General features: G+C 70.3%; 44 protein-coding genes and 1 pseudogene. 38 read left to right on the top strand and 7 right to left on the bottom strand.

Going from position 1 to position 49,408, the window contains the following annotated elements:
• Positions 1-106 precede the first annotated feature (106 nt).
• Positions 107-835 carry a 3'-5' exonuclease gene (locus ABZ078_RS35650; RefSeq protein WP_356582307.1) on the bottom strand — a complete coding sequence of 243 codons (729 nt, stop codon included), beginning with the start codon at positions 833-835 and terminating at the stop codon, positions 107-109.
• A gap of 168 nt (positions 836-1,003) precedes the next feature.
• Between ABZ078_RS35650 and ABZ078_RS35645 the strand changes: the two genes are divergently transcribed.
• The 3 genes from ABZ078_RS35645 (at position 1,004) to thrS (ending at position 4,939) form a co-directional block, all read left to right on the top strand.
• On the top strand, positions 1,004-1,627 hold the full coding sequence (locus tag ABZ078_RS35645; protein ID WP_356582305.1) for a DUF4365 domain-containing protein: 624 nt from the start codon (positions 1,004-1,006) through the stop codon (positions 1,625-1,627).
• Positions 1,624-2,862, top strand: coding sequence for a hypothetical protein (locus ABZ078_RS35640; RefSeq protein ID WP_356582303.1), 1,239 nt, complete (start codon positions 1,624-1,626; stop codon positions 2,860-2,862). The genes ABZ078_RS35645 and ABZ078_RS35640 overlap by 4 nt, the downstream gene beginning before the upstream one ends.
• A gap of 100 nt (positions 2,863-2,962) precedes the next feature.
• Positions 2,963-4,939, top strand: coding sequence for a threonine--tRNA ligase (thrS, locus tag ABZ078_RS35635; protein WP_356582301.1), 1,977 nt, complete (start codon positions 2,963-2,965; stop codon positions 4,937-4,939).
• Positions 4,940-4,982: 43 nt separating this feature from the next.
• On the opposite strand, the pseudogene ABZ078_RS35630 reads toward thrS, so the two are convergent.
• Positions 4,983-5,144, bottom strand: a pseudogene (locus tag ABZ078_RS35630) (potassium channel family protein); the annotation flags it as partial.
• 61 nt (positions 5,145-5,205) lie between these two features.
• Here ABZ078_RS35630 and ABZ078_RS35625 point away from each other — a divergent pair.
• Positions 5,206-5,754, top strand: coding sequence for an HIT domain-containing protein (locus tag ABZ078_RS35625; RefSeq protein WP_062722603.1), 549 nt, complete (start codon positions 5,206-5,208; stop codon positions 5,752-5,754).
• A gap of 153 nt (positions 5,755-5,907) precedes the next feature.
• Here ABZ078_RS35625 and ABZ078_RS35620 read toward each other — a convergent pair whose 3' ends face one another.
• Together ABZ078_RS35620 and ABZ078_RS35615 are read right to left on the bottom strand one after the other, a co-directional pair.
• Positions 5,908-7,569: a hypothetical protein gene (locus ABZ078_RS35620; RefSeq protein WP_356582299.1), complete on the bottom strand. Its 1,662-nt coding sequence runs from the start codon at positions 7,567-7,569 to the stop codon at positions 5,908-5,910.
• Positions 7,570-7,748: 179 nt separating this feature from the next.
• Entirely contained in the window at positions 7,749-9,947 is a 2,199-nt protein-coding gene (locus ABZ078_RS35615) for an elongation factor G-like protein EF-G2 (protein ID WP_356582297.1), read from the bottom strand.
• A gap of 277 nt (positions 9,948-10,224) precedes the next feature.
• On the opposite strand from ABZ078_RS35615, the gene pgsA reads away from it, so the two are divergent.
• From pgsA to ABZ078_RS35540, 15 genes are all read left to right on the top strand, one after another.
• A complete protein-coding gene (gene pgsA, locus ABZ078_RS35610; RefSeq protein ID WP_356582295.1) occupies positions 10,225-10,914 on the top strand; it encodes a phosphatidylinositol phosphate synthase in 690 nt (229 codons plus the stop codon).
• Positions 10,911-11,819: a phosphatidylinositol mannoside acyltransferase gene (locus ABZ078_RS35605; protein ID WP_356582293.1), complete on the top strand. Its 909-nt coding sequence runs from the start codon at positions 10,911-10,913 to the stop codon at positions 11,817-11,819. The genes pgsA and ABZ078_RS35605 overlap by 4 nt, the downstream gene beginning before the upstream one ends.
• Positions 11,816-12,991 carry a glycosyltransferase family 4 protein gene (locus ABZ078_RS35600; RefSeq protein ID WP_356582291.1) on the top strand — a complete coding sequence of 392 codons (1,176 nt, stop codon included), beginning with the start codon at positions 11,816-11,818 and terminating at the stop codon, positions 12,989-12,991. Before ABZ078_RS35605 ends, ABZ078_RS35600 begins: the two co-directional genes overlap by 4 nt.
• A 210-nt stretch (positions 12,992-13,201) precedes the next feature.
• On the top strand, positions 13,202-13,744 hold the full coding sequence (locus ABZ078_RS35595) for a hypothetical protein (RefSeq protein WP_356582289.1): 543 nt from the start codon (positions 13,202-13,204) through the stop codon (positions 13,742-13,744).
• A gap of 126 nt (positions 13,745-13,870) precedes the next feature.
• Entirely contained in the window at positions 13,871-14,776 is a 906-nt protein-coding gene (gene pdxS / locus ABZ078_RS35590) for a pyridoxal 5'-phosphate synthase lyase subunit PdxS (protein ID WP_062154397.1), read from the top strand.
• A 24-nt stretch (positions 14,777-14,800) separates the two neighbouring features.
• Positions 14,801-15,409 (top strand): pyridoxal 5'-phosphate synthase glutaminase subunit PdxT, encoded by a 609-nt coding sequence (gene pdxT, locus ABZ078_RS35585; protein ID WP_356582286.1) that lies wholly within the window; start codon positions 14,801-14,803, stop codon positions 15,407-15,409.
• Between the two features lie 48 nt (positions 15,410-15,457).
• Positions 15,458-16,210 (top strand): YebC/PmpR family DNA-binding transcriptional regulator, encoded by a 753-nt coding sequence (locus ABZ078_RS35580; protein ID WP_188286953.1) that lies wholly within the window; start codon positions 15,458-15,460, stop codon positions 16,208-16,210.
• A 143-nt stretch (positions 16,211-16,353) separates the two neighbouring features.
• Entirely contained in the window at positions 16,354-16,893 is a 540-nt protein-coding gene (gene ruvC, locus ABZ078_RS35575; protein WP_356582284.1) for a crossover junction endodeoxyribonuclease RuvC, read from the top strand.
• Positions 16,890-17,495 carry a Holliday junction branch migration protein RuvA gene (ruvA, locus tag ABZ078_RS35570; RefSeq protein WP_356582282.1) on the top strand — a complete coding sequence of 202 codons (606 nt, stop codon included), beginning with the start codon at positions 16,890-16,892 and terminating at the stop codon, positions 17,493-17,495. The genes ruvC and ruvA overlap by 4 nt, the downstream gene beginning before the upstream one ends.
• Positions 17,496-17,592: 97 nt before the next feature.
• Positions 17,593-18,663 (top strand): Holliday junction branch migration DNA helicase RuvB, encoded by a 1,071-nt coding sequence (ruvB, locus tag ABZ078_RS35565; protein WP_356582280.1) that lies wholly within the window; start codon positions 17,593-17,595, stop codon positions 18,661-18,663.
• A 174-nt stretch (positions 18,664-18,837) separates the two neighbouring features.
• Positions 18,838-19,332 (top strand): preprotein translocase subunit YajC, encoded by a 495-nt coding sequence (gene yajC / locus ABZ078_RS35560; RefSeq protein ID WP_356582278.1) that lies wholly within the window; start codon positions 18,838-18,840, stop codon positions 19,330-19,332.
• Positions 19,333-19,464: 132 nt separating this feature from the next.
• Positions 19,465-21,207 carry a protein translocase subunit SecD gene (gene secD / locus ABZ078_RS35555; RefSeq protein WP_356582276.1) on the top strand — a complete coding sequence of 581 codons (1,743 nt, stop codon included), beginning with the start codon at positions 19,465-19,467 and terminating at the stop codon, positions 21,205-21,207.
• A 1-nt stretch (position 21,208) separates the two neighbouring features.
• Complete coding sequence (gene secF, locus ABZ078_RS35550; protein WP_356582274.1) at positions 21,209-22,333, top strand: protein translocase subunit SecF; 1,125 nt, start codon at positions 21,209-21,211, stop codon at positions 22,331-22,333.
• Positions 22,330-22,869 (top strand): adenine phosphoribosyltransferase, encoded by a 540-nt coding sequence (locus ABZ078_RS35545; RefSeq protein ID WP_356582272.1) that lies wholly within the window; start codon positions 22,330-22,332, stop codon positions 22,867-22,869. Before secF ends, ABZ078_RS35545 begins: the two co-directional genes overlap by 4 nt.
• Positions 22,870-23,275: 406 nt before the next feature.
• The gene (locus ABZ078_RS35540; protein ID WP_356582270.1) at positions 23,276-25,843 is read left to right on the top strand and encodes a RelA/SpoT family protein; all 2,568 of its coding nucleotides are present in this window, start codon (positions 23,276-23,278) and stop codon (positions 25,841-25,843) included.
• A gap of 91 nt (positions 25,844-25,934) precedes the next feature.
• Here ABZ078_RS35540 and ABZ078_RS35535 read toward each other — a convergent pair whose 3' ends face one another.
• Together ABZ078_RS35535 and ABZ078_RS35530 are read right to left on the bottom strand one after the other, a co-directional pair.
• Positions 25,935-27,164 (bottom strand): DUF349 domain-containing protein, encoded by a 1,230-nt coding sequence (locus ABZ078_RS35535; RefSeq protein WP_356582268.1) that lies wholly within the window; start codon positions 27,162-27,164, stop codon positions 25,935-25,937.
• Between the two features lie 134 nt (positions 27,165-27,298).
• A complete protein-coding gene (locus tag ABZ078_RS35530) occupies positions 27,299-28,144 on the bottom strand; it encodes a peptidylprolyl isomerase (RefSeq protein ID WP_356582266.1) in 846 nt (281 codons plus the stop codon).
• A 178-nt stretch (positions 28,145-28,322) separates the two neighbouring features.
• Between ABZ078_RS35530 and ABZ078_RS35525 the strand changes: the two genes are divergently transcribed.
• From ABZ078_RS35525 to rpsD, 5 genes are all read left to right on the top strand, one after another.
• Positions 28,323-29,030: an MBL fold metallo-hydrolase gene (locus ABZ078_RS35525; RefSeq protein ID WP_356582264.1), complete on the top strand. Its 708-nt coding sequence runs from the start codon at positions 28,323-28,325 to the stop codon at positions 29,028-29,030.
• 11 nt (positions 29,031-29,041) lie between these two features.
• The gene (hisS, locus tag ABZ078_RS35520) at positions 29,042-30,304 is read left to right on the top strand and encodes a histidine--tRNA ligase (RefSeq protein ID WP_356582262.1); all 1,263 of its coding nucleotides are present in this window, start codon (positions 29,042-29,044) and stop codon (positions 30,302-30,304) included.
• Between the two features lie 204 nt (positions 30,305-30,508).
• Positions 30,509-31,168, top strand: coding sequence for a vitamin K epoxide reductase family protein (locus ABZ078_RS35515; protein WP_356582260.1), 660 nt, complete (start codon positions 30,509-30,511; stop codon positions 31,166-31,168).
• A 44-nt stretch (positions 31,169-31,212) separates the two neighbouring features.
• Positions 31,213-32,568 carry a replication-associated recombination protein A gene (locus tag ABZ078_RS35510; RefSeq protein ID WP_356582258.1) on the top strand — a complete coding sequence of 452 codons (1,356 nt, stop codon included), beginning with the start codon at positions 31,213-31,215 and terminating at the stop codon, positions 32,566-32,568.
• Between the two features lie 301 nt (positions 32,569-32,869).
• The gene (gene rpsD / locus ABZ078_RS35505) at positions 32,870-33,484 is read left to right on the top strand and encodes a 30S ribosomal protein S4 (protein WP_062674288.1); all 615 of its coding nucleotides are present in this window, start codon (positions 32,870-32,872) and stop codon (positions 33,482-33,484) included.
• Between the two features lie 29 nt (positions 33,485-33,513).
• Here rpsD and ABZ078_RS35500 read toward each other — a convergent pair whose 3' ends face one another.
• Positions 33,514-35,682: an AAA family ATPase gene (locus ABZ078_RS35500; protein WP_356582256.1), complete on the bottom strand. Its 2,169-nt coding sequence runs from the start codon at positions 35,680-35,682 to the stop codon at positions 33,514-33,516.
• Positions 35,683-35,845: 163 nt separating this feature from the next.
• On the opposite strand from ABZ078_RS35500, the gene ABZ078_RS35495 reads away from it, so the two are divergent.
• The 14 genes from ABZ078_RS35495 to nusB all read left to right on the top strand — a co-directional run bounded on the left by ABZ078_RS35495 (position 35,846) and on the right by nusB (position 49,255).
• A complete protein-coding gene (locus ABZ078_RS35495) occupies positions 35,846-36,286 on the top strand; it encodes a DUF948 domain-containing protein (RefSeq protein ID WP_356582254.1) in 441 nt (146 codons plus the stop codon).
• A 9-nt stretch (positions 36,287-36,295) separates the two neighbouring features.
• A complete protein-coding gene (locus tag ABZ078_RS35490) occupies positions 36,296-36,649 on the top strand; it encodes a hypothetical protein (protein WP_356582252.1) in 354 nt (117 codons plus the stop codon).
• Entirely contained in the window at positions 36,649-39,321 is a 2,673-nt protein-coding gene (gene alaS / locus ABZ078_RS35485; protein WP_356582250.1) for an alanine--tRNA ligase, read from the top strand. The genes ABZ078_RS35490 and alaS overlap by 1 nt, the downstream gene beginning before the upstream one ends.
• Positions 39,322-39,356: 35 nt before the next feature.
• The gene (gene ruvX, locus ABZ078_RS35480; protein ID WP_356582309.1) at positions 39,357-39,821 is read left to right on the top strand and encodes a Holliday junction resolvase RuvX; all 465 of its coding nucleotides are present in this window, start codon (positions 39,357-39,359) and stop codon (positions 39,819-39,821) included.
• A gap of 124 nt (positions 39,822-39,945) precedes the next feature.
• Positions 39,946-41,664: an endolytic transglycosylase MltG gene (gene mltG, locus ABZ078_RS35475; protein WP_356582248.1), complete on the top strand. Its 1,719-nt coding sequence runs from the start codon at positions 39,946-39,948 to the stop codon at positions 41,662-41,664.
• Positions 41,645-42,484: a shikimate dehydrogenase gene (locus tag ABZ078_RS35470; protein ID WP_356582246.1), complete on the top strand. Its 840-nt coding sequence runs from the start codon at positions 41,645-41,647 to the stop codon at positions 42,482-42,484. The genes mltG and ABZ078_RS35470 overlap by 20 nt, the downstream gene beginning before the upstream one ends.
• Before the next feature lie 51 nt (positions 42,485-42,535).
• Positions 42,536-42,865: a hypothetical protein gene (locus ABZ078_RS35465; RefSeq protein ID WP_356582244.1), complete on the top strand. Its 330-nt coding sequence runs from the start codon at positions 42,536-42,538 to the stop codon at positions 42,863-42,865.
• Between the two features lie 181 nt (positions 42,866-43,046).
• Positions 43,047-44,231 carry a chorismate synthase gene (aroC, locus tag ABZ078_RS35460; protein ID WP_356582242.1) on the top strand — a complete coding sequence of 395 codons (1,185 nt, stop codon included), beginning with the start codon at positions 43,047-43,049 and terminating at the stop codon, positions 44,229-44,231.
• Positions 44,228-44,743: a shikimate kinase gene (locus ABZ078_RS35455; RefSeq protein ID WP_356582240.1), complete on the top strand. Its 516-nt coding sequence runs from the start codon at positions 44,228-44,230 to the stop codon at positions 44,741-44,743. Before aroC ends, ABZ078_RS35455 begins: the two co-directional genes overlap by 4 nt.
• The gene (gene aroB / locus ABZ078_RS35450) at positions 44,740-45,831 is read left to right on the top strand and encodes a 3-dehydroquinate synthase (RefSeq protein WP_356582238.1); all 1,092 of its coding nucleotides are present in this window, start codon (positions 44,740-44,742) and stop codon (positions 45,829-45,831) included. The genes ABZ078_RS35455 and aroB overlap by 4 nt, the downstream gene beginning before the upstream one ends.
• A gap of 169 nt (positions 45,832-46,000) precedes the next feature.
• On the top strand, positions 46,001-46,903 hold the full coding sequence (locus tag ABZ078_RS35445; protein ID WP_356582236.1) for a Pro-rich N-terminal domain-containing protein: 903 nt from the start codon (positions 46,001-46,003) through the stop codon (positions 46,901-46,903).
• A gap of 190 nt (positions 46,904-47,093) precedes the next feature.
• Positions 47,094-48,200 carry an aminopeptidase P family protein gene (locus ABZ078_RS35440; protein WP_356582234.1) on the top strand — a complete coding sequence of 369 codons (1,107 nt, stop codon included), beginning with the start codon at positions 47,094-47,096 and terminating at the stop codon, positions 48,198-48,200.
• Between the two features lie 51 nt (positions 48,201-48,251).
• A complete protein-coding gene (gene efp, locus ABZ078_RS35435) occupies positions 48,252-48,818 on the top strand; it encodes an elongation factor P (RefSeq protein ID WP_217129986.1) in 567 nt (188 codons plus the stop codon).
• Positions 48,819-48,820: 2 nt separating this feature from the next.
• Positions 48,821-49,255 carry a transcription antitermination factor NusB gene (gene nusB / locus ABZ078_RS35430; protein WP_356582232.1) on the top strand — a complete coding sequence of 145 codons (435 nt, stop codon included), beginning with the start codon at positions 48,821-48,823 and terminating at the stop codon, positions 49,253-49,255.
• The last annotated feature ends 153 nt before the right edge of the window (positions 49,256-49,408 follow it).

Here is a 49,408-nt window from a genome sequence, read left to right as displayed (position 1 = left end):
AGAGCGCTTCGTTCACACCGAAGAGGTCACTGGTTCGAACCCAGTATCGCCCACCGGGAAAGGCCGGTCCGCCACAGCGGACCGGCTTTTTTGTGTGCCGGCGCAGCTAGGCGGCCGCCGCCGGCAGGTCGGGCCGCAGTGGCCACGCCGGGTCCACCGCCTCCTCGGTGCCGCTGCGGGCGAACCACGCCTGCAAGCCGCGTGCCTGCGCCGCGTGCCACACCGCCTGGAGCGTGTGCAGTTCGGCGGGGGACAGCCGCTCGAGGCGGGCCGCGAAACGGCGTCCCACCGCCCGTACGACCTCCAGCGAGGCCAGCGCGTCGGCCGCCGCGTCGTGCGCGCCCTCCAGTGTCACGCCGTAGTGCGCGCACAGGTCGGTCAGGGTGCGGCGGCCCTTGCGGTAGCGGTCCAGATGCTTGTCGAGCACACGTGGATCGAGCACCAGCAGGGGCGTCGCCTCGAACCAGCGGTCGAGCGACGAGGCCCGGTGCCGGCGCAACTCCCGGTCCAGCAGCGTCAGATCGAACGGCGCGTTCATCACCACCACCGGCCGTCCCCTGGCGGCGTGTTCCGCCAGCTCGCCGGCTATCTCGTGCATCACCGGCGCCGGCCAGCGGCCGTTGCGCTGGAGATGCTCCTCCGTCAGCCCGTGCACCGCCGTCGCCGCCTCCGGCACCGGCACACCCGGGTTCACCAGCCACCGGGTCACCCGCGGCCGGGTGCCCGGGGCGTCCTGGACGACGACGGCCGCCGAAACGATCCGGTCGGTCTCGACGTCCACGCCTGTCGTCTCCGTGTCGAATGCCGCCAGCGGGCCCTCATACCAGCACGCCATACCTACCCAACCCCTCGTTCACCCACGGCAGCTGACGTACCGTCTTCTGCCCGTTTGGTGATACCCGGCCCGTTTGCGCCGTACGCCGGAAGGACACAACAGGAGTGCGGGTCCTTGCAGTTCAGCGGTCCGCGACGGGGATTCACTTTGCTTGGAAGGCTGTTGGTCATGGCGATAGCGCAGCCCGAGCGGGGCGGGCTGCTGCCCGAGCGTACGGGCCCTCATCGCGGTTCACTCGCCACCACCGCCTGCATGGAGACACTGCAGGTGGGCTATCTGCACGCGGTCGCGGCGGCGGCCGGCTGCTCGCTGTCGCAGCCGTTCCCGGACAACGGCATCGACTGGCACGTCAGCCACAGCGCACCCGGCCACACGGTCGACGACGAGGTCACCATCAAGGTGCAGCTCAAGGCGACGTACCAGATCGCGCCGAACCCGCCCGCCCGTCTCCCTCCACCACCCTCGACGGAGGGGGCTGCGCCCCCGCCCCACCAGATGCGCCGCTTCTTCTCCTTCACGCTCGACAACGACCACCTGGCGAAGCTCGCCCGCACCCCGGTCTCGGTGCACAAGATCCTGGTCGTGATGATCGTTCCGCGGTCGCAGGAGCAGTGGCTGCGGGCCGGCCACGACCGGCTCGATCTGCGGCACTGCTGCTACTGGGTCAACCTGGCCGGCCACCCGATCACCGGCCGGCGCCGGACCAACGTGCGGATACCGACCTCACGCATCTTCGACGACCGGGCGCTCTGCGAGATCATGACGCGGGTCGGGACGGGAGGCAGACCATGACCCACCGCCCGCTGGAGGAACCGATGAGGCCGGTCAGGCCGCACCCGGTCGACGCCTCCTGGGACCGTACGCCCGAGCCCGCCGAGGTCGACCCCGCGGTGCTGAGCGCGCTGCTGCTCCGGCACGGCTGGCGGCGGCGCGGGGGAGCGGCGGGGCGCTACGGCCGCTGGACCCCGCCCGGTCCGGGCGGCAACGGCACCAGCCTGCTCGTGCCCGAGTCCCGTGCCTTCCCCGACAGCGACGACCTGCTCGGCGAGGCCCTCGTCGCCCTCTCCCGCAGCGGTCTGCCCTGCGCGCGCGAGGTGCTGGTCGGGCTCGCCGTGCCCAGCGACGAGGTCCGCTGGTGGCGGGACGCGCCCGGCGGACCGGCCGGTGCCGCGCCCTGGCTCGTCGAGGAGGAGCTGCGCGCCGCCGCCCGCCGGACGCTCCTCGCCGCGGCGCTCGCCACGCGCGCGCGTGCCGGCTATCACGGCGCCCGGCACCGCCGCTCGGCCGCCGCCTTGCTGGAGAACGTCCTCGTCGGCTCGGCCGCCGGGGGCCGCGGCCTCACCGCTTTCGTCCCCGTCGGCACGGGGCGTCCGCTCGCCGTACGCCTCCATCAGGCCCTGTACGCCGCCCGGGAGGCCATCGACTACCGGCGGGCCACCGGCGGCATGGACGCCTTCGAAGGCGCCGTCGAGGCGGGCGTCAGCCGCGAGCTCACCGAGGCCCTGATCGCTCTCGTCCGCGGTACGGAGGGCGCGCGCGTCGCCGTCGAGTGGGCACCCGCGGCCGGGGTGCCCGAGGACTGCGCGGCCGGGGGCGAGCCCGTCGAGTTCTCGCCGGGCGACCTGCCCGCGCTGCGCGAGGCCGGCGCCCGCTATCTGCGCGAGGAGCCGTCCGTGCCGGTCAGGATCACCGGCGCGGTCGTACGGATGCGCAGGTCGGGGACGCGCGGGGAGGGCGCCGTACGGCTGCGTGTCATCGCGGGCGCCGAGGTGCCGCACGTCCGGGTGACGCTGGACGAGGAGGCGTACCGCATCGCCGGGCACGCGCACCTCGTCGGGCTGCCGGTGCGGATGCACGGGCGGCTGGAGAGCCGGGGCGGCTTCCGCAGGCTCACCGGGGCCTCGGGGGTCGTACCGGTACAGGTGGACGAGGCCGAGCGGGACCGGCTGATGAAGTCGCTGCAGGAGACGGCGGACGTGACGGCCTTCTTCGAGGAGGCGTTCGGCGGGGAGGAACGGGAGGACTGAAGGTGACCGTTTCGCGGTCGGCCGTCCGGGGTCGGTACGATCGCGTAATGCGCGCGCTCCTGGTATGGCGCCGCATTCCACCTTCAGTCAGGAGAGACCGGTGTCAGACGTCCGTGTGATCATCCAACGCGATTCCGAGCGGGAAGAGCGCGTGGTGACGACGGGCACTACGGCCGCCGACCTCTTCGCCGGCGAGCGCTCGATCATCGCCGCGCGCGTGGGCGGCGAGCTCAAGGATCTGTCGTACGTGCTCTCCGACGGCGAGGAGGTCGAGGGCGTCGAGATCTCCTCCGAGGACGGGCTGGGCATCCTGCGCCACTCCACCGCGCACGTGATGGCGCAGGCCGTGCAGGAGCTCTTTCCCGAGGCCAAGCTGGGCATCGGCCCGCCCGTCAAGGACGGCTTCTACTACGACTTCGATGTCGAGAAGCCGTTCACGCCCGAGGATCTCAAGGCCATCGAGAAGAAGATGCAGGAGATCCAGAAGCGCGGGCAGAAGTTCGCCCGCCGTGTCGTCACCGACGACGCCGCCCGCGAGGAGCTCGCGAACGAGCCCTACAAGCTGGAGCTGATCGGCCTCAAGGGCTCCGCCTCGTCCGACGACGGCGCGGACGTCGAGGTCGGCGCCGGCGAGCTGACGATCTACGACAACCTGGACGCCAAGACCGGCGACCTATGCTGGAAGGACCTCTGCCGCGGTCCCCACCTGCCGTCGACCCGCGCGATCCCGGCGTTCAAGCTGATGCGCAACGCGGCCGCCTACTGGCGCGGCAGCGAGAAGAACCCCATGCTCCAGCGCATCTACGGCACCGCCTGGCCGTCGAAGGACGAGCTGAAACAGCACCTGGACTTCCTCGCCGAGGCCGAGAAGCGCGACCACCGCAAGCTGGGCAACGAGCTGGACCTGTTCTCCGTCCCGGAGCAGATCGGCTCCGGCCTCGCGGTCTTCCACCCCAAGGGCGGCATCGTCCGCCGCGTGATGGAGGACTACTCCCGGCGCAGGCACGAGGAAGAGGGCTACGAGTTCGTCTACACCCCGCACGCCACGAAGGGGAAGCTCTTCGAGACGTCGGGCCACCTCGACTGGTACGCCGAGGGCATGTACCCGCCCATGCAGCTCGACGAGGGCGTGGACTACTACCTCAAGCCCATGAACTGCCCGATGCACAACCTGATCTTCGACGCGCGCGGGCGGTCCTACCGTGAACTGCCGCTGCGTTTCTTCGAGTTCGGGACCGTGTACCGGTACGAGAAGTCGGGCGTCGTGCACGGCCTGACCCGTGCCCGCGGCTTCACGCAGGACGACGCGCACATCTACTGCACGCGCGAGCAGATGTCCGACGAACTCGACAAGACGCTCACCTTCGTCCTGAACCTGCTGCGCGACTACGGCCTGACCGACTTCTACCTGGAGTTGTCGACGAAGGACCCGGAGAAGTTCGTCGGCTCCGACGAGGTCTGGGAAGAGGCCACGGAGACCCTCCGCCAGGTGGCCGAGAAGCAGGGCCTGCCCCTGGTCCCGGACCCGGGCGGCGCCGCCTTCTACGGTCCGAAGATCTCCGTCCAGGCCAAGGACGCCATCGGCCGCACCTGGCAGATGTCGACCATCCAGCTCGACTTCAACCTGCCCGAGCGCTTCGATCTGGAGTACACCTCCGCGGACGGCTCCAAACAGCGCCCGGTCATGATCCACCGGGCCCTCTTCGGCTCCATCGAGCGCTTCTTCGCTGTGCTCCTGGAGCACTACGCGGGCGCCTTCCCGGCGTGGCTGGCCCCGGTCCAGGCGATCGGCATCCCGATCGGCGACGCGCACGTGGACTACCTGGAGAAGTTCGCCGCGGCCGCCAAGAAGAAGGGCCTGCGCGTCGAGGTCGACTCCTCCTCGGACCGCATGCAGAAGAAGATCCGCAACGCCCAGAAGCAGAAGGTGCCGTTCATGGTCATCGCGGGCGACGAGGACATGGCGAACAACGCCGTCTCCTTCCGCTACCGCGACGGCTCGCAGGAGAACGGCATCCCGTTCGACGAGGCCATCGCGAAGATCGCGCAGGTCGTCGAGGAGCGGGCGCAGGTCTGAGTCGTCGGCACGCGCACATCGAGGGCCCTCGGGGAGTTCGGCTTCCCGGGGGCTTTTCGTCGTCCTCGCGGGAGAAGGTCCTGGAGCAGCCACGAGGCGAAGGCGCCGGTCACAGCGCCGAGCAGGCCCAGCCCCACGGCCATGATCCCGACGGCGATCAGCCGCCCGGGCACCGTGACGGGGTGATGTCGCCGTGGCCGACCGTGGCAGCGGCAGCAAGCGCCCCGGCGACACGCCGCGAACGGGCGAAGCCATATGCTGCACGCATGACGAGTGAGCCGGAGCAGCAGTGGGGAGTGGGGATCCAGGACGCGTTCCAGCGCCTGTGGACGCCCCATCGGATGGCGTACATCCAGGGTGAGAACAAGCCGACCGGCCCCGGAGCCGACGACGGTTGCCCCTTCTGCTCGATCCCGGCCAAGTCCGACGAGGACGGGCTGATCGTCAAGCGCGGGGAGCAGGTGTACGCGGTCCTCAACCTGTACCCGTACAACGGCGGCCACCTGATGGTCGTGCCCTACCGCCACGTCGCCGACTACACCGACCTCACCGAGCCGGAGACCGTGGAGCTCGCCGCCCTGACCAAGCAGGCGATGACGGCCCTGCGCACCGCCTCGGGCGCCCACGGCTTCAACATCGGCATGAACCAGGGCACGGTCGCCGGGGCCGGCATCGCGGCCCACCTCCACCAGCACATCGTCCCGCGCTGGGGCGGCGACACGAACTTCATGCCGGTGGTGGGCCACACGCGGGTGCTGCCGCAGCTCTTGGCGGACACCCGGAAGATGCTGGCGGAGGCCTGGCCGACGGCTTGATGTCTCAGCCGGCGGTGACACCCATCAGCCCGTCCGGCGTATGAGGACGAGGCCGTTCGGGCCGGAGGGGGGTCTGGGCGGGCAGCCCCCGGGGACGGCGCCCCCAGGGACACTGCCCCAGACCCACGTGACACGGCTCAACCGCCGGAGGCCCTACGCGTCATACACGTCCGCCTTCTTCGGCGTCGGATCCTGCACAGCCGTGCTCAAGAACGCCGACCGCGCACCGAACTTCTCGGTGTCCACGCCGTTCTCCTCCAGCACCTTGATCGCCGCGGCATGCACCACCCGCAGCACCGGCGTGGCGGCGCGCAGCGCGTCGTCGGCCATGAACCGATGCCGCCACGGCTGATCCGCCCACGCGTGCCGGAGGCCGAACGGCTCGGGCAGCCCTATCGTCCCGCCGAGCCAGTTCAGCAGCGGCGGATACCAGGTGATCGGGGCCCGGACCGCCAGCCGTACCACCTCGTCGCTGTTCACCAGCGGAAGCTTGATCTTGCGGGTCTCCCACGGCTTCAGCGACTTGGCGACCTCCTTGGTCGGCGCCTCGGGCTTCTCCTGGAACAGCCCGTTCACCGGGCCGAGCGCGTGTCCGGTGACCTCGATGCGCAACGTCTCGTGCAGTACGGTCACCGTGATCAGCATGGTGATGATCAACTGCCCGTCCCAGAGCGTCCACTGGACGCCCAGGTAGTGCCGGTCACCGCTGCCGAACTGCTGCTTGTTGCAGATGTCCTGTATCGCGTGCGGCTTGACCTGGTACGCCTCGACGTCCGTGCCCTCCGGCCGGGACACCGCCTTCGCGCCCTCGGCGATCGGCGTGACGACCCAGTGCCGTATCGAAGGCTTGGGAAAACCACCGGTGTTCAGCGGACCGCGCTCCAGCATGCGCAGCTGGTCGTGGATCGAGCGGATGACGTCCCAGCTGCGGAACGGGTGGATCTCCCGGGTGGGGTCGGCCGGGGCCAGGTTCTCCGCCAGCTGCCAGCTGCCCCAGCGGGTTCCCATGCCGAGTATCCCCTTGGGACCGGCGTAGAAGACGGAGTTGGACTGCTGCTCGGCGCTGAGCTTGGCCAGCGACTGGCGCAGCTGCTCGGCCTGGGTCTCGTTGGGGCTGGTCGGCACCGCCTCCGGCACCTTCGCGCCGACGCTGCTGCCGGCCAGCAGGCTGTCCCAGCGCTCCCGCAGGTCCTTCGCGGTGCGCTCACAGACCTGCTTGGCCCAGAACCAGCCGACCACGGGCATGACGACACAGGCCCGCGCATACCAGGCCCAGAAGCCGCTGAACGGCATCTTGATCAGGAAGAGCACGGCGAGCGCGCCCGCGGCGACGAGCAGCACGGAGGCCAGTGTGCCGCCCCGCTTGTCGCTGGCCTTGCCGATGGTGGTGCGCAGCTGGAAGATCAGCAGCCACACCAGCAGGCCGGGCAGGAACAGCACACCGCAGACGACCATGATGGCGCTGAGCATCCGGTCGCGGGCCTTGCGGATGTTGTTGGCGGCCAGACAGTGCTCGACGACGACCTGGGGCTCGGTGCCGAAGGACTGGATCAGCGGCTTGCGGCCACTGCCGAGCATGCGGTCGACGACGGCGCGTGAGAACGCCTCACCCAGGTTGGGCCGGAAGATCCTGGCCCACTTGCGGCCTTCCTTGACGTCGGTCTGGTGCCATTCGTTGTCGGCCTTCTTGATGTCCTGAAACGGATTGTCCCGATACGCCGCCGAGGCCAGCGCGAACGTCGCCGTCTGTCCCTCGCCGGCCGTGCGCGGCACCTGCGGACCGAAGATGTCCGCGTAACCGCCCTCAACGGTCATTCCCGCCCCCGATCGCCGCACTGTCGCTTCTGCGGCCTTCCCGACTTCCGTACTGCGCACACCTGTTGATCAATGATCAGCGTATCCCCCGCCACCGACAACCGTCGGCGGACGGCCCAAGCCGCCCGCCGACATGGAGGGGAGGGCTCCGCAAAAGCGCCTGTCGGCGCCGGCGCGGACTACGAGGCTTCGCGCGCCTCTTCACGAATCCTTTCCGCGATCTGCTGCGGCATCGGTTCGTGCCGCGCGTAGGAACGGCTGAAGCGCGCGGTGCCGTGCGACAGCGACCTCAGATCGACGGCGTACCGTCCGATCTCGATCTCGGGCACCTCGGCCTTGATGACGGTGCGGCCACCGCTGGTCTGCTCGGTGCCGAGGACGCGGCCGCGCCGCCCGGACAGGTCGCTCATCACCGCGCCGACGTACTCGTCCCCGACCAGGACGGACACCTCGGCGACCGGCTCCAGCAGATGGATCTTCACGTCGGCCGCCGCCTCCCGCAGCGCGAGCGCGCCGGCCGTCTGGAACGCGGCGTCGGAGGAGTCCACCGAGTGCGCCTTGCCGTCGAGCAGCGTGACCCGGATGTCGACCAGCGGATGACCGGCCGCGACTCCCTTGGCCGCCTGGGCCCGCACGCCCTTCTCCACCGACGGGATGAACTGCCGGGGCACCGCGCCGCCGACGACCTTGTCCACGAACTCGATGCCCGAGCCGCCCGGCAGCGGCTCCACCTCGATCTCGCAGATGGCGTACTGCCCGTGCCCGCCGGACTGCTTCACATGCCGGCCGCGGCCCGAGGACCTGCTGGCGAACGTCTCCCGCAGGGAGACCTTGTGCGGCACGACGTCGACCTGCACGCCGTACCGGCTGCGCAGCCGTTCCAGGGCCACGTCCGCGTGTGCCTCGCCCAGGCACCACAGCACCACCTGGTGGGTCGCCTGGTTCTGTTCGAGCCGCATGGTCGGGTCCTCGGCGACCAGCCGGGACAGGCCCTGCGACAGCTTGTCCTCGTCCGCCTTGCTGTGCGCCTGGATGGCGAGCGGCAGCAGCGGGTCGGGCATCTGCCAGGGCTCCATCAGCAGCGGGTCGTCCTTGGCCGACAGGGTGTCGCCGGTCTCCGCGCGGCTCAGCTTCGCCACGCACGCGAGGTCACCGGCGATGCAGTGGCTGAGCGTGCGCTGCTGCTTGCCGAAGGGGGCGGACAAGGCGCCGATGCGCTCGTCGACGTCGTGGTCCTCGTGCCCGCGGTCGGCCAGCCCGTGCCCGGAGACGTGCACCGTCTCGTCGGGACGCAGGGTGCCGGAGAAGACGCGCACCATCGACACCCGGCCGACGTACGGGTCGGACGCCGTCTTCACGACCTCCGCGACCAGCGGCCCGTCCGGGTCGCACGGCTTCAGCTCGCGCGGCTTGCCGTCGATCGTGGTGACCCGGGGCGCCTCGCGCTCCAGGGGCGTCGGGAAGCCCCGCGTGATCAGCTCGAGCACCTCGACCGTGCCCAGTCCCTGCCGGGCGCCGCCGGCGGCCGGGGCGGCGGCGAGGACGGGGAAGAACGTGCCGCGCGCGACGGCTCGCTCCAGGTCCTCGATCAGCGTCTTGACGTCGACCTGCTCGCCGCCCAGATACCGGTCCATGAGGGTCTCGTCCTCGCTCTCCGCGATGATCCCCTCGATCAGCCGGTTACGGGCCTCCTCGATCTCCGGCAGCTGGTCCTCGCCCGGCTCGGACTCCTTGCGTTCGCCGGAGGAGTAGTCGAACAGCTTCTGCGACAGCAGCCCGATCAGACCGGTCACGGGCGCGTGCCCGTCCGGGCCCTGCGGGCCGTGCAGCGGCAGATACAGCGGGAGCACGGCGTCGGGGTCGTCCCCGCCGAACGCCTCCGCGCAGATCCGCGTCATCTCCTCGTAGTCGGCCCGCGCGGCCTCCAGGTGCGTGACGACGATCGCGCGCGGCATGCCGACCGCCGCGCACTCCTCCCACACCATGCGGGTCGAGCCGTCCACGCCGTCCGAGGCGGAGACGACGAAAAGGGCCGCGTCCGCCGCTCGCAGACCGGCCCTCAGCTCCCCGACGAAGTCGGCGTATCCGGGGGTGTCCAGTAGGTTGATCTTGATGCCGTCCCATTCGACCGGCACCAGGGAGAGCTGCACCGAGCGCTGCTGGCGGTGCTCGATCTCGTCGTAGTCGGAGACGGTGCCGCCGTCCTCCACGCGGCCCGCCCGGTTCACCGCCCCCGCGGTCAGCGCGAGAGCCTCCACCAGAGTCGTCTTGCCGGATCCGCTGTGGCCGACCAGCACCACATTCCGTACGGACGCGGGGTGGTCGGCCGCTGTAGCCCTGCCGGCGGCTCCGGGGTGTGCGTTCGCCTTGTCGCCCATGATCCTGCCTCCCGTGCACGGTGAGGTCACTGTGGGCGCGGACATGCGGATCCGCGTGCGATGGCGGCTCCGGTGACGCCCGCGGTCCTTCGAGCTTTCCACTCCCGTCACGGTGCGTCCATACGAAGGACGTGATCCCGCCGCCCGGCACCGGTGGACCGGGCCGCCCGATCCGGGTAGGAGTGCCCGGCGGTCGCGCCGACGCGCGCGTGGCTACGATGGGCCAGCCGGTGGCCAGCGGGGCCGCACGGCGCCACACCGACCCCTCGGGAAGGCCATGCTGAACAAGTACGCGCGTGCGTTCTTCACGCGTGTTCTCACACCGTTCGCCGCGTTTTTGATCCGCCGGGGCGTCAGCCCCGACACCGTCACGCTCATCGGCACCGCCGGTGTGGTCGCGGGCGCGCTGGTCTTCTACCCCATGGGCGAGTTCTTCTGGGGCACGGTCGTGATCACGCTGTTCGTGTTCTCCGACCTCGTCGACGGCAACATGGCCCGCCAGCTGGGCCGCTCCAGCCGCTGGGGCGCCTTCCTGGACTCCACGCTCGACCGGGTCGCCGACGGCGCGATCTTCGGCGGCTTCATCCTCTGGTACGCCGGTGGGGGCGACGACCTCGTCCTGTGCGCCGTGTCGATCTTCTGCCTGGCCAGCGGCCAGGTGGTGTCGTACACCAAGGCACGCGGCGAGTCGATCGGCCTGCCGGTCGCCGTCAACGGCCTCGTCGAGCGCGCCGAGCGCCTGGTGCTCTCCCTGGTCGCGGCCGGTTTGGCGGGTCTGCACAAGTTCGGGGTACCAGGTATCCAGTACCTCCTGCCCGTGGCCCTGTGGATCGTCGCCGTCGGCAGCCTCGTCACGCTGATCCAGCGGGTCGTCACGGTCCGCCGGGAGTCGGCCGAGGCGGAGGCGGCGGCCGCACAGGAGGACAAGCCGCGGAACGCCTCTCAAGGGAGCGAGGCAGCCAAGTGAGCGCCCAGGAACGGCTCACGGACGCCCTGTACGGGCTCGGCTGGGGCACGGTCAAGAAACTCCCCGAGCCGGTCGCCGTACGGCTCGGCCGCACCATCGCCGACCTCGCCTGGAAGCAGCGCGGCAAGGGCGTCCAGCGGCTGGAGAGCAACTACGCGCGCGTGGTGCCCGACGCGAGCCCGGAGCGCCTCGCCGAACTCTCGCGCGCGGGCATGCGCTCGTACCTGCGCTACTGGATGGAGTCCTTCCGGCTCCCCGCCTGGAGCGCCGAGCGCGTCAAGAGCGGCTTCGACCCCAAGGACATCCACTACCTGACCGACGGCCTGGCCGCGGGCAACGGCGTCATACTCGCCCTGCCGCACCTGGCCAACTGGGACCTCGCGGGCGCCTGGGTCACCACCAAGCTTCGGACGCCCTTCACGACGGTCGCCGAACGGCTCAAGCCCGAGACGCTGTACGACCGCTTCGTCGCCTACCGCGAGGGCCTCGGCATGGAGGTCCTGCCGCACAGCGGCGGCACCGCCTTCGGCACGCTCGCCCGGCGGCTGCGCGACGGCGGCCTGGTCTGCCTGGTCGCCGACCGCGACCTGTCCGCCTCGGGCGTCGAGGTGGACTTCTTCGGAGCCACGGCCCGTATGCCCGCCGGACCGGCGCTGCTGGCCCAGCAGACCGGGGCGCTTCTGCTCCCGGTCACGCTCTGGTACGACGACTCACCCGTCATGCAGGGCCGCGTCCATCCCCCGATCGAGGTACCCGAGACAGGTACCCGGACCGAGAAGACGTCTGTGATGACACAGGCGCTGGCCGACGCCTTCGCCTCGGGGATCGCCGAACATCCGGAGGACTGGCACATGCTCCAGCGCTTGTGGCTCGCTGACCTCGACCCCACGAAGGGACCCTCGTGAGGATCGGCATCGTCTGCCCGTACTCGTGGGACGTGCCGGGCGGCGTCCAGTTCCACATCCGCGACCTCGCCGAGTACTTCATCCGGCTCGGCCACGAGGTGTCCGTCCTGGCGCCCGCCGACGACGACACCCCGCTCCCGCCGTACGTGGTCTCGGCGGGCCGCGCCGTCCCGGTCCCGTACAACGGGTCCGTGGCCCGCCTGAACTTCGGCTTCCTCTCGGCGGCCCGCGTCCGCCGCTGGCTGCACGACGGCGCGTTCGACGTCATCCACATCCACGAGCCGACGTCGCCCTCCCTGGGCCTGCTGACCTGCTGGGCGGCCCAGGGCCCGATCGTGGCGACGTTCCACACCTCGAACCCGCGCTCCAGGGCGATGATCGCGGCGTACGCCATCCTCCAGGCGGCTCTGGAGAAGATCAGCGCCCGGATCGCGGTGAGCGAGTACGCCCGCCGCACGCTGGTGGAGCACCTCGGCGGGGACGCGGTCGTGATCCCCAACGGCGTCGACGTCGACTTCTTCGCCAAGGCCGAGCCCAGACCGGAGTGGCAGGGCGACACGATCGGCTTCATCGGCCGCATCGACGAGCCCCGCAAGGGTCTGCCGGTCCTCATGCGGGCCCTGCCCAAGATCCTCGCCGCCCGCCCGCAGACCAGGCTCCTGGTGGCCGGCCGGGGCGACGAGAAGGAGGCGGTCGAGTCCCTGCCGGCCGAGCTGCGCTCCCGGGTCGAGTTCCTCGGCATGGTCAGCGACGAGGACAAGGCCTGCTTCCTGCGCAGCGTCGACCTGTACGTCGCCCCCAACACGGGCGGCGAGAGCTTCGGGATCATCCTGGTCGAGGCGATGTCGGCCGGCGCACCGGTCCTCGCCTCCGACCTGGACGCCTTCGCCCAGGTCCTGGACCAGGGTGCCGCGGGCGAACTCTTCGCCAACGAGGACGCCGACGCCCTCGCCGAGGCAGCGGTACGCCTCCTGGAGAACCCGGCCCGCCTGGCGGAACTGCGGGAGCGGGGGAGCGCGCACGTACGCCGCTTCGACTGGTCCACGGTCGGCGCGGACATCCTGTCGGTGTACGAGACGGTGACGGCGGGGGCGGCAGCGGTGGCCGCGGACGAGCGCGCCGGGGGCGGCGGCAGCGGTCTGCGGGCGCGGTTGGGGCTGGCGCGGGACTGAGGGAGCTCTCTACGCCGGTCGGCGATCACCCAGCCCAGCCCGTCCCGCCCCTTGGGATGGGACGGGTGGGGGCGGCGGGGGGCGAGACCCGCCCGACGGCAACCACAGCGCCGGACCCGCAACCACCGAGCCGCGTCACCCACGACCACCGACCCGCGTCACCCGCCCCGCACGCGCCCCGCCTGACCCGGCGAAGCTAGTGTGCCGCCCGTGACCGCAACCCTCATCTGGATCCTCGTCGCCCTCATCGCGATCGGCCTCTACCTCAGCTGGACCGCGGGCCGCCTCGACCGGCTGCACGCCCGGATCGACGCGGCGCGCGCCGCGCTCGACGCACAGTTGCTCCGCCGCGCCTCGGTGGCCCAGGAACTGGCCACCTCCGGCGTCCTGGACCCGGCCGCGTCGATCGTCCTGTACGAGGCCGCCCACGCCGCCCGGCAGGCCGAGGAGGAGCAGCGGGAGGTCGCCGAGAGCGAGCTGAGCCAGGCGCTGCGGGTCGTGTTCGGCGAGGCCCCGCAGGTGGAGGCGGTACGGGAGGCGCCCGGGGGAGAGGAGGCGGCCCGTGAGCTGACCGAGGCGGTCCGCCGGGTACCGATGGCCCGCCGGTTCCACAACGACGCCGTACGGGCCGCCCGGGCCCTGCGCAGGCACCGCAAGGTCCGCTGGTTCCGGCTGGCCGGGCACGCGCCGTTCCCCATGGCGTTCGAGATGGACGACGAGCCGCCGGCGGCACTGACGGACCGGGCAGCCTGACCAGCGCCTTCGCGGCACAGTCGGGGAAAAGGATCCACCGGCTTGCCATTGGCCCTTGCTGTGGCCTGGTCCGCTCCCGTTTCCTCGGTGCTTGCAGTAACCCTCTTTCACCGTGTGAGGTCACCCGTGTCCATCTCCGAAAACCAGGCTCCCGAGACCGGCACCGCCCGCGTGAAGCGCGGCATGGCCGAGCAGCTCAAGGGCGGCGTGATCATGGACGTCGTCACGCCGGAGCAGGCGAAGATCGCCGAGGACGCGGGCGCCGTCGCCGTCATGGCCCTGGAGCGGGTCCCCGCCGACATCCGCAAGGACGGCGGCGTGGCCCGGATGTCCGACCCGGACATGATCGAGGGCATCATCGACGCCGTCTCGATCCCGGTCATGGCCAAGTCCCGCATCGGCCACTTCGTCGAGGCCCAGGTCCTGCAGTCCCTCGGCGTCGACTACATCGACGAGTCCGAGGTCCTCACCCCGGCCGACGAGGTCAACCACTCCGACAAGTGGGCCTTCACCACGCCGTTCGTCTGCGGCGCCACCAACCTCGGCGAGGCCCTGCGCCGCATCGCCGAGGGCGCGGCCATGATCCGCTCCAAGGGCGAGGCCGGCACCGGCAACGTCGTCGAGGCCGTCCGCCACCTGCGCCAGATCAAGAACGAGATCGCCAAACTGCGCGGCTTCGACAACAACGAGCTGTACGCCGCCGCCAAGGAGCTGCGCGCCCCCTACGAGCTCGTCAAGGAGGTCAGCGAGCTCGGCAAGCTGCCGGTCGTGCTGTTCTCCGCCGGCGGTGTCGCCACCCCGGCCGACGCCGCGCTGATGCGCCAGCTCGGCGCCGAGGGCGTCTTCGTCGGCTCCGGCATCTTCAAGTCCGGCGACCCGGCCAAGCGTGCCGCCGCCATCGTCAAGGCGACCACCTTCTACGACGACCCGAAGATCATCGCGGACGCGTCCCGCAACCTCGGCGAGGCCATGGTCGGCATCAACTGCGACACCCTCCCCGAGGCCGAGCGCTACGCCAACCGCGGCTGGTAAGCACCTTCCAAGGACTGCACGTACATGACTGACGCACCCGTCATAGGCGTCCTGGCCCTCCAGGGCGACGTACGGGAGCACCTCATCGCCCTGGCCGCGGCCGACGCCGTGGCCAGGCCGGTGCGGCGCCCCGAAGAACTCGCCGAGGTCGACGGCCTCGTCATCCCCGGCGGCGAGTCCACGACCATCTCCAAGCTGGCCGTGCTGTTCGGCGTGATGGAGCCGCTGCGCGCACGCGTGCGGGCCGGCATGCCCGTCTACGGCACCTGCGCCGGCATGATCATGCTGGCCGACAAGATCCTCGACCCGCGCTCGGGCCAGGAGACCGTCGGCGGCATCGACATGATCGTGCGCCGCAACGCCTTCGGACGCCAGAACGAGTCCTTCGAGGCGGCGGTCGACCTCAAGGGCGTGGACGGCGACCCCGTGGAGGGCGTCTTCATCCGCGCCCCCTGGGTCGAGTCCGTCGGCGCCGAGACCGAGGTCCTCGCCGAGCACGACGGCCACATCGTCGCGGTCCGCCAGGGCAACGCACTGGCCACGTCGTTCCACCCGGAACTGACCGGCGACCACCGCGTGCACGGCCTGTTCGTCGACATGGTGCGCGAGAACGGGACAGCGGAGTCCTTGTAGGATCTCTGGCGTTCGTTCATAGATGGGTTACGCGAAGGAGACAGGCAGATGTCCGGCCACTCTAAATGGGCCACGACGAAGCACAAGAAGGCCGTGATCGACGCCAAGCGCGGCAAGCTCTTCGCGAAGCTGATCAAGAACATCGAGGTCGCGGCGCGCATGGGCGGCGTCGACCTCGACGGCAACCCGACGCTCTATGACGCCGTCCAGAAGGCCAAGAAGCAGTCCGTTCCGAACAAGAACATCGACTCCGCGATCAAGCGCGGTGGCGGTCTCGAGGCCGGTGGCGCCGACTACGAGACGATCATGTACGAGGGCTACGGTCCGAACGGCGTCGCCGTGCTCATCGAATGCCTGACGGACAACCGCAACCGCGCCGCCTCCGACGTCCGCGTCGCCATGACGCGCAACGGCGGCTCCATGGCCGACCCGGGCTCGGTGTCGTACATGTTCAGCCGCAAGGGCGTCGTCATCGTCCCCAAGGGCGAGCTGACGGAGGACGACGTCCTCACCGCCGTCCTGGACGCGGGCGCCGAGGAGGTCAACGACCTCGGTGAGTCCTTCGAGGTCATCAGCGAGGCCACCGACCTGGTCGCGGTCCGCACCGCCCTCCAGGAGGCCGGCATCGACTACGACTCCGCGGACTCCAGCTTCGTGCCGTCCGTCCAGGTCGAGCTGGACGAGGAGGGCGCCAAGAAGATCTTCAAGCTGATCGACGCGCTCGAGGACAGCGACGACGTCCAGAACGTCTTCGCCAACTTCGACGTCAGCGACGAGATCATGGAGAAGGTCGACGCGTAACGCCGCCGCACGCGGCGCGGCAACGGGCTCAACGGGCCGACGGGACATCCCCGTCGGCCCGTCGCTTTGCCGGGAGTTGCTGCTCGGCGTTGTCAGTGGCACCCGATAGCCTGCACAAACAGGCGAGCGAAGGAGGGGCGCGAGTGCGCGTACTGGGGGTGGATCCGGGACTGACCCGATGCGGCGTCGGCGTGGTCGAAGGCGTCGCCGGCCGCCCGCTCACCATGCTCGGCGTCGGCGTCGTCCGTACGCCCGTGGACGCCGACCTGGGGCAGCGCCTCGTCGCCGTCGAGCAGGGCATCGAGCAGTGGCTGGACGAACACCGGCCCGAATTCGTCGCCGTGGAGCGGGTGTTCAGCCAGCACAACGTCCGTACGGTGATGGGCACCGCGCAGGCCAGCGCCGTCGCCATGCTCTGCGCCGCCCGCCGCGGCATCCCCGTCGCCCTGCACACCCCGAGCGAGGTCAAGGCCGCCGTCACCGGCAGCGGCCGCGCCGACAAGGCCCAGGTCGGCGCCATGGTCACCCGCCTGCTCAGACTCGCAGCCCCGCCCAAGCCGGCCGACGCCGCCGACGCCCTCGCGCTCGCCATCTGCCACATCTGGCGCGCGCCCGCGCAGAACCGACTCCAGCGGGCCGTCGCCCTGCACTCAGCCAAAGCACCGAAAGGCCGTACGGCATGATCGCCTTCGTCAGCGGCACAGTGGCCGCACTCGCTCCGGACGCCGCGGTGGTCGAGGTGGGCGGCGTCGGCATGGCCGTCCAGTGCACGCCGAACACGCTGTCCACCCTGCGCGTCGGCCGGCCCGCGAAACTGCACACCTCGCTGGTGGTCCGCGAGGACTCCCTCACGCTCTACGGCTTCGCGGACGACGACGAACGGCAGAGCTTCGAACTGCTCCAGACCGCGAGCGGAGTCGGCCCGCGCCTGGCCCAGGCGATGCTGGCGGTGCACTCGCCCGACGCCCTGCGCAGGGCCGTGGCGACCGGCGACGAGAAGGCGCTCACCGCCGTCCCCGGCATCGGCAAGAAGGGCGCCCAGAAACTGCTCCTGGAGCTGAAGGACCGCCTGGGCGAACCGATCGGCGCGCCCGCCGTCGGCGCCCCGGTCACCCAGGGCTGGCGCGACCAGTTGCACGCCGCCCTGATCGGGCTCGGGTACGCCACCCGCGAGGCCGACGAGGCGGTCGCCGCGGTCGCGCCGCAGGCCGAGGCCACCGAGGGCACTCCGCAGGTGGGGCAGCTGCTGAAGGCGGCCCTGCAGACGCTGAACAGAGCGCGCTGATCGACACGGCCAACGACACCCTCGTAGGACACCCTCGCACGACACCCCTGTACGAAACGCCTTCGTACGACACCACCGCGACCCCCGAGGCAACTCCATGAACTGGGACGACACCACCGACAGCCCCGCCGCCGAGCGGCTCGTCGGTGCGTCCGCCGACCGTGAGGACCAGGCCGTCGAGTCCGCGCTGCGCCCGAAGGACCTGGACGAGTTCATCGGCCAGGAGAAGGTCCGCGAACAACTCGACCTCGTCCTGCGCGCCGCACGCGCGCGAGGCGCCACCGCCGACCATGTGCTGCTCTCCGGCGCCCCCGGCCTCGGCAAGACCACCCTCTCGATGATCATCGCGGCCGAGATGGGCGCACCCATCCGCATCACCTCCGGCCCCGCCATCCAGCACGCCGGCGACCTCGCCGCGATCCTGTCCTCCCTCCAGGAGGGCGAGGTCCTCTTCCTCGACGAGATCCACCGCATGTCCCGGCCCGCCGAGGAGATGCTCTACATGGCGATGGAGGACTTCCGCGTCGACGTGATCGTCGGCAAGGGCCCGGGCGCCACCGCCATCCCGCTCGAACTGCCCCCGTTCACCCTGGTCGGCGCCACCACCCGCGCGGGCCTGCTGCCGCCCCCGTTGCGCGACCGCTTCGGCTTCACCGCGCACATGGAGTTCTACGAGCCCGCCGAGCTGGAGCGCGTCATCCACCGCTCCGCGAGCCTCCTCGACGTCGAGATCGAGGCCGACGGCGCCACCGAGATCGCCGGCCGCTCCCGCGGCACGCCCCGGATCGCCAACCGCCTGCTGCGCCGGGTCCGCGACTACGCCCAGGTCAAGGCCGACGGGATCATCACGAAGGACATCGCCGCGGCCGCCCTCGCCGTCTACGAGGTCGACGCCCGCGGCCTCGACCGGCTCGACCGCGCCGTCCTGGAAGCCCTGCTCAAGCTGTTCGGAGGCGGCCCGGTCGGTCTGTCCACGCTCGCGGTCGCGGTGGGGGAGGAGCGCGAGACCGTCGAGGAGGTCGCCGAGCCCTTCCTCGTACGGGAGGGCCTGCTCGCCCGCACCCCGCGCGGCCGGGTGGGCACGCCGGCCGCATGGGCGCATCTCGGCCTCACCCCGCCCCGCTCGTCAGCCGCGGGAAACGGACAACAGGACCTCTTCGGGGCGTGACGGCATCGTGACGGCGAGCTCAGTGGCCGCAGGGGGAACCCCAGTGCCATGCTGAGCGTTGTTCCATGCGCGGAGACTCGCTTAGACTCCGCCGATGCCGCCTTTGTCGGCGGCAGACATTCCCCCAACCATCTGGCCGCTCACAGCGCGGTCGTGTGAAGGAAGTACCGACCCGTGAGTCTCCTGACCCTCCTCCCGTTCATCGTGCTCATCGGGGCCATGTTCCTGATGACCCGGTCGGCCAAGAAGAAGCAGCAGCAGGCCGCCGACATGCGGAACCAGATGCAGCCCGGATCCGGTGTCCGCACCATCGGGGGCATGTACGCCACGGTCAAGGAGGTCAGCGACGACACCGTCCTCCTTGACGCCGGCCCGGGCGTGGAGCTCCTCTTCGCCAAGAACGCGATCGGTGCCGTCCTCACCGACGACGAGTACAACCGCATCGTGCACGGCATCGAGCACGACCTGAAGTCCGACGTCGTCCCGGACGACGCCTCCTCCCTCACCGAGACCGACGAGCCCGCCGCTGCCGCCTCCGACGAGAAGTCCGTCGACCTCGGCAAGAAGGACGAGAAGGACGAGGCCGAGGAGCCGTCCGACGCCGTGTCCGCCGAGGCGAAGACGGACGACGAGCCGAAGAAGTCAGACGGCGACTCCGACGCGAAGTAGCCATGTTCCGGGGCGCGCGGGCCACGCCTGCGCGCCCTCGGGCATGCTGACCTCGCACGGGATCCCGACACCATGTCATGGCCGCCCGCCCGCTGATCCGGAGCGAGGCGGCCCGAGAGGGAGTACGAGAAGGTGGCAGCACCTAAGAAGGGCCGGAACGCGAGCGCCCAGAGCAAGCCAGGGCGCTCGCTGGCCCTCATCCTGATCGCCATCGCGGCGCTCACCGGGGGGATGTTCGCCTCGGGGCACACCACTCCGCGCCTTGGTATCGACCTGGCCGGCGGCACGAGCATCACGCTCCGTGCGGAAGCCGAGCCCGGCCAGGAATCCGCGATCAACAAGACCAACATGGACACCGCGGTCGAGATCATGGAGCGCCGTGTCAATGGTCTGGGTGTCTCGGAGGCCGAAGTTCAGACCCAGGGCGACAAGAACATCATCGTCAACATCCCCAAGGGCATGAACTCCAAGGAAGCCCGGGACCAGGTCGGCACCACCGCCAAGCTCTACTTCCGTCCGGTCCTGCAGCGGGAGGCCTCCACCGGCGCCGCGCAGCCCACCCCGAGCGCGTCGAGCACGGGCAAGGGCGAGAGCGGCGACAAGGACTCCGCGACGCCCGGCTCCCCGAGCCCCGCAGCGTCCGCCACCACGCAGGGGCGCGCTGTCACCGACGCCTTGAAGGCGGACGCCACACCGTCCGCGAGCGGCGACTCCAAGGCATCCGACAGCGCCTCGCCGTCCTCGTCCGGCGGCGCCGACGGTGACTCGGCCGGCAAGCTCCAGTCGGCGTACGCCGCTCTCGACTGCGCCAACCCCGCGCAACGCGCCGCCGCCGGCAAGGACGCCAAGCCGGGCGATGCCACCGTCGCCTGCGGCAAGGACGGCGACGTGTGGACCAAGTTCCTGCTCGGCCCGGTGGCCGTCGACGGCACTGAGGTCAAGAAGGCCCAGGCGACCATCGACACCACGCGCGGCGCCGGCTGGCAGGTCCAGATGACGTTCGACTCCAGGGGCGCCGACAAGTTCGCCGACGTCACCGCTCGGCTGGCCAAGCAGACCTCTCCGCAGAACGAGTTCGCCATCGTCCTCGACGACGTGGTCGTCTCCCACCCGTACGTCCAGACAGCCATCACCGGCGGCAACGCCGAGATCTCGGGCAGCTTCACGCAGCAGGACGCCCAGGGCCTCGCCAACATGCTGTCGTACGGCGCCCTGCCGCTGTCCTTCCAGGAGGACAGTGTCACCACGGTCTCCGCCGCGCTCGGCGGTGAGCAGCTGAAGGCCGGTCTGATCGCCGGTGCCATCGGTCTCGCCCTGGTCGTCCTCTACCTGCTGGTCTACTACCGCGGCCTGTCGATCATCGCCATCGTGTCCCTGCTGGTCTCCGCCGCGCTGACCTACACGATCATGTCCCTGCTCGGCCCGACCATCGGCTTCGCGCTCAACCTGCCGGCCGTCTGCGGTGCCATCGTCGCCATCGGCATCACGGCGGACTCGTTCATCGTCTACTTCGAACGCGTCCGAGACGAGATCCGCGAGGGCCGTACGCTGCGCCCCGCGGTCGAGCGGGCCTGGCCGCGCGCCCGGCGCACCATCCTGGTCTCCGACTTCGTGTCGTTCCTCGCCGCCGCGGTGCTGTTCGTCGTCACCGTCGGCAAGGTCCAGGGCTTTGCGTTCACGCTGGGCCTGACCACCCTGCTCGACGTGGTCGTCGTGTTCCTGTTCACCAAGCCGCTGCTGACGATGATGGCCCGCAGCAAGTTCTTCGGCAGCGGCCACAGCTGGTCCGGCCTCGATCCGAAGCGATTGGGTGCCAGTCCGCCGCTGCGCCGCACCCGCCGTCCCGCCGCCCCCATCGAGACGAAGGAGGCGTGAGATGTCGAAGCTCGGCAACCTCGGCGCCCGACTGCACCGTGGCGAGGTCGGCTACGACTTCGTCGGCAACCGCAAGATCTGGTACGGCCTGTCGATCCTGATCACCATCACGGCCATCGTGGGCCTGGCGGTGCGCGGTCTGAACATGGGCATCGAGTTCCAGGGCGGTGCGGTCTTCAACACTCCGAAGACCAGCGTCTCGGTGGCCCAGGCGCAGGAGTACGCGGAAGAGGCGTCCGGCCACGACGCCATCGTCCAGAAGCTCGGCACCGGCGACGACGCCACGCTGCGCATCCAGGTCGCGGGCATCGACACCTCCCAGGCCGACAAGGTCTCGGCGGAGCTGGCCGAGAAGCTGGGCTTCGCGGAGAAGGACGTCACCGGCGAACTCGTCGGCCCGAGCTGGGGTGAGCAGATCGCCAACAAGGCCTGGCAGGGCCTCGGGATCTTCCTGGTCCTCGTGGTGATCTATCTGGCGATCGCGTTCGAGTGGCGGATGGCACTCGCCGCGTTCGTCGCCCTGATCCACGACATCACCATCACGGTCGGCATCTACGCCCTCGTCGGCTTCGAGGTCACGCCGGGCACCGTGATCGGTCTGTTGACGATCCTCGGCTACTCGCTCTATGACACGGTCGTCGTCTTCGACAGCCTCAAGGAGCAGACGAAGGACATCACCAAGCAGACCCGCTGGACCTACAGCGACATCGCCAACCGCTCGATCAACAGCACCCTGGTCCGCTCCGTCAACACGACGGTGGTCGCCCTGCTGCCGGTCGCGGGCCTGCTGTTCATCGGTGGCGGTTTCCTCGGCGCCGGCATGCTCAACGACATCTCGCTGTCGCTGTTCGTCGGCCTCGCGGCCGGTGCGTACTCCTCGATCTTCATCGCCACGCCGCTCGTGGCCGATCTCAAGGAGCTGGAGCCGCAGATGAAGGCCCTGAAGAAGCGCGTGCTCGCCAAGCGGGCCCAGGCCGCAGCACAGGGCGAGGCCCCGGACGCCCCGGTCACCGACGAGTCCCTCGCCGACGATCCGGAGGACGCCGCCCACGCGGTCGTCGGCCCGCGCAACCAGCCCGCGTCCCGTGGCCGGGGCCGCGGCCGCCCCTCGGGGAAGCGCCGATGACCGAGATCAAGGAGCTCCTGCTCAGCCGTATCCGGGACGTGGCGGACTACCCGGAGCCGGGCGTGATGTTCAAGGACATCACCCCGCTCCTGGCGGACCCGGCGGCGTTCACCGCGCTCACCGACGCCCTCGCCGAGATCGCCGAGCGCACCCGCGCCACCAAGATCGTCGGCCTGGAGGCCCGCGGCTTCATCCTCGGCGCCCCCGTCGCCGTCCGCGCGGGCATCGGCTTCATCCCGGTACGCAAGGCGGGCAAGCTCCCGGGGGCGACGCTCAGCCAGGCGTACGACCTGGAGTACGGCTCCGCCGAGATCGAGGTGCACGCCGAGGACCTGGCCGCGGGCGACCGCGTCCTGGTCATCGACGACGTCCTGGCGACGGGCGGCACCGCGGAGGCGTCGATCCAGCTGATCCGCCGGGCCGGCGCCGACGTCGCCGGGCTGGCCGTCCTGATGGAACTGGCCTTCCTCGGCGGCCGCGCCCGCCTGGAACCGGCCCTGGCCCAAGCCCCGCTGGAGTCGCTCCTCACTGTCTGAGCCGAGCCGCTCCGCACAGGCGGGGCGTCGAACGCGCACCCTATGCCGCGCGCCTCTCTGCCCGAGGCGCGCGGCATACGCGTGTTCCCCACCAGTTCTCGATCGCCGGGCGCGCGGGGAAGCATCGCGGTGGCGGGAGTCACCACCTGGCTTGAAACATGCGCCCCGGGCGCCGTGTGCGCCGGGCACCGGGACCCGCGCAACACCTGCGACTACCGCAGGAAAACGCTCGTGCCACCCCTGCCACACCGCACCGGCGGCCCCGCAGGAATCACCTCGCGGCCCCTGGCGTTTCTCCGGTAGACGTCCCTCACATCGGGCTGAAGGCGATCCTGGGGCGCAGGATCGCTACCATGGGATCTCCGGAGCCTGACCGGGGGACCCGGATCGCGCACGAGGAGCCCTCTTGCCAGACGAGGCCCAGCACCTGACCGCCGCCAAGCCCGAGTCCGCCTCGGCACCCACGGCGAAGCCCGCGCCGAACGCGCCCCACGCGAAGAACGACACCCGCGGGCCGGTCGAGCACGCCCAGTCCGCGCCCGTCGACAAGCCGGCCGAGCAGACGCGACCCAAGCCGTCCCCCACTCTGGACTCCGCCCGAGCGGGGGGACCGTCCGAGCGGCCCGTCAATCCGCCGGCCCGCCCGGCCACCGGCCAGTCGGCTCGCAGCGGCTCCTCCAACCGCGTCCGGGCCCGCCTCGCCCGCCTCGGTGTCCAGCGCTCCAACCCGTACAACCCGGTGCTGGAGCCGTTGCTGCGCATAGTGCGCAGCAACGACCCGAAGATCGAGACCGCCACTCTCCGCCAGATCGAGAAGGCCTACCAGGTCGCCGAGCGCTGGCACCGCGGCCAGAAGCGCAAGAGCGGCGACCCGTACATCACGCACCCGCTCGCGGTGACCACCATCCTCGCCGAGCTGGGCATGGATCCGGCCACCTTGATGGCGGGCCTGCTGCACGACACGGTCGAGGACACCGAGTACGGCCTCGACCAGCTCCGCCGTGACTTCGGTGACTCCGTCGCCCTGCTCGTCGACGGCGTCACCAAGCTGGACAAGGTCAAGTTCGGCGAGGCCGCGCAGGCCGAGACCGTGCGCAAGATGGTCGTCGCCATGGCCAAGGACCCCCGTGTCCTGGTCATCAAGCTCGCCGACCGCCTGCACAACATGCGCACCATGCGCTACCTCAAGCGCGAGAAGCAGGAGAAGAAGGCGCGCGAGACCCTTGAGATCTACGCGCCGCTCGCCCATCGCCTCGGCATGAACACCATCAAGTGGGAGCTGGAGGACCTCGCCTTCGCGATCCTCTACCCCAAGATGTACGACGAGATCGTACGGCTGGTGGCCGAGCGGGCACCGAAGCGTGACGAGTACCTGGCCATAGTGACCGACGAGGTCCAGCAGGACCTGCGGGCCGCCCGCATCAAGGCGACCGTCACCGGCCGGCCGAAGCACTACTACAGCGTCTACCAGAAGATGATCGTCCGCGGTCGCGACTTCGCGGAGATCTACGACCTGGTGGGCATCCGCGTCCTCGTCGACACCGTCCGCGACTGCTACGCCGCCCTCGGCACCGTGCACGCGCGATGGAACCCGGTCCCCGGCCGGTTCAAGGACTACATCGCGATGCCCAAGTTCAACATGTACCAGTCGCTGCACACGACGGTCATCGGGCCCAACGGCAAGCCGGTCGAACTCCAGATCCGCACGTTCGACATGCACCGCCGCGCCGAGTACGGCATCGCCGCGCACTGGAAGTACAAGCAGGAAGCCGTCGCCGGCGCCTCCAAGATCCGTACCGACGCGCCGAAGTCGTCCGGCAAGGGCAAGGACGACCACCTCAACGACATGGCGTGGCTGCGCCAGCTCCTGGACTGGCAGAAGGAGACCGAGGACCCGGGCGAGTTCCTGGAGTCCCTGCGCTTCGACCTCTCCCGCAACGAGGTCTTCGTCTTCACCCCCAAGGGCGACGTCATAGCGCTCCCGGCCGGCGCGACCCCCGTCGACTTCGCGTACGCCGTCCACACCGAGGTCGGCCACCGCACCATAGGGGCGCGGGTCAACGGCCGTCTGGTACCGCTCGAATCCACCCTGGACAACGGCGACCTGGTCGAGGTCTTCACCTCGAAGGCGCCCGGCGCGGGTCCCTCCCGCGACTGGCTCGGCTTCGTGAAGTCGCCGCGCGCCCGCAACAAGATCCGGGCGTGGTTCTCCAAGGAGCGCCGTGACGAGGCGATCGAGCAGGGCAAGGACGCGATCGTCCGCGCGATGCGCAAGCAGAACCTGCCGATCCAGCGCATCCTGACCGGCGACTCACTGGTCACGCTGGCGCACGAGATGCGCTACGCGGACATCTCCGCGCTGTACGCGGCGATCGGCGAGGGCCATGTCTCCGCGCAGAACATCGTGCAGAAACTCGTCCAGGCCCTCGGGGGCGAGGAAGCCGCCACGGAGGAGATCGACGAGTCGGTTCCGCCGACCCGTGGTCGCAGCCGCAAGCGGCGCTCCAGCGCCGACCCGGGCGTCATCGTCAAGGGCGTCGAGGACGTGTGGGTGAAGCTGGCCCGCTGCTGCACGCCCGTTCCCGGCGACCCGATCATCGGCTTCGTCACGCGCGGTAGTGGCGTATCGGTTCACCGCAGCGACTGTGTGAACGTGGAGTCACTGTCCCGCGAGCCCGAGCGCATCCTAGAGGTCGAGTGGGCGCCCACCCAGTCCTCGGTCTTCCTGGTCGCCATCCAGGTCGAGGCCCTGGACCGCTCCCGGCTCCTCTCCGACGTCACCCGCGTCCTGTCCGACCAGCACGTCAACATCCTCTCCGCGGCCGTCCAGACCTCCCGCGACCGCGTCGCCACCTCCCGCTTCACCTTCGAGATGGGCGACCCCAAGCACCTCGGACACGTCCTGAAGGCGGTCAGGGGCGTCGAGGGCGTCTACGACGTGTACCGGGTGACGTCGGCGCGCAGCCGGTCGTAGACGGTCGTAGAAGCCGCCAGGCAGTCCTACGAGAGAAGGGCCCCGTACGCGAAGTACGGGGCCCTTCTCGTCGTTCTCGTCGTACCGGCTGTCAGCCGCCGAACTCCTGAAGGCCCTTCAGCGCCTGGTCCAGCAGCGCCTGGCGGCCCTCCAGCTCACGTTCCAGCTTGTCGGCCTTGGCGTTGTTGCCCTGGGCGCGGGCCTGCTCGATCTGGCCCTTCAGCTTGTCCACGGCGGCCTGGAGCTGACCGGTCAGCCCCTCGGCACGCGCGCGTGCCTCCGGGTTGGTCCGGCGCCACTCGGTCTCCTCGGCCTCCTGGATGGCCCGCTCGACGGCGTGCATCCGGCCCTCGACCTTCGGGCGGGCGTCGCGCGGCACATGGCCGATGGCCTCCCAGCGCTCGTTGATCGAGCGGAAGGCGGCACGCGCGGCCTTCAGGTCGCCGACCGGCAGGAGCTTCTCGGCCTCCTCGGCGAGCTCCTCCTTCAGCTTCAGGTTCTCGGCCTGCTCGGCGTCGCGCTCCGCGAACACCGAGCTGCGGGCGGCGAAGAAGACGTCCTGGGCGCCGCGGAAGCGGTTCCACAGGTCGTCCTCGTGCTCACGCTGGGCGCGGCCCGCGGCTTTCCACTCGGCCATCAGCTCGCGGTAGCGCGCGGCCGTCGGACCCCAGTCCGTCGACCCGGACAGCGACTCGGCCTCGGCGACCAGCCGCTCCTTGGTCTTGCGGGCCTCCTCGCGCTGCTGGTCCAGCTGCGCGAAGTGCGCCTTGCGGCGCTTGGAGAACGCCGAGCGTGCGTGCGAGAAGCGGTGCCACAGCTCGTCGTCCGACTTGCGGTCGAGCCGCGGCAGGCCCTTCCAGGTGTCCACCAGGGACCGCAGCCGCTCACCCGCTGCCCGCCACTGGTCGGACCGGGCCAGCTCCTCCGCCTCGGCGACCAGCGCCTCCTTGGCGTGCCGGGCATCGTCGGACTGCTTCGCGCGCTGCGCCTTGCGCTCCTCGCGGCGCTTCTCGACCGTCTCGACCAGCTTGTCCAGGCGGGTCCGCAGGGCGTCCAGGTCACCGACCGCGTGGTGGGCGTCGACCTGCTCACGGATGTGGTCGATCGCGGCCTGGGCGTCCTTCGCCGACAGGTCGGTGGTCTTCACTCGCTTCTCGAGGAGGCCGATCTCGACAACCAGGCCCTCGTACTTGCGCTCGAAGTAGGCCAGCGCCTCCTCGGGGGAGCCGGCCTGCCAGGAACCGACGACCTGCTCGCCGTCGGCCGTACGCACGTACACGGTCCCCGTCTCGTCGACGCGGCCCCACGGGTCGCTGCTCACAGCGCCTCCTCCACATGATGCCTGCGAGGGGCTCGTTTCCCCCGGGCATCGTCCACAGTTTCGTCACGGCCAACATAGGCGACCGGCGGGTTGCCTGTCCGCATCCCGCGCGACCGAAATTCCGCAGTTGGGGGTCAGGATTTGGTGACAGTCGCCTTGTCGATCACGACCGTTGCGTTGGGGGCGGTGTTCCCGGTCGTGGGATCGGCGGGCTGGGCTCCGGCGTCCGCGATCTTCTTCAGAACCTTCATGCCCGCCTCGGACACAGTACCGAACGGTGTGTAGTCGGCCGGTAGCTGACTGTCCTGGTAGACGAGGAAGAACTGGCTGCCTCCGCTGTCGCGGCCCTCCTTCGTCTGCGCGTTGTACTGGTTGGCCATCGCGACCGTACCCGCCGGGTACACGCCGCCCTTGAGGCTCTTGTCCTTGAGGTTCTCGTCCGGGATCGTGTACCCCGGTCCGCCCATCCCGGTGCCCTGCGGGTCGCCGCACTGGAGCACGTAGATGCCGGAGTCGGTGAGTCGGTGGCACTTCGTGTGGTCGAAGTAGCCCTTGCCGGCGAGGAAGTTGAACGAGTTCACCGTGTGCGGCGCCGCCGACGCCTTGAGCGCGATGTCTATCTCACCGCACGTCGTCGCGAGCTTCATCGTGTACTTCGCCGACTTGTCGATGGTCATCGCCGGCTCCTTCTTCCAGGTCGCCGTCTTGACCTTGCCCCCGGCGGGCTTCTCGCACGGGTCCGGGGCCTTGCTGGTCGGGGTCGGGCTGACCTCCGCGCCCGCGTTCTCCTGCTGGGAGCCGCCGTCCTTGAGGACGCCGGTCGTGTACAGCGCGAGGCTGCCGATGATGACCACTCCGAGCACCGACGCGATCACCGAGTTGCGCATGCGCGTCTTGCGCCGGGCTGCCGTGCGCCGCTGCTGCTGCCGCAAGAACTTCTCCCGAGCGAGCTGACGCCGCCGCTGTTCCTGGCTGACCACCGGGTTCTCTCCTCATGCGTCGTGTGTCGACCGGTACGCGTGCGCCCAATGAGCCGACCGCCTGCGTGTGACCCGTACCGTATATGGGTTCGCTGTGGGATCGGCAGCGCCGGTAGGCTCTGACGACAGGCGGAGCCCGCCGACAAACCACCTGTGTCGACACAAACGAAGGACGATCGTGCTCATTGCCGGGTTCCCCGCCGGGGCCTGGGGGACGAACTGTTATCTCGTCGCCCCCGCCGCCGGTGAGGAGTGCGTGATCATCGACCCGGGCCACGAGGCGGCCCCAGGAGTCGAGGAAACGCTGAAGAAGCATCGGCTCAAGCCCGTCGCCGTCGTCCTGACCCACGGTCACCTCGACCACGTGGCCTCGGTCGTCCCGGTCTGCGGCGCACACGACGTACCGGCCTGGATCCACCCCGAGGACCGGTACATGATGAGCGACCCCGAGAAGGCCCTCGGCCGGTCCATCGGCATGCAGTTGATGGGCGAGCTGACCGTGGGGGAGCCGGACGACGTCAAGGAACTGACCGATGGCGCGAAGCTGGAGCTGGCCGGACTGGAGCTCACCGTCTCGCACGCGCCGGGCCATACCAAGGGGTCGGTGACCTTCGGCATGCCCGAGGCGGCGGACATCCCGCCGATCCTGTTCTCGGGCGACCTGCTGTTCGCCGGCTCCATCGGACGCACCGACCTCCCCGGCGGTGACATGGCCGAGATCCTCGACTCGCTGGCCCGTGTGTGCCTGCCGCTCGACGACTCGACCGTGGTGCTGTCCGGCCACGGCCCCCAGACGACCATCGGCCAGGAGCGTGCCACCAACCCGTATCTGCGGCAGGTGGCCGCCGGCCAGGGAGCTTTCGACGCTCCCCGACGAGGAATGTGACGAGACCCTCCGTGAGCACGTTCAAGGCCCCCAAAGGCACCTACGACCTGATTCCACCGGACTCCGCGAAGTTCCTGGCGGTCCGCGAGGCGATCGCGGCCCCGCTGCGCAACTCCGGCTACGGCTACATCGAGACGCCCGGCTTCGAGAGCGTCGAGCTGTTCGCGCGCGGTGTCGGTGAGTCGACCGACATCGTGACCAAGGAGATGTACGCCTTCGAGACCAAGGGCGGCGACAGGCTCGCCCTGCGCCCCGAGGGCACGGCCTCCGTCCTGCGCGCGGCCCTGGAAGCCAACCTGCACAAGGCGGGCAACCTGCCGGTCAAGCTCTGGTACTCGGGCTCGTACTACCGCTACGAGCGCCCCCAGAAGGGCCGTTACCGGCACTTCTCCCAGGTCGGCGCCGAAGCGATCGGTGCCGAGGACCCGGCGCTGGACGCCGAGTTGATCATCCTGGCCGACCAGGCGTACCGCTCGCTGGGCCTCAGCGACTTCCGCATCCTGCTGAACAGCCTGGGCGACAAGGAGTGCCGCCCGGTGTACCGAGCGGCACTGCAGGACTTCCTGCGCGGCCTGGACCTGGACGAGGACACGCGCCGCCGCGTCGACATCAACCCGCTGCGGGTGCTGGACGACAAGCGCGAGTCGGTCCAGAAGCAGCTCACCGGCGCCCCCTTGCTGCGCGACTACCTCTGCGACGCCTGCAAGGCGTACCACGAGGAGGTCCGTGAACTGATCACGGCGGCGGGCGTCTCCTTCGAGGACGACCCGAAGCTGGTGCGCGGCCTGGACTACTACACGCGCACGACCTTCGAGTTCGTCCACGACGGTCTGGGCTCCCAGTCCGCGGTGGGCGGCGGCGGCCGCTACGACGGCCTGTCGGAGATGATCGGCGGCCCGGCGCTGCCGTCCGTCGGCTGGGCCCTCGGCGTCGACCGCACGGTCCTCGCCCTGGAGGCGGAGGGTGTCGAGCTCGAACTGCCCGCCGCGACCAGCGTGTTCGCCGTCCCGCTCGGCGAGGAGGCCCGCCGGGTCCTGTTCGCCAAGGTCACGGAGCTGCGCAAGAACGGCATCGCGGCCGACTTCTCCTACGGCGGCAAGGGCCTCAAGGGCGCCATGAAGAACGCCAACCGCAGCGGCGCCCGCTACACGATCGTCGCCGGCGAACGCGACCTCGCCGAGGGCGTCGTCCAGCTCAAGGACATGGAGTCCGGTGAGCAGACGGCCGTCGGCGTCAACGAGATCGTGGCGGAGCTGGAAGCCCGACTGGGCTGAGTCCGGCTGAGTCCGGCTGATTTCGTCAAGGGGCGGGGACCGTTCGGTCCCCGCCCTTCGCCGTTCCGCTGTGTCCTGAACCGAGCGCCTTTACACACTCGCGCGTATTTCCTTATGTCCAGCGAACTGAGAGCAGGGGTCCGTGTACGGCACAATGTGCCCTGTCCGGAGAAACTCCAAGTCTCAAGTGACGGAATCGGCGTGATGAGCAAGACGACAGTCCAGGACGTCTCCACCGAGCCCGAGCCGGAGCGTGCCGAAGCGGCGCCGCGATCGGTGGGCGGCAGCCGTGCGTTCGCGTTGATGCTGGTGATCACCGGCGCGGCCGGACTGCTCGCCGCGTGGGTCATCACGATCGACAAGTTCAAGATCCTCGAGGCCGAGATCGCGGGAACGACCTTCACACCCGGTTGCAGCCTCAACCCGATCGTGTCCTGCGGCAGCGTCATGCAGAGCAAGCAGGCGTCCGTCTTCGGGTTCCCCAACCCCATGCTCGGCCTCGTCTGCTACGGCATCGTCATCTGCGTCGGCATGAGCCTGCTCGCCCGCGCCCGCTTCCCGCGCTGGTACTGGCTGACCTTCAACGCCGGCACCGTCTTCGGCGTCGCCTTCTGCACCTGGCTGATGTACCAGTCGCTGTACAACATCAACGCACTGTGCCTGTGGTGCTCGCTGGCCTGGGTCGCCACGCTCACCATGTTCTGGTACGTGACCTCCTTCAACGTCCGCAACGGCTTCCTGCCGGCCCCGCGCGCGCTGAAGAACTTCCTCGCCGAGTTCACCTGGGTGCTTCCAGTGACCCACTGCGGCGTCATCGCCATGCTGATCCTCACCCGCTGGGGCAGCCAGCTCTGGGCCGCCTGATCCGCCCGACGCCGATGTCAGTGCGGTGATTTAGGGTTTCCCACGTGGAGCCCGACCTGTTCACCGCCGCCGCAGAAGAACGCCAGGAGAAGGACCCCGCGGGGAGCCCCCTGGCGGTGCGGATGCGCCCGCGCACCCTGGACGAGGTCGTGGGCCAGCAGCATCTGCTGAAGCCGGGCTCGCCCCTGCGTCGACTGGTCGGCGAGGGGGCCAAGGGCCCGGCGGGGCCGTCGTCGGTGATCCTGTGGGGCCCGCCCGGCACCGGCAAGACCACCCTGGCGTACGTCGTCTCCAAGGCCACCAACAAGCGCTTCGTCGAGCTGTCCGCCATCACCGCCGGGGTGAAGGAGGTCCGCGCGGTCATCGACGGCGCCCGCCGCGCCACCGGCGGTTTCGGCAAGGAGACCGTCCTCTTCCTCGACGAGATCCACCGCTTCAGCAAGGCCCAGCAGGACTCCCTCCTCCCGGCCGTCGAGAACCGCTGGGTGACCCTGATCGCGGCGACCACCGAGAACCCGTACTTCTCGGTCATCTCCCCGCTGCTGTCCCGCTCCCTCCTCCTCACCCTCGAACCGCTCACCGACGACGACATAAGGGGCCTGCTGAGGCGGGCGCTGAGCGACGAGCGCGGACTGAAGGACGCCGTCGGCCTCCCCGAGGACACCGAGGAGCACCTGCTGCGGATCGCCGGCGGCGACGCCCGCCGCGCCCTGACCGCCCTGGAAGCCGCCGCCGGGGCCGCCCTGGACCAGGGCGAGACCGAGATCAGCCTCCAGACGCTGGAGCAGACCGTCGACCGGGCGGCGGTGAAGTACGACCGCGACGGCGACCAGCACTACGACGTGGCCAGCGCCCTGATCAAGTCCATCCGAGGCTCCGACGTCGACGCCGCCCTGCACTACCTTGCCAGGATGATCGAGGCCGGCGAGGACCCCCGCTTCATCGCCCGGCGCCTGATGATCTCGGCCAGTGAGGACATCGGCCTCGCCGATCCGAACGCCCTGCCGATCGCGGTCGCCGCCGCCCAGGCCGTCGCCATGATCGGCTTCCCCGAGGCCGCCCTCACCCTCAGCCACGCCACCATCGCCCTCGCCCTCGCCCCCAAGTCCAACGCCGCGACCACCGCGATCGGCGCCGCCCTGGACGACGTACGCAAGGGACTGGCCGGCCCTGTCCCGCCGCACCTGCGCGACGGGCACTACAAGGGCGCCGCCAAGCTCGGTCACGCGCAGGGGTACGTGTATCCGCACGACCTGGCCGAGGGCATCGCCGAGCAGCAGTACGCCCCGGACGCCCTCAAGGACCGCGAGTACTACAGCCCGACCCGGCACGGGGCGGAGGCGCGGTACGCGGACGCCGTGGAGTGGACCAGGAAGCACCTCGGTCGCAAGCGGTCTTGAGCACCCTGTAAACTTCGTCGAAGTGCTGCGTCCCGTGTCCGGCTCCGGTCGGCGCCTCAGGCGGGACATCCAGCCGGATCTTTTGATCCAGGAGCGTCGCGCACCGTCGTAGGTGTCGCGGGCAGCCCACCACCACCCGCAGTCCCGGGACCGGTCGGTGGGCTGTTCGTGTGCTGCACGTATGTGCCCAGACCAGGGGAACGGCTGCCTGGCAAGTCCCTCGGGGCCTGTCGGGATTCCTCGGCTGCGGATTGCGACCTCCCGTAACCCTGAGGCAGCCGATACAGGAAAAGGAAAAGAAGTGGCGAACCAGTCCCGCCCCAAGGTCAAGAAGTCGCGTGCCCTCGGCATCGCGCTGACCCCGAAGGCCGTCAAGTACTTCGAGGCCCGTCCCTACCCGCCGGGTGAGCACGGCCGTGGCCGCAAGCAGAACTCGGACTACAAGGTCCGTCTGCTGGAGAAGCAGCGTCTGCGCGCGCAGTACGACGTGTCCGAGCGCCAGCTCGTCCGCGCCTACGAGCGTGCCTCCAAGGTTCAGGGCAAGACCGGTGAGGCCCTGATCATCGAGCTCGAGCGTCGTCTCGACGCCCTGGTCCTGCGTTCGGGCATCGCCCGCACCATCTACCAGGCCCGTCAGATGGTCGTGCACGGCCACATCGAGGTCAACGGCCAGAAGGTCGACAAGCCGTCCTTCCGCGTCAAGCCGGACGACGTCGTCATGGTCCGTGAGCGCAGCCGCGAGAAGACCCTCTTCTCGATCGCCCGTGAGGGTGGCTTCGCCCCCGAGGGCGAGACCCCGCGCTACCTCCAGGTGAACCTCAAGGCCCTGGCGTTCCGCCTGGACCGCGAGCCGAACCGCAAGGAGATCCCGGTGATCTGCGACGAGCAGCTCGTCGTCGAGTACTACGCCCGTTGATCGCTCAGCGGTCGTAGGACTCCTGCGCCTCAGCCCGTCGTCTCCTCACCCTTCCGGGTGGGCGAGGCGGCGGGCTCTCGCATGGTCACGGACGCGTCGACCTGCCGCACCGGCCCGCGCGGAGACGGAAGCGCGTCCGAGGGACACCGTCCCCACGCCCGTCCCAGCGCCCGGCTCACCGCCGCCTCCCGGCCGAGCGCCGCCCCCTGCCGTACGCACTCCTCGTACCGATCGTCGCCGAGCCGCTCCCGCGCCGACGTCTCGCACAGCGCGTGCGGGGCGTTGAAGCACGCCGAGCCGAACAGCGGCAGCCCCACCGACGGCCACATCCCCGCGGCCGCTCCCTGGAGCACCGCGGCCTCCACGGCGTCGCCCTCCGCCTCCGTCACCAGGGCCAGCAACTCCACCGCCAGCACCGAGCCGAGCAGGTCGTGGAAGGAGTGGGCGCTGCCCAGGCAGTCCGTCAACAGCGCGCGGGCGCCCGGCAGATCGCCGTCGGCCCACGCGGCGTACGCCAGGACGTACAGCGCGTAGGAGCGCGCCCAGCGCTCGCCATGGTCCTCGCACACCCGGCGCACGTCCTCGCACAGCCGCACCGCGTCCGGCAGATCGCCCTGGAACGCACGCGCCATCGCCAGCTCGACCCGGCCCATCAGCACATTGCTGTTGAGCTCGCCGATCTCCTGATAGCGGCCGAGCGCCGAGCGCAGCAGCGTCTCGGCGCGCTCCATGTCGTCCGAGACCAGGGCAAGACAGCCGGTGCGGTGCTCGGCGTAGGCCACCGCCGTGGCGTCGGCTGCACGTTCCGCCTCCTGGCGGCACACCAGCAGCACCCCGAGCGCGAGCCCCGTGTCGCCCTGCAGGATCGCCACATGGCCGAGCACCCACAGGGCCTTCAGCCGGGACCGCTCATGTCCGGAATCGAGCGCCATAGCCTGCTCCAGCCAGTGCCTGCCCTCCGACAGCCGGCCGCAGCCGACCCAGCAGAACCACAGGGAGCCCGCGAGGTACTGGCCCAGATGCGCGTCGTCCGGCTCGCTCAGGCAGTGGTCCAGGGCCTGGCGCAGATTCGGCAGGTCCGCCTCGACGCGCGCGGCCACCTCGTCCTGCCGTGACGAGAACCATTCCAGCTCGCACCAGGTCGCCAGACCCAGATACCAGTCGCGGTGCCGACGCCGCAGCCGGGCCGCGTCCCCGGTCTCCTCCAGCCAGTCGGCGCCGTAGGCCCGGATCGTGTCCAGCATGCGGTACCGCACCCCGACCGGGGTCTCCTCGCGCGTGACCACGGACTGGGCGAGCAACTCCGACAGCACATCGAGGACGTCGTCGGAGCGCAGACCCTGGCCGCCGCACACGTACTCGGCCGCCTCCAGGTCGAACCGGTCCGCGAACACCGACAGCCGCGCCCACAGCAACCGCTCCTCGGGCGTGCACAGTTCATGACTCCAGCCGACCGCCGTACGCAGCGCCCGATGGCGTGACAGCCCGTCCCGCGCACCGCCGGTCAGCAGCCGGAAGCGGTCGTCGAACCGCTCCAGCAACTGCCCCGGAGACAGCATGCGCAGCCGCCCGGCCGCCAGCTCGATGGCGAGCGGGATCCCGTCCAGGCGTCGGCACACCTCCCGTACGTCCGCGTCGTCCCGTACGACCACTCCGCGCTGCGCCGCCCGGTCCGCCAACAGCTCCACCGCCTCGTCCTCGCCGAGCGGCGCCAGCGACAGCAGCCGTTCGCCGGTCACGCCCAGCGGTCTGCGGCCCACGGCGAGCACCCGCACGCCCGGCACCCGGCGCAGCAGTTGGGTCACAAGCTCCGCACAGGCGTCCACCAAGTGCTCGAAACCGTCCAGGACCAGCAGGAGTTGTCGCTCGGCGAGATGTGTCAACAGCGTCTCGTGGGGCAACCGGGTCGTGTGGTCCGTCAACCCCAGCGCCTCCACGACCGCGAAGTCGACGAACTCCGGGTCCCGCACCGACGCCAGCTCCACGTGCCACACCCCGTCGCGGGGAGCGCACCGTGAGGCCGCACGCGCCGCCAGCCGTGACTTGCCGACGCCGCCGGCTCCCGTCACCGTCACCAGCCGCGCGCTGTCGAGCGCCCCGGCCAGCTCGGCGAGTTCGGCCGAGCGGCCCACGAACGTGCTCAGCCCCAAAGGTGGAGTACCGGCCCTGGGAGAGTGGACGCGCTGTTGATCCCGCATGGGATACGGAGCGTACTGAACCGTAATCACTCCGTACAATCCCTTCTCGCGACCAGGGCCCGCGCGAGCGGTAATCCGGTGCGGAGCGCCATCCCCGGCGCGATAGGCTCGGTGCACGACTTTTTCGATGTAGACCGATGTAGAGGCACGTTTCAGGGAGCGGGTGCACACAGTGTCCGGTGGAGAGGTTGCCGGGATCCTGGTGGCCGTCTTCTGGGCGATCCTGGTCTCCTTTCTCGCCGTCGCGCTGGCGAGGCTGGCCCAGACGCTCAAGGCGACCACCAAGCTCGTCGCGGACGTGACCGACCAGGCCGTCCCTCTCCTGGCAGAGGCCTCCACGGCGGTGCGGTCCGCGCAGACCCAGATCGACCGGGTCGACGCGATCGCGTCCGACGTCCAGGAGGTCACGTCGAACGCCTCCGCGCTGTCCACCACCGTCGCCTCCACCTTCGGCGGCCCCCTGGTCAAGGTCGCCGCCTTCGGCTACGGCGTGCGCCGGGCCCTCGGCGGCCGCAAGGACGACGTGCCCGCCAAGGCGTCGAGGCGTACCGTGATCGTGGGCCGCACGGTCTCTCGGCGGAGTTCCCGAGGGAAGAGGGACTGAGAGCCAGCGATGTTCCGCCGTACTTTCTGGTTCACCACGGGCGTTGCCGCCGGTGTGTGGGCCACCACCAAGGTCAACCGCAAGCTGAAGCAGCTGACCCCCGAGAGCCTGGCCGTCGGCGCCGCGAACAAGGCGATCGAGGCGGGTCACCGCCTCAAGGACCGTGCGGTGGGCTTCGCGCTCGACGTCCGGGACAACATGGCCGTGCGGGAAGCCGAGCTGGGCGACGCCCTCGGGATCAACGAGCATCCCGAACTTCCCGCGCCCCGGCGGCACGCCGCCATCGAGAACCGCAACCACCCGAAGTACGTCGAGGGCTCGACGTACCAGACGCATTCGTACAACCGGAATGAGGACCACTGATGGAGTCGGCCGAGATTCGCCGCCGCTGGCTGAGTTTCTTCGAGGAGCGCGGGCACACCGTCGTCCCTTCGGCGTCGCTCATCGCGGACGACCCGACTCTGCTCCTCGTCCCGGCCGGCATGGTGCCCTTCAAGCCCTACTTCCTGGGTGAGGTCAAGCCGCCCTTCGCGCGTGCCACCAGCGTCCAGAAGTGCGTGCGCACGCCCGACATCGAAGAGGTCGGCAAGACCACGCGGCACGGCACGTTCTTCCAGATGTGCGGCAACTTCTCCTTCGGCGACTACTTCAAGGAAGGCGCCATCAAGTACGCCTGGGAGCTGCTCACCACGCCCCAGGACAAGGGCGGCTACGGCCTCGACCCCGAGCGCCTGTGGATCACCGTCTACAAGGACGACGACGAGGCCGAGCGCATCTGGCACGAGATCGTCGGCGTGCCGAAGGAGCGCATCCAGCGCCTCGGCATGAAGGACAACTACTGGTCCATGGGCGTACCCGGCCCGTGCGGCCCCTGCTCCGAGATCAACTACGACCGCGGCCCCGAGTTCGGCGTCGAAGGCGGCCCCGCCGTCAACGACGAGCGGTACGTGGAGATCTGGAACCTCGTCTTCATGCAGTACGAGCGCGGCGAGGGCACCGGCAAGGACAACTTCGAGATCCTCGGCGAACTGCCCAGCAAGAACATCGACACCGGCCTCGGCCTCGAGCGACTCGCCATGATTCTGCAGGGCGTGCAGAACATGTACGAGATCGACACCTCCATGGCCGTCATCAAGAAGGCCACCGAGCTGACCGGTGTCGCCTACGGCGACGCCCACGCCTCGGACGTCTCCTTGCGCGTGGTCACCGACCACATGCGCACGGCCACCATGCTCATCGGCGACGGCGTCACCCCCGGCAACGAGGGCCGCGGCTACGTGCTGCGCCGCATCATGCGCCGTGCCATCCGCAACATGCGGCTGCTCGGCGCCACCGGTCCGGTCGTCACGGACCTGATCGACGTTGTCATCGGCATGATGGGCCAGCAGTACCCCGAGCTCGTCACCGACCGCGAGCGCATCGAGAAGGTCGCCCTCGCCGAGGAGAACGCCTTCCTCAAGACGCTGAAGGCCGGTACCAACATCCTCGACACCGCCGTCAGCGACACCAAGGCCGCGGGCTCCACCGTGCTGCCCGGCGACAAGGCGTTCCTGCTCCACGACACCTGGGGCTTCCCGATCGACCTCACCCTGGAGATGGCCGCCGAGCAGGGCCTCTCCGTGGACGAGGACGGCTTCCGCCGCCTGATGAAGGAGCAGCGGGAGCGCGCCAAGGCCGACGCCCAGGCCAAGAAGACCGGCCACGCCGACATGGGCGCCTACCGCGAGATCGCCGACAGCGCCGGCGCCACCGACTTCATCGGCTACACCGACACCGAGGGCGAGTCCACGATCGTCGGCATCCTCGTCAACGGCCTGTCCTCCCCGGCGGCCACCGAGGGCGACGAGGTCGAGATCGTCCTCGACCGGACCCCGTTCTACGCCGAGGGCGGCGGCCAGATCGGCGACACCGGCCGGATCAAGGCCGACTCCGGCGCCGTCATCGAGGTCCGCGACTGCCAGAAGCCGGTCCCGGGTGTGTACGTCCACAAGGGCGTCGTCCAGGTCGGTGAGATCACCGTCGGCGCCAAGGCGCACGCCAGGATCGACTCCCGGCGCCGCAAGGCCATCGCCCGCGCCCACTCGGCCACCCACCTCACCCACCAGGCCCTGCGCGACGCCCTCGGTCCGACGGCCGCCCAGGCCGGTTCCGAGAACCAGCCCGGTCGCTTCCGCTTCGACTTCGGTTCGCCGTCCGCCGTGCCCACGGCCGTGATGACCGACGTCGAGCAGAAGATCAACGAGGTGCTCGCCCGCGACCTCGACGTGCAGGCCGAGGTCATGGGCATCGACGAGGCGAAGAAGCAGGGCGCCATCGCCGAGTTCGGCGAGAAGTACGGCGAGCGCGTGCGCGTCGTCACCATCGGCGACTTCTCCAAGGAGCTGTGCGGCGGCACGCACGTCCACAACACCGCTCAGCTCGGCCTGGTGAAGCTGCTCGGCGAGTCGTCCATCGGCTCCGGTGTGCGCCGTATCGAGGCCCTGGTCGGCGTGGACGCCTACAACTTCCTCGCCCGCGAGCACACGGTCGTCAACCAGCTCACCGAACTGCTCAAGGGCCGCTCGCAGGACCTCCCGGAGAAGGTCTCCGCCATGCTCGGCAAGCTGAAGGACGCCGAGAAGGAGATCGAGAAGTTCCGCGCCGAGAAGGTGCTCCAGGCCGCCGCCGGTCTGGCCGAGTCCGCCAAGGACGTGCGCGGCATCGCGGTCGTCACCGGCCAGGTCCCGGACGGCACGACGCCCGACGACCTGCGCAAGCTGGTCCTCGACGTGCGCGGCCGCATCCAGGGCGGCCGGGCCGCCGTGGTCGCCCTGTTCACGGTCAACAACGGCAAGCCGCTCACGGTCATCGCCACCAACGAGGCAGCCCGCGAGCGCGGACTCAAGGCCGGTGAGCTGGTCCGTACGGCCGCCAAGACCCTCGGTGGCGGCGGGGGCGGCAAGCCGGACGTCGCCCAGGGCGGCGGTCAGAACCCGGCCGCGGTCGGCGAGGCCGTCGAGGCCGTCGAGCGGCTCGTGGCGGACACGGCCAAGTGAGCGCCGACAGACAGGCGAGCGGCGACGGCCCGGGCATGCGCCGCGGCCGTCGCCTCGCGATCGACGTCGGGGACGCCCGCATCGGCGTCGCCTCGTGCGACCCCGACGGGATCCTCGCCACGCCGGTGGAGACGGTCCCCGGCCGGGATGTCCCGGCGGCTCACCGCCGCCTCGGGCAACTCGTCGAGGAATACGAGCCGATCGAGGTCGTCGTCGGTCTCCCTCGCTCCCTCAAGGGGGGCGAGGGCCCGGCCGCGGCCAAGGTCAGGGCCTTCGCCCAGGAACTGGCACGCATGATCGCGCCCGTACCGGTCAGGCTCGTGGATGAGCGGATGACGACCGTGACGGCCAGTCAGGGACTGCGCGCCTCGGGCGTGAAGTCGAAGAAGGGCCGGTCCGTGATCGACCAGGCAGCCGCTGTGATCATCTTGCAGCAGGCGCTCGAATCCGAACGGGTGTCAGGTAAAGCTCCCGGAGAGGGCGTCGAAGTGGTCATCTGATCGCGATACGGTAACGTTCCGCGCGATGCGCCGGTTTTCGAACAGCCGGGGCACAGAGAGAGGCGGGACGGTAGCCGGATCTTCAGCAGCCGCGTGACCGCCGCCTCGCGGCTCTAGGGGATCGATGACTGAGTATGGCCGGGGCCCAGGCTCCGAACCGTGGCATCCCGAGGACCCGTTGTACGGGGACGGCGGATGGGAAGGGCAGCAGGCCGAAGCGGGCCGCCAGGCTGCCTACGGCGGCCAGCCGCAGCACTATCCGGAGCAGTCGCAGCAGCAACAGCACTACGGCGACTGGGGCGACGGCCAACAGGCCGCATACGGTCAGGCGCAGCAGCAGTACCAGCAGCAGGGACAGGCGCAGCAGTACCAGCAGCAGTACGACCAGAACCAGTACGACCAGCAGCAGTACGCGGGCCAGGGGCAGCAGCCGTACGACAACGGCGGCGGCTGGGCGGACGGAACGCAGGCCCACGCCCAGTACCCCGACCCGTCGGACCCCTACGGCCAGCAGACCGCCGCGTACGGCGGTCAGCAGCCCGACTACTACGGAACACCCGAGGCGTACCCGCCACCGGAGCCGCCGAGCCGACGTCGGGCCGAGCCGGAGCCGCCGCAGACCGACTGGGACCCAGGCCCTGACCAGGGCGAACACGCGTTCTTCGCTGGCGGCGGGGACGATGACGACGACAACGACTTCGACGACGAGTCGGGCGGTGGCCGGGGGCGCGGTGACCGCCGCGGCCGGGGCGGCAAGCCCAAGAAGCGCCGTAGTGGGCTCGCCTGTCTGGTGGTCGTGCTGGTCTTCGGTGGAGGCGTGGCCGGCGTCGGATATTTCGGCTACCAGTTCTACAAGGATCGTTTCGGCTCGGCGCCGGACTTTGCGGGGGACGGTACGAGCGAGAAGGTGACCGTCGAGATCCCCAAGGGCGCGCTCGGATCCGAGATCGGCCGGCGGCTGAAGGCGGCCGGCGTCGTGAAGAGCGTGGACGCCTTCGTCGCCGCTCAGGAGCAGAATCCCAACGGGGGCAAGATCCAGGCCGGTGCTTACCTGCTGAAGAAGCAGATGTCCGCCGCGAGTGCCGTCGAGCTGATGCTCGACCCCGCGAGCCAGAACAACGTTCTCGTCAGGCCGGGCGAGCGCAATGTGAGTGTCTACAAGGCGATCGACGAACAGCTCGAATTGTCGTCGGGTACCACCGCGAAGGTCGCCGAGGAGAAATTCAAGAGCCTCGGACTTCCGAGCTGGGCGAATGACAACAAGGAGATCAAGGATCCGCTGGAAGGATTCCTCTCCCCGGGGACCTATCCCGCTGCCAAGGGCATGAAGCCCGAGGTCGTCCTCAAGGCGATGGTGACCCAGGCCGCGGAGAAGTACGCGGCGCTCGACCTGGAGACCAAGGCCAGGGCGCTCAAGCTGGACAACCCGCTGCAGGTCGTCACGGTCGCCAGCCTCGTCGAGGCCGAGGGCAAGACCGACGACGACTACCGCAAGATGGCGGAGGTGGTCTACAACCGCCTCGACCTCGCCAACCCCGAGACCTACGGACTGCTGCAGTTCGACTCGACCTTCAACTACCTGAAGGGCGAGAGCAACATCAATATCAGCGAGTCCGAGATCAACAGCAACCAGGACCCGTACAACACGTACACCCAGAAGGGTCTGCCGCCCGGACCGATCGGGAACCCGGGTGACGGTGCGATCAAGGGAACGCTGAATCCGACCGACCAGGGCTGGTACTACTTCGTCGCTGTCGACGGTGTGAGCAAGACCGAGTTCGCCAAGACGCACGAAGAATTCCAGAGGCTCAAGGACAAGTTCAATGAGAGCAGGGGCAACTGACGCCCGCAGGGCGGCCGTTCTCGGTTCGCCCATCGCCCACTCCCTCTCCCCGGTGCTGCACCGGGCCGCCTACGAGGAGCTGGGGCTCTCGGGCTGGTCGTACGACCGGTTCGAGATCGACGAGGCCGCGCTGCCCGGCTTCCTCGCGGAACTCGGGCCGGAGTGGGCCGGCCTGTCGTTGACGATGCCGCTCAAGCGGGCCGTCATCCCTCTGCTCGACGAGACCAGCGAGACGGCGGCCTCGGTGGAGGCCGTCAACACCGTTGTCCTCACCGAGGACGGCCGCCGGACCGGTGACAACACCGACATCCCCGGCATGGTCGCCGCCCTGCGGGAGCGAGGTGTCGAGCAGGTCGACTCCGCCGCGATCCTCGGCGCCGGCGCCACGGCCTCGTCCGCGCTGGCCGCACTGGCGCGCATCTGCACCGGTGAGGTCGTGGCGTACGTACGCAGCGAGGCCCGCGCCGCCGAGATGCGGGAATGGGGCGAGCGGCTCGACGTCGACGTGCGGACGGCGGACTGGGCGGACGCGGACCGGGCGCTGCACGCCCCGCTGGTGATCGCGACCACCCCGGCCGGTACGACCGACGCCCTCGCCGCCGCCGTACCGGAGCGCCCCGCCACCCTGTTCGACGTGCTCTACGACCCCTGGCCGACCGCTCTCGCGGCCCGCTGGTCCATGTTCGGCGGAGCCGTGGTCAGCGGGCTCGACCTGCTGGTGCACCAAGCGGTGCTCCAGGTGGAGCAGATGACCGGCCGGGCCCCGGCGCCGCTGGAGGCCATGCGAAAAGCGGGGGAGCGCGCACTCGCGGCCCGCTAAGATCCGCTGGGTTCCGCAGGGGGCGGAGAAAGACAGAGGGGGAGCACGAGCGTGTCCACTGGCGTGTCGCTGGCGTCCGGCAAGAGCGAGATATTCGAGATCGTCCTGCAGTTCATGCCGGACTGGGTGCAGATTCCTGTGCTCGTCCTGATCGTGCTCCTCGTCCTCGGGTCCTGGGGCTTCAAGCTGAAGCGCAAGATCGCCCAGCGGCGGGCGGTGCGTCAGTCGGGAGCCGTTCAGGCGGCGCCCCAGCACGGGCAGGGGCGAGGAGCCGACTACCTGGGGCCCTACGCTCCCCAGCAGCCGGCACAACAGCCGAGCGGTGCCGATTTCCTCGGCGCCTACGCCCCGCAGCACCATCAGGGCAACCGCCCCGCCTGATCCCTCCGGCCGCCGATGCCGTCCACCCGCCGTCCGCCTGATGGACCGGCGGCCGGACACCGGCGCCGGACGTGGGAGGATCGGAGATGGCGGGCCAGGGCCGCGCACCTGGTCGCGCTGTCGCCGTACGCGAGGACGCGCGTACGCAGGCAGTACCAGGCGCGAGCATCGAGGAGCACCGTTGAGCAGGTTGCGCTGGCTGACCGCGGGGGAGTCCCATGGCCCCGCACTCGTCGCGACGCTGGAGGGCCTTCCCGCCGGCGTGCCGATCACCACGGAGATGGTGGCGGACCACCTGGCCAGGCGACGGCTCGGTTATGGCCGCGGTGCGCGGATGAAGTTCGAGCAGGACAAGGTCACCTTCCTGGGCGGTGTCCGGCACGGACTCACCCTGGGCTCCCCGGTCGCGATCATGGTGGGGAACACCGAGTGGCCGAAGTGGGAGCAGGTCATGGCCGCCGACCCGGTCGACCCCGAGATCCTGGCGGGGCTCGCCCGCAACGCGCCGCTGACCCGGCCCCGGCCCGGCCACGCCGACCTCGCCGGCATGCAGAAGTACGGTTTCGACGAGGCACGCCCGATCCTGGAGCGGGCCTCCGCCCGGGAGACCGCCGCTCGCGTGGCGCTGGGCGCGGTGGCGCGGTCGTACCTGAAGGAGACGGCCGGGATCGAGATCGTCAGCCACGTCGTCGAGCTGGCCTCCGCGAAGGCGCCGCAGGGCGTGTACCCCACGCCGGCCGACGTCGAGAAGCTGGACGCGGACCCGGTGCGCTGCCTGGACGCGGACGCGTCGAAGGCGATGGTCGCGGAGATCGACCAGGCCCACAAGGACGGCGACACACTCGGAGGCGTGGTCGAGATCCTGGCGTACGGCGTCCCGGTGGGCCTCGGCTCGCACGTGCACTGGGACCGCAAGCTGGACGCCCGGCTGGCCGGCGCGCTGATGGGCATCCAGGCGATCAAGGGCGTCGAGATCGGTGACGGCTTCGAGCTGGCGCGGGTGCCCGGCTCCAAGGCGCACGACGAGATCGTGAACACGCCCGAGGGCATCCGTCGCGTCTCCGGCCGCTCCGGTGGCACCGAGGGCGGCCTGACCACCGGTGAGCTGCTGCGGGTCCGCGCCGCGATGAAGCCCATCGCGACCGTGCCGCGCGCGCTGCAGACCGTGGACGTGACCACGGGCGAGGCGACGCAGGCGCACCACCAGCGCTCCGACGTCTCCGCGGTCCCGGCCGCCGGCATCGTCGCCGAGGCCATGGTGGCGCTCGTGCTCGCGGACGCGGTGGCGGAGAAGTTCGGCGGTGACTCGGTGGCCGAGACCCGCCGCAACGTGACCTCGTACCTCGACAACCTCGCCATCCGATGAGCGGGCCGCTGGTCGTCCTGGTCGGCCCGATGGGAGTGGGCAAGTCCACCGTCGGGCGGCTACTGGCCGAGCGGCTCGGGGTCTCCTACCGGGACACCGACGACGACATCGTGGCCGAGCAGGGCAGGGCCATCGCCGACATCTTCGTCGACGAGGGCGAGGGGGCCTTCCGGGCGATCGAGAAGGCGGCCGTCCGCAGGGCCCTCGCCGAGCACGACGGAGTCCTCGCGCTGGGCGGCGGCGCGATCCTCGACGCCGACACGCGCGAGCTGCTCGCCGGGCAGCGGGTGGCGTACCTGTCGATGGACGTGGAGGAGGCGGTCAGGCGCACCGGCCTGGGCGTCGCCCGCCCGCTGCTGGCGGTCAACCCGCGCAAGCAGTGGCGCGAGCTGATGGAGGCCCGTCGGCACCTGTACGAGGAGGTCGCCACCGTGGTGGTCGCCACCGACGGCCGTACGCCCGAAGAGGTCACCGAAGTCGCCCTGGACGCACTGGAGTTGAAGGAAGCATGAGCGAGGCAGTCACCCGGATCCAGGTCGGCGGGACCTCGGGCACCGACCCGTACGAGGTCCTGGTGGGCCGTCAGCTCCTCGGCGAGCTGGGCGGGTTGATCGGGGACAGGGCGAAGCGGGTGGCCGTCATCCACCCCGAGGCGCTGGCCGAGACCGGCGAGGGGCTCCGAGCCGACCTGGCCGAGCAGGGCTACGAGGCGGTCGCCATCCAGGTGCCGAACGCCGAGGAGGCCAAGACCGCCGAGGTGGCCGCCTACTGCTGGAAGGCGCTCGGCCAGTCCGGGTTCACCCGCAGCGACGTCATCGTCGGTGTCGGCGGCGGGGCCACCACGGACCTCGCCGGGTTCGTGGCCGCGACCTGGCTGCGCGGGGTGCGCTGGATCGCGATCCCGACCACCGTGCTCGCCATGGTCGACGCGGCCGTCGGCGGCAAGACCGGCATCAACACCGCCGAGGGCAAGAACCTCGTCGGCGCCTTCCACCCGCCGGCCGGTGTGCTCTGCGACCTGGCCGCGCTGGACTCCCTCCCGGTCAACGACTACGTGTCCGGCCTCGCGGAGGTCATCAAGGCGGGGTTCATCGCCGACCCGGCGATCCTGGAGCTGATCGAGGCCGACCCGCAGGCCGCGCGGACCCCGGCCGGCCCGCACACCGCCGAGCTGATCGAGCGGTCCATCCGGGTCAAGGCCGAGGTCGTCTCGTCGGACCTGAAGGAGTCGGGCCTCAGGGAGATCCTGAACTACGGCCACACCCTCGGCCACGCCATCGAGAAGAACGAGCGCTACAAGTGGCGGCACGGCGCCGCGGTCTCCGTGGGCATGCACTTCGCCGCCGAACTGGGGCGTCTGGCGGGCCGGTTGGACGACGCGACGGCCGACCGCCACCGCACCATCCTGGAGTCCGTCGGCCTGCCGCTCCACTACCGCTACGACCAGTGGCCCAAGCTGCTGGAGACCATGAAGGTCGACAAGAAGTCCCGCGGCGACCTGCTGCGCTTCATCGTCCTGGACGCCCTGGCCAAGCCGACCGTCCTGGAGGGTCCGGACCCGGCCGTCCTGCTCGCCGCGTACGGCGAAGTCGGCCAGTAAGTCCGCCGAAACACCCTTCCGTCCGATTCGCCTGTGGCGATGGGCACTTCGGACCGCCTCCGGCCGTTCACCAAACGGCGGCCGGGGGCGGTACCGTTCGGTAGCGAGCGGGGTTCGCGCCCTGCTCGCAGCGCCAATGGCCCAGTAGGACGAGACGGAGTGGCACCGGATGCAGCACGCAGTGGGTTCTCCGCTGCCGCCGCCCCACCAGTCGGGGCACGGCTGGTCACCGGCCGCACCCCACCCGGGTCAGCACCACCCGGGCGGGCACCAGCAACCTGCCCCGCACCAGGCACCTGCCCCGCACCAAGGGCCCGCTCCGCACCAGGGAACCGCCCCCGTGCCCCCGCCGCCCCCGGCACCGGGCTTCTCGCCCCCCGGCCAGGTCCCGCCCGGGCCGCACCACGCCCCGGCCCCGCCGGCACCCGAGACCACGGGCCACGTCCCGCTGCCGCCCGGCGGCCCCGTCGCCATGCCGAGCGCCCCACCCGCCACCGCGGCGCCCGACCCGACCACCACCACCCTCGCGGTCCTGCTCATCGGACCGGCCGGAGCCGGCAAGACGAGCGTCGCCAAGTACTGGGCGGACCACCGCCGGGTCCCCACGGCCCACATCAGCCTCGACGACGTACGCGAATGGGTCCGCTCGGGCTTCGCCGACCCCCAGTCCGGGTGGAACGACCACTCCGAGGCCCAGTACCGCCTGGCCCGCCGCACCTGCGGCTTCGCCGCGCGCAACTTCCTGGCCAACGGCATCTCCTGCATCCTCGACGACGCCGTCTTCCCCGACCGCCCGGTGGTGGGCCTCGGCGGCTGGAAGCGGCACGTGGGCCCCGGCCTCCTCCCGGTCGTCCTGCTCCCGGGCCTGGAGATCGTCCTGGAACGCAACGCCGAACGCACGGGCAACCGCCGCCTCACCGACGAGGAGGTCGCCCGCATCCACGGCCGCATGGCGGGCTGGTACGGCTCGGGCCTCCCGATCATCGACAATTCCCAGCTCGACGTCCCACAGACGGCCCAGGTCCTGAACGACGTACTGGCACGATCGATCGCGAGCCCACCGAACTGGTGAGTGCCGGGGACTGAGCCGGCCTGAAGGGGCGCGGGGAACTGCGCGACAAGCCCCCGAGCCGCAGACGGCGCACAACCCCAAGCGGCCACCCCGTCCCCCGAACGGCACCCAACAACCCGAACAATCCAGACACCGCCCACTCAGACGCCCTCAACCGGCGCTGAACCGGCGGAGCTCCTACGCTCGTGTCATGTCAGACGCGTACGAGGCTCGCCGAGCCCGACTGAGGGATCGCTGCAACGCCGGCGGCAGCCAAGCCGCGCTGATCTCCCGCCCCGCCAACGTCCGCTACCTCGCGGGCGCCGCCCCCCAGGGCTCCGTGCTGCTCCTCGGCAAGACCGAAGACCTGCTCGTGTGCGCCGGCCCGCCCGACGACCGCCCCGCCGAAGGCCGCCCCGACGACGACCTGCGGATCCACGTCCTGCCCGGCGCCGGAGGCGATCCCGCCGTCGCCGCCGCCGACCTCGCGGCAGCGCAGGGCGGGGTCTGTCTCGCCGTGGAGGAACACCACCTCACCGTGGCCCGCCACAGAGCCATCCGCTCGGTCGTCCCGCGACTGCGCCTGACCGACCTCGGCGGAGCGGTGGAGCAGCTCAGGGTCGTCAAGGACGAGGAGGAGATCTCCTGCCTCAGGATCGGGGCGGAGATCGCCGACCAGGCCCTCGGGGAACTGCTCGAATCCATCCTCGTCGGCCGCACCGAACGTCACCTCGCACTGGAGCTCGAACGACGCCTGGTCGACCACGGCGCCGACGGCCCCGCCTTCCCCACGTCCGTCGCCACCGGCCCGAACGCCGGCCGACGCGCGCACCGGCCCACCGACCGCCGGGTCGAGGAGGGCGACTTCCTCTCCGTCTGCCTGGGGGCCACGTACCGCGGCTACCGCTGCGAGATCGGCCGTACGTTCGTCATCGGCACGTCTCCCGCGGACTGGCAGATCGAGCTGTACGACCTCGTCTTCGCCGCCCAGCGTGCCGGACGGGAGTCCCTGGCGCCCGGCGTCGCCTACCGCGACGTGGACCGCGCCGCACGTCAGGTGCTGGACTCCGCCGGGTACCACGAGGGCCTGCCGGCCCTCACCGGCCACGGCGTCGGGCTCGAAATCGACGAGGACCCTCAGTTGGCTCCCGCGGCCATGGGTAAACTGGACGCTTGCGTGCCGGTCACCGTCGAACCGGGGGTCCACCTCCCGGGCCGGGGCGGCGTCCGGATCGATGACACGCTCGTCGTCCGCCCCGAGGCGGACGGCGGACCCGAGCTACTCACCATCACGACCAAGGAGCTGCTCGCCCTGTAGGCAGTGGCGTGCGCCGGGGTCGTCCACGTCAGTCCAGGAGATTCCGCAACCGTGGCTTCCACGAACGACCTCAAGAACGGCATGGTGCTCAAGCTCGAAGGCGGCCAGCTCTGGTCCGTCGTCGAGTTCCAGCACGTCAAGCCCGGCAAGGGCCCGGCCTTCGTGCGCACCAAGCTCAAGAACGTGCTGTCCGGGAAGGTCGTCGACAAGACCTTCAACGCCGGCGTGAAGGTCGAGACGGCCACCGTCGACAAGCGCGACATGCAGTTCTCCTACATGGACGGCGACTACTTCGTCTTCATGGACATGGAGACCTACGACCAGCTGATGGTCGACCGCAAGGCCGTCGGCGACGCCGCCAACTTCCTGATCGAGGGCTTCACCGCCACCGTCGCCCAGCACGAGGGCGAGGTCCTCTTCGTCGAGCTGCCGGCCGCCGTCGAGCTGACCATCCAGGAGACCGAGCCGGGCGTCCAGGGCGACCGCTCCACCGGCGGCACCAAGCCCGCCACCCTGGAGACCGGTCACCAGATCCAGGTCCCGCTCTTCATCACCACCGGAGAGAAGATCAAGGTCGACACCCGTACGAGCGACTACCTCGGCCGGGTGAACAGCTAACCGTGGCTGCCCGCAACACGGCCCGCAAGCGCGCCTTCCAGATCCTCTTCGAGGGCGACCAGCGCGGCGCCGACGTCCTGACGGTCCTCGCGGACTGGATCCGGCTCTCCCGGACCGACACCCGGCAGCCGCCGGTGAGCGAGTACACGATGCAGCTGGTCGAGGGCTACGCGGCGTACGCGAAGCGCATCGACGAGCTGATCGCGCAGTACTCGGTCGGCTGGACGCTCGACCGGATGCCGGTCGTGGACCGCAACATCCTGCGTCTCGGCGCGTACGAACTGATCTGGGTCGACGAGACTCCGGACGCGGTCGTGCTCGACGAGATGGTGCAGCTGGCGAAGGAGTTCTCCACGGACGAGTCGCCCTCGTTCGTCAACGGCCTGCTCGGCCGGCTCAAGGACCTGAAGCCCTCTCTGCGCCGCGAGGAAGCGTAGGGTCCGTAGGGTCTCGCGACTGCGACTTCGAACAGACGCCGGAGGGCCCGTACATCTCGGTGAACAGGGCCACCGCGAAGGCGGAGAAGCCGCCCAGAACCCCGCGCGGCCACACCGTGGAATGGCCCGGAACCACCGACCTGGCGCGCCGCC

Source organism: Streptomyces sp. NPDC006385, assembly GCF_040612485.1.
Taxonomy (GTDB): domain Bacteria; phylum Actinomycetota; class Actinomycetes; order Streptomycetales; family Streptomycetaceae; genus Streptomyces.
This window is presented reverse-complemented; position numbering and strand designations above follow the sequence as displayed.

Coding starts and splice junctions, on each gene's coding strand:
- ABZ078_RS35650 (WP_356582307.1), bottom strand. CDS start 835: ATGGCGTGCTGGTATGAGGGCCCGCTGGCGGCATTCGACACGGAGACG.
- ABZ078_RS35645 (WP_356582305.1), top strand. CDS start 1,004: ATGGCGATAGCGCAGCCCGAGCGGGGCGGGCTGCTGCCCGAGCGTACG.
- ABZ078_RS35640 (WP_356582303.1), top strand. CDS start 1,624: ATGACCCACCGCCCGCTGGAGGAACCGATGAGGCCGGTCAGGCCGCAC.
- ABZ078_RS35625 (WP_062722603.1), top strand. CDS start 5,206: ATGACGAGTGAGCCGGAGCAGCAGTGGGGAGTGGGGATCCAGGACGCG.
- ABZ078_RS35620 (WP_356582299.1), bottom strand. CDS start 7,569: ATGACCGTTGAGGGCGGTTACGCGGACATCTTCGGTCCGCAGGTGCCG.
- ABZ078_RS35615 (WP_356582297.1), bottom strand. CDS start 9,947: ATGGGCGACAAGGCGAACGCACACCCCGGAGCCGCCGGCAGGGCTACA.
- pgsA (WP_356582295.1), top strand. CDS start 10,225: ATGCTGAACAAGTACGCGCGTGCGTTCTTCACGCGTGTTCTCACACCG.
- pdxT (WP_356582286.1), top strand. CDS start 14,801: ATGACTGACGCACCCGTCATAGGCGTCCTGGCCCTCCAGGGCGACGTA.
- ABZ078_RS35580 (WP_188286953.1), top strand. CDS start 15,458: ATGTCCGGCCACTCTAAATGGGCCACGACGAAGCACAAGAAGGCCGTG.
- ruvA (WP_356582282.1), top strand. CDS start 16,890: ATGATCGCCTTCGTCAGCGGCACAGTGGCCGCACTCGCTCCGGACGCC.
- ruvB (WP_356582280.1), top strand. CDS start 17,593: ATGAACTGGGACGACACCACCGACAGCCCCGCCGCCGAGCGGCTCGTC.
- secF (WP_356582274.1), top strand. CDS start 21,209: ATGTCGAAGCTCGGCAACCTCGGCGCCCGACTGCACCGTGGCGAGGTC.
- ABZ078_RS35545 (WP_356582272.1), top strand. CDS start 22,330: ATGACCGAGATCAAGGAGCTCCTGCTCAGCCGTATCCGGGACGTGGCG.
- ABZ078_RS35515 (WP_356582260.1), top strand. CDS start 30,509: ATGAGCAAGACGACAGTCCAGGACGTCTCCACCGAGCCCGAGCCGGAG.
- ABZ078_RS35500 (WP_356582256.1), bottom strand. CDS start 35,682: ATGCGGGATCAACAGCGCGTCCACTCTCCCAGGGCCGGTACTCCACCT.
- ABZ078_RS35490 (WP_356582252.1), top strand. CDS start 36,296: ATGTTCCGCCGTACTTTCTGGTTCACCACGGGCGTTGCCGCCGGTGTG.
- alaS (WP_356582250.1), top strand. CDS start 36,649: ATGGAGTCGGCCGAGATTCGCCGCCGCTGGCTGAGTTTCTTCGAGGAG.
- ruvX (WP_356582309.1), top strand. CDS start 39,357: ATGCGCCGCGGCCGTCGCCTCGCGATCGACGTCGGGGACGCCCGCATC.
- mltG (WP_356582248.1), top strand. CDS start 39,946: ATGACTGAGTATGGCCGGGGCCCAGGCTCCGAACCGTGGCATCCCGAG.
- ABZ078_RS35470 (WP_356582246.1), top strand. CDS start 41,645: ATGAGAGCAGGGGCAACTGACGCCCGCAGGGCGGCCGTTCTCGGTTCG.
- ABZ078_RS35455 (WP_356582240.1), top strand. CDS start 44,228: ATGAGCGGGCCGCTGGTCGTCCTGGTCGGCCCGATGGGAGTGGGCAAG.
- aroB (WP_356582238.1), top strand. CDS start 44,740: ATGAGCGAGGCAGTCACCCGGATCCAGGTCGGCGGGACCTCGGGCACC.
- ABZ078_RS35445 (WP_356582236.1), top strand. CDS start 46,001: ATGCAGCACGCAGTGGGTTCTCCGCTGCCGCCGCCCCACCAGTCGGGG.
- ABZ078_RS35440 (WP_356582234.1), top strand. CDS start 47,094: ATGTCAGACGCGTACGAGGCTCGCCGAGCCCGACTGAGGGATCGCTGC.